65 protein-coding genes, 1 rRNA gene, 1 other RNA gene, 2 pseudogenes and 1 other annotated feature (1 of these 70 cut by a window edge) are annotated in these 53,947 nt (G+C 53.0%); of the genes and pseudogenes, 50 read left to right on the top strand and 19 right to left on the bottom strand.

Features of this window, described 5'->3' with window-relative positions:
• From SPH27_RS17600 to SPH27_RS17570, 7 genes are all read left to right on the top strand, one after another.
• On the top strand, positions 1-562 hold the end of the coding sequence (locus tag SPH27_RS17600) for a replication endonuclease (RefSeq protein WP_322435747.1). Its footprint begins 1,829 nt before the window's first position; only the last 562 of its 2,391 coding nucleotides appear in the window; its start codon lies off the left edge, out of view; its stop codon occupies positions 560-562.
• A 156-nt stretch (positions 563-718) separates the two neighbouring features.
• Positions 719-907, top strand: a complete 189-nt coding sequence (locus tag SPH27_RS17595; protein ID WP_023568301.1) for a hypothetical protein — start codon at positions 719-721, stop codon at positions 905-907.
• A 10-nt stretch (positions 908-917) separates the two neighbouring features.
• The gene (locus SPH27_RS17590; RefSeq protein ID WP_322435746.1) at positions 918-1,151 is read left to right on the top strand and encodes a DinI-like family protein; all 234 of its coding nucleotides are present in this window, start codon (positions 918-920) and stop codon (positions 1,149-1,151) included.
• 286 nt (positions 1,152-1,437) lie between these two features.
• Entirely contained in the window at positions 1,438-1,656 is a 219-nt protein-coding gene (locus SPH27_RS17585; protein WP_322435745.1) for a multidrug ABC transporter ATPase, read from the top strand.
• Positions 1,656-2,498, top strand: a complete 843-nt coding sequence (locus SPH27_RS17580; RefSeq protein WP_322435744.1) for a hypothetical protein — start codon at positions 1,656-1,658, stop codon at positions 2,496-2,498. The genes SPH27_RS17585 and SPH27_RS17580 overlap by 1 nt, the downstream gene beginning before the upstream one ends.
• Positions 2,499-2,724: 226 nt before the next feature.
• Positions 2,725-3,963 carry an AAA family ATPase gene (locus tag SPH27_RS17575; RefSeq protein WP_322435743.1) on the top strand — a complete coding sequence of 413 codons (1,239 nt, stop codon included), beginning with the start codon at positions 2,725-2,727 and terminating at the stop codon, positions 3,961-3,963.
• Positions 3,956-4,627 carry an HNH endonuclease gene (locus tag SPH27_RS17570; protein WP_322435742.1) on the top strand — a complete coding sequence of 224 codons (672 nt, stop codon included), beginning with the start codon at positions 3,956-3,958 and terminating at the stop codon, positions 4,625-4,627. The genes SPH27_RS17575 and SPH27_RS17570 overlap by 8 nt, the downstream gene beginning before the upstream one ends.
• Positions 4,628-4,663: 36 nt before the next feature.
• On the opposite strand, the gene SPH27_RS17565 is transcribed toward SPH27_RS17570, so the two are convergent.
• Positions 4,664-5,686: a phage portal protein gene (locus SPH27_RS17565; RefSeq protein WP_322435741.1), complete on the bottom strand. Its 1,023-nt coding sequence runs from the start codon at positions 5,684-5,686 to the stop codon at positions 4,664-4,666.
• A complete protein-coding gene (locus tag SPH27_RS17560) occupies positions 5,686-7,452 on the bottom strand; it encodes a terminase ATPase subunit family protein (protein ID WP_322435740.1) in 1,767 nt (588 codons plus the stop codon). Before SPH27_RS17560 ends, SPH27_RS17565 begins: the two co-directional genes overlap by 1 nt.
• A gap of 142 nt (positions 7,453-7,594) precedes the next feature.
• Here SPH27_RS17560 and SPH27_RS17555 point away from each other — a divergent pair, with 142 nt between their 5' ends.
• The 11 genes from SPH27_RS17555 (at position 7,595) to SPH27_RS17505 (ending at position 13,027) form a co-directional block, all read left to right on the top strand.
• Positions 7,595-8,428 carry a GPO family capsid scaffolding protein gene (locus SPH27_RS17555; protein WP_322435739.1) on the top strand — a complete coding sequence of 278 codons (834 nt, stop codon included), beginning with the start codon at positions 7,595-7,597 and terminating at the stop codon, positions 8,426-8,428.
• Between the two features lie 16 nt (positions 8,429-8,444).
• Entirely contained in the window at positions 8,445-9,506 is a 1,062-nt protein-coding gene (locus SPH27_RS17550) for a phage major capsid protein, P2 family (protein ID WP_322435738.1), read from the top strand.
• 3 nt (positions 9,507-9,509) lie between these two features.
• Entirely contained in the window at positions 9,510-10,160 is a 651-nt protein-coding gene (gene gpM, locus SPH27_RS17545; protein WP_029740065.1) for a phage terminase small subunit, read from the top strand.
• A gap of 93 nt (positions 10,161-10,253) precedes the next feature.
• Positions 10,254-10,718 (top strand): head completion/stabilization protein, encoded by a 465-nt coding sequence (locus tag SPH27_RS17540; RefSeq protein WP_322435737.1) that lies wholly within the window; start codon positions 10,254-10,256, stop codon positions 10,716-10,718.
• Positions 10,718-10,921 carry a tail protein X gene (locus SPH27_RS17535; RefSeq protein WP_000868184.1) on the top strand — a complete coding sequence of 68 codons (204 nt, stop codon included), beginning with the start codon at positions 10,718-10,720 and terminating at the stop codon, positions 10,919-10,921. Before SPH27_RS17540 ends, SPH27_RS17535 begins: the two co-directional genes overlap by 1 nt.
• A gap of 3 nt (positions 10,922-10,924) precedes the next feature.
• A complete protein-coding gene (locus SPH27_RS17530; protein ID WP_014884902.1) occupies positions 10,925-11,140 on the top strand; it encodes a hypothetical protein in 216 nt (71 codons plus the stop codon).
• A complete protein-coding gene (locus tag SPH27_RS17525; protein ID WP_004206870.1) occupies positions 11,121-11,636 on the top strand; it encodes a lysozyme in 516 nt (171 codons plus the stop codon). Before SPH27_RS17530 ends, SPH27_RS17525 begins: the two co-directional genes overlap by 20 nt.
• Positions 11,633-12,061: an Rz-like lysis system protein LysB gene (gene lysB, locus SPH27_RS17520; protein ID WP_322435736.1), complete on the top strand. Its 429-nt coding sequence runs from the start codon at positions 11,633-11,635 to the stop codon at positions 12,059-12,061. Before SPH27_RS17525 ends, lysB begins: the two co-directional genes overlap by 4 nt.
• A complete protein-coding gene (gene lysC, locus SPH27_RS17515) occupies positions 11,946-12,194 on the top strand; it encodes an Rz1-like lysis system protein LysC (protein WP_223195361.1) in 249 nt (82 codons plus the stop codon). Before lysB ends, lysC begins: the two co-directional genes overlap by 116 nt.
• Positions 12,157-12,588, top strand: a complete 432-nt coding sequence (locus SPH27_RS17510) for a phage tail protein (protein ID WP_322435735.1) — start codon at positions 12,157-12,159, stop codon at positions 12,586-12,588. Before lysC ends, SPH27_RS17510 begins: the two co-directional genes overlap by 38 nt.
• Complete coding sequence (locus SPH27_RS17505; RefSeq protein WP_322435734.1) at positions 12,581-13,027, top strand: phage virion morphogenesis protein; 447 nt, start codon at positions 12,581-12,583, stop codon at positions 13,025-13,027. The genes SPH27_RS17510 and SPH27_RS17505 overlap by 8 nt, the downstream gene beginning before the upstream one ends.
• 2 nt (positions 13,028-13,029) lie before the next feature.
• On the opposite strand, the gene SPH27_RS17500 is transcribed toward SPH27_RS17505, so the two are convergent.
• The gene (locus SPH27_RS17500; RefSeq protein WP_322435733.1) at positions 13,030-13,548 is read right to left on the bottom strand and encodes a hypothetical protein; all 519 of its coding nucleotides are present in this window, start codon (positions 13,546-13,548) and stop codon (positions 13,030-13,032) included.
• Positions 13,549-13,634: 86 nt separating this feature from the next.
• On the opposite strand from SPH27_RS17500, the gene SPH27_RS17495 reads away from it, so the two are divergent.
• The 6 genes and pseudogenes from SPH27_RS17495 to SPH27_RS17470 all read left to right on the top strand — a co-directional run bounded on the left by SPH27_RS17495 (position 13,635) and on the right by SPH27_RS17470 (position 17,636).
• Entirely contained in the window at positions 13,635-14,213 is a 579-nt protein-coding gene (locus tag SPH27_RS17495) for a phage baseplate assembly protein V (RefSeq protein WP_014884896.1), read from the top strand.
• Positions 14,210-14,569 carry a GPW/gp25 family protein gene (locus tag SPH27_RS17490; protein WP_322435732.1) on the top strand — a complete coding sequence of 120 codons (360 nt, stop codon included), beginning with the start codon at positions 14,210-14,212 and terminating at the stop codon, positions 14,567-14,569. Before SPH27_RS17495 ends, SPH27_RS17490 begins: the two co-directional genes overlap by 4 nt.
• Positions 14,556-15,464, top strand: a complete 909-nt coding sequence (locus SPH27_RS17485; protein WP_322435731.1) for a baseplate assembly protein — start codon at positions 14,556-14,558, stop codon at positions 15,462-15,464. The genes SPH27_RS17490 and SPH27_RS17485 overlap by 14 nt, the downstream gene beginning before the upstream one ends.
• Positions 15,457-16,062 (top strand): phage tail protein I, encoded by a 606-nt coding sequence (locus SPH27_RS17480; protein ID WP_322435730.1) that lies wholly within the window; start codon positions 15,457-15,459, stop codon positions 16,060-16,062. Before SPH27_RS17485 ends, SPH27_RS17480 begins: the two co-directional genes overlap by 8 nt.
• Positions 16,059-16,892: pseudogene (locus SPH27_RS17475) on the top strand (phage tail protein); the annotation flags it as partial. The gene SPH27_RS17480 and the pseudogene SPH27_RS17475, both read left to right, overlap by 4 nt.
• 318 nt (positions 16,893-17,210) lie before the next feature.
• Positions 17,211-17,636, top strand: coding sequence for a tail fiber assembly protein (locus tag SPH27_RS17470; RefSeq protein ID WP_213787960.1), 426 nt, complete (start codon positions 17,211-17,213; stop codon positions 17,634-17,636).
• A 54-nt stretch (positions 17,637-17,690) separates the two neighbouring features.
• Here the strand turns inward: SPH27_RS17470 and SPH27_RS17465 are convergent, their stop codons facing one another.
• On the bottom strand, positions 17,691-18,809 hold the full coding sequence (locus SPH27_RS17465; protein ID WP_322435729.1) for an acyltransferase: 1,119 nt from the start codon (positions 18,807-18,809) through the stop codon (positions 17,691-17,693).
• A gap of 181 nt (positions 18,810-18,990) precedes the next feature.
• Between SPH27_RS17465 and SPH27_RS17460 the strand changes: the two are divergent.
• From SPH27_RS17460 to SPH27_RS17420, 9 genes and pseudogenes are all read left to right on the top strand, one after another.
• Positions 18,991-19,325, top strand: a pseudogene (locus tag SPH27_RS17460) (IS3 family transposase); the annotation flags it as partial.
• Between the two features lie 100 nt (positions 19,326-19,425).
• Positions 19,426-20,598, top strand: a complete 1,173-nt coding sequence (locus SPH27_RS17455) for a phage tail sheath protein (protein ID WP_322435728.1) — start codon at positions 19,426-19,428, stop codon at positions 20,596-20,598.
• A 9-nt stretch (positions 20,599-20,607) separates the two neighbouring features.
• Positions 20,608-21,123 (top strand): phage major tail tube protein, encoded by a 516-nt coding sequence (locus SPH27_RS17450; RefSeq protein WP_252040645.1) that lies wholly within the window; start codon positions 20,608-20,610, stop codon positions 21,121-21,123.
• 54 nt (positions 21,124-21,177) lie between these two features.
• Positions 21,178-21,480, top strand: a complete 303-nt coding sequence (locus SPH27_RS17445; RefSeq protein ID WP_073001392.1) for a phage tail assembly protein — start codon at positions 21,178-21,180, stop codon at positions 21,478-21,480.
• A 14-nt stretch (positions 21,481-21,494) separates the two neighbouring features.
• Positions 21,495-21,614: a GpE family phage tail protein gene (locus SPH27_RS17440; RefSeq protein ID WP_007848878.1), complete on the top strand. Its 120-nt coding sequence runs from the start codon at positions 21,495-21,497 to the stop codon at positions 21,612-21,614.
• Positions 21,607-24,411 (top strand): phage tail tape measure protein, encoded by a 2,805-nt coding sequence (locus SPH27_RS17435; protein ID WP_322435727.1) that lies wholly within the window; start codon positions 21,607-21,609, stop codon positions 24,409-24,411. Before SPH27_RS17440 ends, SPH27_RS17435 begins: the two co-directional genes overlap by 8 nt.
• Complete coding sequence (locus SPH27_RS17430) at positions 24,408-24,893, top strand: phage tail protein (protein ID WP_047059311.1); 486 nt, start codon at positions 24,408-24,410, stop codon at positions 24,891-24,893. Before SPH27_RS17435 ends, SPH27_RS17430 begins: the two co-directional genes overlap by 4 nt.
• Entirely contained in the window at positions 24,890-25,990 is a 1,101-nt protein-coding gene (locus tag SPH27_RS17425; RefSeq protein WP_322435726.1) for a phage late control D family protein, read from the top strand. Before SPH27_RS17430 ends, SPH27_RS17425 begins: the two co-directional genes overlap by 4 nt.
• Before the next feature lie 68 nt (positions 25,991-26,058).
• Positions 26,059-26,277: an ogr/Delta-like zinc finger family protein gene (locus SPH27_RS17420; protein ID WP_045334934.1), complete on the top strand. Its 219-nt coding sequence runs from the start codon at positions 26,059-26,061 to the stop codon at positions 26,275-26,277.
• 114 nt (positions 26,278-26,391) lie between these two features.
• Here SPH27_RS17420 and ssrA read toward each other — a convergent pair.
• Both ssrA and smpB read right to left on the bottom strand, forming a co-directional pair.
• Positions 26,392-26,755: a transfer-messenger RNA gene (ssrA, locus tag SPH27_RS17415) on the bottom strand.
• An 89-nt stretch (positions 26,756-26,844) separates the two neighbouring features.
• A complete protein-coding gene (smpB, locus tag SPH27_RS17410; protein WP_008502505.1) occupies positions 26,845-27,327 on the bottom strand; it encodes an SsrA-binding protein SmpB in 483 nt (160 codons plus the stop codon).
• A gap of 156 nt (positions 27,328-27,483) precedes the next feature.
• Between smpB and SPH27_RS17405 the strand changes: the two genes are divergently transcribed.
• Both SPH27_RS17405 and SPH27_RS17400 read left to right on the top strand, forming a co-directional pair.
• Entirely contained in the window at positions 27,484-27,921 is a 438-nt protein-coding gene (locus SPH27_RS17405; RefSeq protein WP_024908332.1) for a type II toxin-antitoxin system RatA family toxin, read from the top strand.
• Positions 27,911-28,198, top strand: coding sequence for an RnfH family protein (locus SPH27_RS17400; RefSeq protein WP_182072861.1), 288 nt, complete (start codon positions 27,911-27,913; stop codon positions 28,196-28,198). Before SPH27_RS17405 ends, SPH27_RS17400 begins: the two co-directional genes overlap by 11 nt.
• Before the next feature lie 109 nt (positions 28,199-28,307).
• On the opposite strand, the gene bamE is transcribed toward SPH27_RS17400, so the two are convergent.
• From bamE to nadK, 3 genes are all read right to left on the bottom strand, one after another.
• A complete protein-coding gene (gene bamE / locus SPH27_RS17395; protein ID WP_008502502.1) occupies positions 28,308-28,646 on the bottom strand; it encodes an outer membrane protein assembly factor BamE in 339 nt (112 codons plus the stop codon).
• A 138-nt stretch (positions 28,647-28,784) separates the two neighbouring features.
• Positions 28,785-30,446 (bottom strand): DNA repair protein RecN, encoded by a 1,662-nt coding sequence (recN, locus tag SPH27_RS17390; RefSeq protein WP_039263457.1) that lies wholly within the window; start codon positions 30,444-30,446, stop codon positions 28,785-28,787.
• Between the two features lie 85 nt (positions 30,447-30,531).
• Complete coding sequence (gene nadK / locus SPH27_RS17385) at positions 30,532-31,410, bottom strand: NAD(+) kinase (protein ID WP_008502500.1); 879 nt, start codon at positions 31,408-31,410, stop codon at positions 30,532-30,534.
• A gap of 122 nt (positions 31,411-31,532) precedes the next feature.
• Here nadK and grpE point away from each other — a divergent pair, with 122 nt between their 5' ends.
• Positions 31,533-32,126: a nucleotide exchange factor GrpE gene (grpE, locus tag SPH27_RS17380; RefSeq protein WP_023333122.1), complete on the top strand. Its 594-nt coding sequence runs from the start codon at positions 31,533-31,535 to the stop codon at positions 32,124-32,126.
• 51 nt (positions 32,127-32,177) lie between these two features.
• On the opposite strand, the gene SPH27_RS17375 is transcribed toward grpE, so the two are convergent.
• The gene (locus SPH27_RS17375; RefSeq protein WP_025759264.1) at positions 32,178-33,464 is read right to left on the bottom strand and encodes an HlyC/CorC family transporter; all 1,287 of its coding nucleotides are present in this window, start codon (positions 33,462-33,464) and stop codon (positions 32,178-32,180) included.
• A 19-nt stretch (positions 33,465-33,483) separates the two neighbouring features.
• Positions 33,484-34,275 (bottom strand): cytochrome C assembly family protein, encoded by a 792-nt coding sequence (locus SPH27_RS17370; RefSeq protein ID WP_014884879.1) that lies wholly within the window; start codon positions 34,273-34,275, stop codon positions 33,484-33,486.
• Positions 34,276-34,441: 166 nt separating this feature from the next.
• Here SPH27_RS17370 and ffh point away from each other — a divergent pair, with 166 nt between their 5' ends.
• From ffh to SPH27_RS17335, 7 genes are all read left to right on the top strand, one after another.
• Positions 34,442-35,803 carry a signal recognition particle protein gene (ffh, locus tag SPH27_RS17365; protein ID WP_058690865.1) on the top strand — a complete coding sequence of 454 codons (1,362 nt, stop codon included), beginning with the start codon at positions 34,442-34,444 and terminating at the stop codon, positions 35,801-35,803.
• 116 nt (positions 35,804-35,919) lie between these two features.
• Complete coding sequence (gene rpsP, locus SPH27_RS17360) at positions 35,920-36,168, top strand: 30S ribosomal protein S16 (RefSeq protein ID WP_003863133.1); 249 nt, start codon at positions 35,920-35,922, stop codon at positions 36,166-36,168.
• Positions 36,169-36,183: 15 nt separating this feature from the next.
• The gene (gene rimM, locus SPH27_RS17355; RefSeq protein WP_029741020.1) at positions 36,184-36,723 is read left to right on the top strand and encodes a ribosome maturation factor RimM; all 540 of its coding nucleotides are present in this window, start codon (positions 36,184-36,186) and stop codon (positions 36,721-36,723) included.
• Between the two features lie 31 nt (positions 36,724-36,754).
• Positions 36,755-37,522 (top strand): tRNA (guanosine(37)-N1)-methyltransferase TrmD, encoded by a 768-nt coding sequence (gene trmD, locus SPH27_RS17350; RefSeq protein ID WP_014832949.1) that lies wholly within the window; start codon positions 36,755-36,757, stop codon positions 37,520-37,522.
• A gap of 43 nt (positions 37,523-37,565) precedes the next feature.
• Complete coding sequence (rplS, locus tag SPH27_RS17345) at positions 37,566-37,913, top strand: 50S ribosomal protein L19 (protein ID WP_002914145.1); 348 nt, start codon at positions 37,566-37,568, stop codon at positions 37,911-37,913.
• A gap of 132 nt (positions 37,914-38,045) precedes the next feature.
• On the top strand, positions 38,046-38,450 hold the full coding sequence (locus SPH27_RS17340; RefSeq protein ID WP_094935668.1) for a DUF2946 domain-containing protein: 405 nt from the start codon (positions 38,046-38,048) through the stop codon (positions 38,448-38,450).
• Between the two features lie 38 nt (positions 38,451-38,488).
• A complete protein-coding gene (locus SPH27_RS17335) occupies positions 38,489-39,859 on the top strand; it encodes a PepSY-associated TM helix domain-containing protein (protein WP_182072862.1) in 1,371 nt (456 codons plus the stop codon).
• A gap of 2 nt (positions 39,860-39,861) precedes the next feature.
• Here the strand turns inward: SPH27_RS17335 and SPH27_RS17330 are convergent, their stop codons facing one another.
• The 4 genes from SPH27_RS17330 to SPH27_RS17315 form a co-directional block, all read right to left on the bottom strand.
• Positions 39,862-40,347 carry an OmpA family protein gene (locus tag SPH27_RS17330; RefSeq protein ID WP_182072863.1) on the bottom strand — a complete coding sequence of 162 codons (486 nt, stop codon included), beginning with the start codon at positions 40,345-40,347 and terminating at the stop codon, positions 39,862-39,864.
• Between the two features lie 12 nt (positions 40,348-40,359).
• Complete coding sequence (dgcN, locus tag SPH27_RS17325; protein ID WP_029741024.1) at positions 40,360-41,580, bottom strand: diguanylate cyclase DgcN; 1,221 nt, start codon at positions 41,578-41,580, stop codon at positions 40,360-40,362.
• Positions 41,573-42,109: a YfiR family protein gene (locus SPH27_RS17320; RefSeq protein ID WP_033146572.1), complete on the bottom strand. Its 537-nt coding sequence runs from the start codon at positions 42,107-42,109 to the stop codon at positions 41,573-41,575. The genes dgcN and SPH27_RS17320 overlap by 8 nt, the downstream gene beginning before the upstream one ends.
• Before the next feature lie 152 nt (positions 42,110-42,261).
• On the bottom strand, positions 42,262-42,636 hold the full coding sequence (locus SPH27_RS17315) for a DUF2799 domain-containing protein (protein ID WP_047059300.1): 375 nt from the start codon (positions 42,634-42,636) through the stop codon (positions 42,262-42,264).
• Positions 42,637-42,850: 214 nt separating this feature from the next.
• Here SPH27_RS17315 and aroF point away from each other — a divergent pair, with 214 nt between their 5' ends.
• Genes aroF through SPH27_RS17300 form a run of 3 tightly spaced genes read left to right on the top strand, consistent with a single transcriptional unit; the run spans position 42,851 to position 45,986 of the window.
• A complete protein-coding gene (aroF, locus tag SPH27_RS17310) occupies positions 42,851-43,921 on the top strand; it encodes a 3-deoxy-7-phosphoheptulonate synthase AroF (protein ID WP_033146251.1) in 1,071 nt (356 codons plus the stop codon).
• Positions 43,922-43,931: 10 nt separating this feature from the next.
• Entirely contained in the window at positions 43,932-45,053 is a 1,122-nt protein-coding gene (gene tyrA, locus SPH27_RS17305) for a bifunctional chorismate mutase/prephenate dehydrogenase (RefSeq protein WP_033146250.1), read from the top strand.
• Positions 45,054-45,113: 60 nt separating this feature from the next.
• Positions 45,114-45,986 (top strand): SMP-30/gluconolactonase/LRE family protein, encoded by an 873-nt coding sequence (locus SPH27_RS17300; RefSeq protein ID WP_182072864.1) that lies wholly within the window; start codon positions 45,114-45,116, stop codon positions 45,984-45,986.
• Here SPH27_RS17300 and pheA read toward each other — a convergent pair.
• The 4 genes from pheA to bamD all read right to left on the bottom strand — a co-directional run bounded on the left by pheA (position 45,983) and on the right by bamD (position 48,757).
• Complete coding sequence (gene pheA / locus SPH27_RS17295) at positions 45,983-47,143, bottom strand: bifunctional chorismate mutase/prephenate dehydratase (protein ID WP_048979764.1); 1,161 nt, start codon at positions 47,141-47,143, stop codon at positions 45,983-45,985. The genes SPH27_RS17300 and pheA overlap by 4 nt on opposite strands.
• A gap of 30 nt (positions 47,144-47,173) precedes the next feature.
• Positions 47,174-47,299 (bottom strand) — a sequence feature (Phe leader region).
• Positions 47,251-47,298, bottom strand: a complete 48-nt coding sequence (gene pheL, locus SPH27_RS17290) for a pheA operon leader peptide PheL (RefSeq protein WP_100249759.1) — start codon at positions 47,296-47,298, stop codon at positions 47,251-47,253. Its footprint overlaps the feature before it by 48 nt.
• A 110-nt stretch (positions 47,300-47,409) precedes the next feature.
• The gene (raiA, locus tag SPH27_RS17285; protein WP_003863162.1) at positions 47,410-47,751 is read right to left on the bottom strand and encodes a ribosome-associated translation inhibitor RaiA; all 342 of its coding nucleotides are present in this window, start codon (positions 47,749-47,751) and stop codon (positions 47,410-47,412) included.
• Positions 47,752-48,019: 268 nt separating this feature from the next.
• On the bottom strand, positions 48,020-48,757 hold the full coding sequence (gene bamD, locus SPH27_RS17280; RefSeq protein WP_023308867.1) for an outer membrane protein assembly factor BamD: 738 nt from the start codon (positions 48,755-48,757) through the stop codon (positions 48,020-48,022).
• 131 nt (positions 48,758-48,888) lie between these two features.
• Between bamD and rluD the strand changes: the two genes are divergently transcribed.
• The 4 genes from rluD to SPH27_RS17260 all read left to right on the top strand — a co-directional run.
• Positions 48,889-49,869, top strand: coding sequence for a 23S rRNA pseudouridine(1911/1915/1917) synthase RluD (rluD, locus tag SPH27_RS17275; protein WP_023308866.1), 981 nt, complete (start codon positions 48,889-48,891; stop codon positions 49,867-49,869).
• Complete coding sequence (gene yfiH / locus SPH27_RS17270) at positions 49,866-50,597, top strand: purine nucleoside phosphorylase YfiH (RefSeq protein WP_069303189.1); 732 nt, start codon at positions 49,866-49,868, stop codon at positions 50,595-50,597. The genes rluD and yfiH overlap by 4 nt, the downstream gene beginning before the upstream one ends.
• Positions 50,598-50,726: 129 nt before the next feature.
• Positions 50,727-53,300: an ATP-dependent chaperone ClpB gene (gene clpB, locus SPH27_RS17265; protein WP_023308864.1), complete on the top strand. Its 2,574-nt coding sequence runs from the start codon at positions 50,727-50,729 to the stop codon at positions 53,298-53,300.
• Between the two features lie 428 nt (positions 53,301-53,728).
• A 16S ribosomal RNA gene (locus tag SPH27_RS17260) occupies positions 53,729-53,947 on the top strand; the annotation flags it as partial.

Here is a 53,947-nt window from a genome sequence, read left to right as displayed (position 1 = left end):
TCACCTTGTCAGAACTGCCTATGAGCTTAACGACGAACCGAGCACCTACGGCGATCACGGTGTTCGTATTTATGGCGTCTGGTCCCCGATCATTGATGGCCGGATTTGCACTCATGCAGTGAAGTGGAAAATGGTTCGTAAAGCCGTTGACCTTCAGGAGGCGACAGCCGACCAGGGCGCTTGCGCCCCTTGGACTCGTGGCAATAACTGTCCCCCTGTTGAAAATTTGAACCAGACAGGGGGTGAAGTACCGGATATTACGTCCATGGATGAAAAGGCGCTGCAGGACTACCTTCACGGCATGGGCAAAAAGGAACGGCGGGAACTTGTCTCCCGGCTCAGGCTGGTAAAACCAAAACGGAAAAAGGCTTACAGGCAGAATATTTCTGAGCAGCAGCGCCTGCAGCTGGAATATGAGCTGCGGTCCAGAGGGTTCGATGGCAGTGAGTACGAAGTGAATTTACTTTTACGCGGCGGCAGCCTTCCGTCAGGGGGAGGGCTGCGCATCTTTTACCAGAACGGGCGGCTGCGCGAGGATGACAAATGGCGGCAGTATTACTGACACACCGGAAATATTTCCTGTTTTTGACTCATGTCAGGGCTTTCTTATTGAAGTCCAAAAAAGCGTTTTACATTTAGAAATTGGTACTATACTGTATATATAAACAGTGTATATACATACAGTTGTCTTGTGTAAGTGGTCGTAATAGGAGGGAAAATGCAGGATTATCTTTTGGAGTCATTGAAACTTCAGCGCATCGATTTTTTCATAAAACTGGTAGCGGCAAGCGAGTGTAGCGACGAAGAAAAGCGCCTGGCTATCCAGTGGGTTTCTGAGCTGACTGACGAGCTGATGGCAAAAATTCGCAACCATGAATACAGCCGGACAATGGACGTTACCTGTTAGGGGAAAATCTATGCGCGTTGAAATAATGATCGATAAAGAGCAGAAAATTAGCCAGGCGCTGTTAGAAGCACTTGAATCCTTGCTTTACCGAAATTTGCGCCCCCTGTATCCCAAAACAGCAATTCGTATCCGTAAGGGCAGCGCCAACGGCGTTGAGCTGAGCGGGTTAAAACTGGATGAAGACAAAAAGCGAGTGATGGAGATTATGCAGCAGGTCTGGGAGGATGACAGCTGGTTACACTAGTGAGCGTTGCGGACGATAAAACTGGTTTTTACCGGGCGCAAGGTTGAACAACGAGCCACGCGAGGCGTTGGAAATCGTCTTGGTTAGTGCCTACTTCTCATTAGAGGCACTATATATGCTAAATGCAGCGGGTTAAGGCAGAAACATCTTGCGCGATTAGGGGCAATGAACTTAAGTTAAGTAACGCAACCAACAGTTAAAACGGTTGTCTTACTTATAAGGAATTTGCTGTTGTGGTTGCTGGTGACGAAGTGTACACTTCCGCGCCATATAAGAAGGAGGGGTTATGTCAAGTATCGCCGCATTGAGGCTGGGTAATCCAGTTGAACGTTTGGCACGGGTTCTGAAAGAGAACCAGGACAAGCTCAATCTGAGTAAAGATGGTTTTGTGTCCGTAGATTTGTCCAACGAAGAAGCTATGAAAGCCATCAGAGATCAGATGGATAAGCTTGAAGGCATCAAAACGAGCAGCGTCAAAGCAAAACATTATTACAGAACCCGATAATGGCAACATTACTTTTAGCAGTGATTTTGGTTAGTGGTTTTATATATGTAAACCTATCAATTTCAACACGTTACAGATATAAGCGTTCCAATGGCTGGGACGCTTATTTTTTTGTCGCCGCCTGGGGAATTGTGTTCTTTCTGCTCGGTGGCTTTTTAACCTTCGTCCTGAATATTACAGGCGGGTTCCGCTGGCTATCTAATGAGCTTAATCTTACGCCGGATAGCTTCAACGGCATGTTGTCTACTTCATCCGACAAAGCCCAGCGTATCAATGAAATCAAGCAGATTGCATGGGTTGTTATTTCAATTGTGCTTTCTGCAATTTCTGGCCTGGGTAATAAGTTGCGTACAAAGAGCGGTGATCGCCGCTGGGATGCGCTGGCTAAGGCTGTGGGGAATAACTCTTTTGAGTCATTGCTGATGGAAGCATCAGCACGACAATTTCCGATCATCGCGACACTCTCATCGCGAAAAATCTATGTTGGCCTGGTGACGTGTCCGGCGCTGGAGAATGGGCTGTCGGAACACCTGGAAATACTCCCTATGTTAAGCGGCTATCGTGATAAAGACGATCTCACGATAAGCATCACGACAAACTATCATCAGCACTATCTTGAAAGCGGCGTTATCGGTGGGATGTCGCGCCTGAATATCCAGGATTTCCGTGTGCTGATCCCTAAAGATGAAGTTGAAACCATCTCGTTTTTTGACACTGAAACGTATAACAAATTTAAAGAAGACGAAGCGCGCGACCGTAAAGACTGTCGCAAGTTGGGTGGTAAAAAGCCATCAACACGCAGGAGAAGGACTGCTGGCGATGCAGAGCAGGGTAGTGCATGACTATGGTGCATGAATCCGCATGATCGTTTGAGGATCATTTTTGTTGAGGCCCGCCAGGAATGGCGGGCTTTTGCTTATGTCATGCAGATGCATGAAAACCACTACACAAAGCGGGCAGGCGTGGCGGGGATACGAGCGCGCGATAGTAGATATGTTAGCAAACCGGATGAAATCTAAAATGTAATGTCATATTATCTGATAACTGATAAGTATGACGGGATGAGCAATGCGACATTTTATCGAAACTATCTTTTTTAAAAAAAATGATGAGCCTTATACATTAAGTCTTAATGGTAAGAATCTTATAATATCTGGTGACAATGGGTCTGGTAAAACTAGGCTAATTGAGAATATCTATGAATTTATCGAAAAATCAATTAATTCCCATGATCCTTTTACTAGGGAACAACTACAAAGACAATTGAGTGCCCGTCAAGATAACTTACGATATTCAAATAGAGGCGAAGGTAATTATCATTTTTTTAACGCTGAAATTGAAAGGTTAACAGAAAGCTTAAAAGAGTTTGAAAACTTTGATATCACTTTTAATGATGTGATGGACTTTAGAATTGCTGCAAGAGAGAGAAAATCAATTATAAGATTATTTCCTGCCATACGAGAGGCTAATATCAAAAATGATGGTAAAATAAGTAGTCTTGATTTGTTGCTGAGTGAGTATGGGACAGCGCAGGCGAATAATTCTAAAGTTGATGCAGGGATGTATTTTGAAAGATATATAGTTACATTGTGGAATTATGCTTTAGTTAGTAAGGGTGTGGGTAATGTTAATGACCATAAAAGAGCCTTTGATATTATCGAAAGTATTAATGGCGATCTAAAAGAGCTTTTTGAAGATGAAAGTATCAAGATGGACTTTGATCTTGATAAGCTAAAAATATATCTTTTACAAGATAATAAGGAGCCATTTGGGCTGGATAAATTGTCATCTGGATTTTCGTCAATACTTTCTATTTATACTGATTTATTGATAAAAGCAGAACTTGATAAAATCAGTAAGCAGGATATGACCGGTATAGTACTTATTGATGAGATTGATGCTCATCTTCATGTGACATTACAGAAGAAAGTATTTAGCTTTTTCTCATCATCTTTCCCTCGGATACAATTTATTGTTTCTACTCATTCACCTTTTGTTATCCAGTCAGTATCCAATGCCATTATATTTAACCTTTCAACGTTGGATCAGATGGGTGATTTGTCATTGTATTCTTATACAGCGATCATAAAGGGATTGCTAGGCGAGGATGTTTCTTCAGATAAACTAAATGCATTAGTTAAAGAATTAATGAGTTTAGTTGAAAATGATGCCTTCGATGATAGATTTCGTTCTATAATGAAAATTCTGCAGAAAAATATTGATTTTCTTGATAAAAGTTCTAAAGCAGCTTTTATGGTCGCTAATAGTAAATATTTAGATTATAGCGAAAGGGAAGAAGATGTTTAATGTTACCAGAAATATTCCTGCGCCTCAATGTTTGTCGAGGAAAGTATATAACCATAAAACAGTTGTCAATGCTTTAGATGGTATATTTCATGGGAAATGCTATCTTTGCGAGCAGGGTAACCTTATGGATCCAGAGATAGAACATTTTATTCCACATCGTAATCGTGATGAACTTAAATATGATTGGAAGAATTTATTTTTAGCCTGCAGTCGCTGCAATAGTATCAAAAGTGATGCTTTTGAAAATCTACTTGATTGCACAAAAAATGAGGTCGATGTTTTCAATGAGATTGTTCATCTCGCAGGGAACGCTGTAACGAGTGGTGTCCAAGTATACCCGAGAAGAAAAAGACCAAGTATAAAGGTTTTGAATACCGTTAAATTATTAGATGAATGTTTTAACTCATCAAACACTGGGTTAAGGGGTATTACCAGAGTAAACCTTTCAGAGAAGTTACAAGATGAATTGTTTTACTTTACTGGTTGGAGAATGAAACTTGTTAGTGCTCGAAGTACAGTACAGGAAATCCAAGAGGCTAAAAATAAGCTAAAGCCAATGTGTGATGTATCATATCCATTTTCTGTTTTCTGGCGTTGGCATTTGTTAACTGATATTCGGGTAATGAAAAAATTCCCAAAAATCAGAGAAGAGCTTGAGTTTTAATCCATAGGGCCGATTTTGGCCCTATGTTTTAATTATTCAAGATATGCTATAATGTTCAAATCGAATTATATCTTCACTTATCCAGTGATTTAGTTCTTGTAAGCGTTTTTGTAAAGGTATCAGTTCATTTATAACAAAAACTTTACTAGCTTTCTCTACGTCCCCAAATCCCCCAACATTACTCGGCATAATCCCCATCATCTGCGGCGGAACGCGGTGAGCCGCCATCATGTCATCCCGGCTCACATTCTTGATATTTAGAAACTCATCTTTAGCCGCCACCTCTGACAGCGGGATGATCTGAATCCCGTCCTTTTTGCCGTTCGGCGAGTACATAAACAGGTTGCGGAAGTTGCCCGGTCCTTTGGCACTTTTCATGGCCTGGCGAATATTGTTCACGTCCTCCTGATTCTGTGCGGCGTCGGTCATGTACATGATAAAACCCGCATGGCTACCGTTGATGTAATACTTGCGGCGGAACAGCGTCGCGGACTCATTCAGCAGGGCGGAAGGGATGGCGGACAGATATTCAGGCAGGCCGTAAATTTCCTGGTTTAAATCCGGCTCCATCAAGTGAAAAATACTGCCTCTAGTGAACTCATACGGCTGCGTGGTCATACCGTATTGCACAAACCAGTAGGTATCGAGATCGATCCCGCGGCGGGTGTATTTCGCCAGTGATGGTTCCAGTGACAGAATGCCGCCGAGCCGGTTGGTGCGCTTCTCCAGATAGGCATTACCAAATACCAGATAGTCCTGCACAAACCGGCTGAATGCCTGCTGGCTGAGCAGTGGGTGCGGGATAAAAGTGCTGGTCAAAATGTTGCGCTTCACCGCAATCGGCGAACTGTGATGCACGGCGGCGCGATAGGTGCGCGCCAGCCCGTCAAAACTCACCGGCGGTTCATACCAGCGATCCATCTGTACGCACTCTACATAATCCAGCAGTTCCCGGCGGTCCAGTACCGGGACCGGGTCACCAAAGCTAAAAGCCTCTGCCGAGGTGGTTTTAGTTTCTCTTGTGGTTAGGGTATCGACAGGGGCGTTAAGATCACTCATTAAAAAATCTCCACAATGTTGCTGGTAGTGGCGGCTTCGCCCTGCAGCGGTTCGTTAAACAGTGCGTGCATCGTTGCCCAGGCCAGATCTGCGTGGCTGGCTTCTTCGCTGCGGCTGGCTTCGTAGGTGGGGCGGTTCCCGCTGGCGGTGGTGGCGCGGCGGATTGCCATAAAGGACTGCGCAATGTCGGTGTGCCCGGCGTCAAACTCCAGGCGCCGGTGGCTGATAATGTCGTATGCCTTAAGCACCAGGGCGTTTTTTACGTTGGGGTTGTAGACAAACTCCCGGACCGCCGGGAAGAACGCCTTAACGTTCTCATAGACGCCGTGGCCGACGCCGGTCGAGTCGATGCCGATATAGGTCACGTTGTACTGCTGGGTCAGCTTTTTAATGGCGTCAGCCTGGGCGCGGAAGTCCATCCCGCGCCACTGGTGCCGCTCCAGAATGCGGAACTTGCCGCCCGGCACCGTGGGCGGTGCCACCACCACGCATCCGGCGCTGTCGCCGTTCTGCGTACCTTTCGCCGGGTCATAGCCGATCCAGACTTCACGCCAGCCAAACGGGCGCAGCGCCAGCGCCTGAAAATCGGACCAGACTTCCCAGCTGTCCACCATGCACGCCTGCAGCTCGCTCAGCGGGAACACTGATGCCAGGTCGTCAATGAATTCGCACATCAGCAGGTTCTGGTATTCGTCCGGGCTGTACTCCATGCGCAGCTGGTCCAGGTCGAACAGGTTGCAGCCGCCGCGCACCGCATCCTCCACGGTGACGATCTGGCGGTACTGACCGTCCGGGCAAAGCAGGCCCGGGGCCAGATTGCCGTGGGTCAGGTCAATGTCCACCTTGTCCGCTTTGGCACGGCCCCGGTTGAACAGCGCGCCGGACCAGAACGGATAGGCGCTGTGGGTCAGGCTGGACGGGGTTGAAAAGTAGGTCTGACGCCATTTTTTATGGATGGCCATACCGGAGGCCACCTTGCGCAGCTCCTGGAATTTCGGTATCCAGAAATATTCATCCAGGTACAGATTGCCGTGGTAGCTCTGCGCCGTGCGGGCGTTGGTGCCGAGGAAGTACAGGCACGCGCCGTTGCTGAGCGTCATCGGGTCGCCCTTTAGCTCCACATCCACCTCTTTTGCAAAGTCGATGATGTACTGCTTGAAGACGTGCGCCTGTGCCTTGCTGGCTGAGAGAAAAATCTGGTTGCGGCCGGTGGTGATGGCGTCAATCAGCGCCTCCCGAGCAAAAAAGAAGGTCGCCCCGATCTGGCGCGATTTGAGCAGGTTGCGGATACGGTGGCGGTTGCCTGCCTCGTACCAGTGGCGCTGGTAGGCGAACATCGAGCCGTGGAAAACCTCCTGCAGCTTCTCGATCTGTTCGTCGGTGAAAACGTTCTTTTCGGGCTGGCGGCGCGGGCCTTTGTTGCGGTTGGCAACCTTCGGATTTAAATCTGCCTCGTTGCCGCCATCGTTAAATTTACCGATCCGGGCGTGGCGCTCTGACTGGCGCGCCAGCAGGTCAATTTCCTTGAAGTCTTTCCCTTCTTTCTGCTCCTTCATAATGAGCTGGCAGTAGCGTGCGGCGGTGGTGAGCTGCATCTGATCCAGCGGCCCATACTCGCCCCACTTGTCGCGCTTCTTCCAGCTGTGAACGGTTGCAACTTTCTCGCCCAGCATTTCTGCAATGCGGGCTACGCGGTATCCCTGAAAGTACAGCAGCATGGCCTGCCGACGGGGATCGAGGTCTGCGGGGGTCATTGTCGTGTTCATGGCCCAAACATACGGCCTTGCCCGGCGGCTTTCCCCGGCTGCGGTTTGTGTGGCTGACCGTACAAGCGCCGCGCGTTGTTTCACTCCCCCCATCACCGCAAACATAAGGCTCCAGTAAGTTTTTTCTAACGGAGCACGGCTCATGACAGTGAAAGCAAAGCGTTTCCGCATCGGGGTGGAAGGTGCCACCACCGACGGACGCGAAATCCAGCGCGAATGGCTGGAGCAGATGGCGGCCAGCTACAACCCGGAGGTCTACACCGCGCTGATTAACCTTGAGCACATCAAGTCTTATCTGCCGGAAAGCACCTTCAACCGCTACGGCAGGGTGACGGCGCTGGTTGCTGAAGAAATTCAGGACGGACCGCTGAAGGGCAAAATGGCGCTGTATGCCGACGTGGAACCGACCAGCGCACTGGTTGAACTGGTCAAGAAAGGCCAGAAGCTTTTCACCTCCATGGAAGTCAGCCCGAAGTTTGCCGACACCGGCAAAGCCTACCTTGTTGGGCTGGCCGCCACTGACGATCCGGCGAGCCTGGGCACTGAGATGCTGACCTTCAGCGCCAGCGCCGCGCACAATCCGCTGGCAAACCGCAAGCAGAATCCGGAAAACCTGTTTACCGCCGCCGAAGAAACGCTGATCGAACTGGAAGAAACCCAGGACGAAAAGCCGTCCCTCTTTGCCCGCGTCACCGCCCTGTTCACCAAAAAAGAGCAGACCGATGATGCGCGTTTCTCAGACGTGCACAAAGCCGTCGAGCTGGTCGCCACCGAACAGCAGAACCTGAGCGAGCGCACTGATAAATCCCTGTCCGACCAGGACGCGCGCATTTCTGAGCTTGAATCCTCGCTGCAGGAGCAGCAGGCCGCCTTTGCCGAGCTTCAGCAGCAGCTGAGCCGTGAAGACAGCCGTAGAGATTACCGCCAGCGCGCGCCGGGCGGTGACGCACCGGCTGGCACCCTGACCAATTGCTGATGGAGCATAAAACCCGATGAAAAAGAATACCCGTTTTGCCTTTAACGCCTACCTGCAGCAGCTGGCGCGTCTGAACAACGTGGAAGTGGAAGAACTTTCCAGCAAGTTCACCGTAGACCCGTCCGTGCAGCAGACGCTGGAAGACCAGATCCAGCAGTCCGCTGCTTTCCTTACGCTGATTAACATCACGCCGGTTGCGGAACAGTCCGGCCAGCTGCTTGGGCTGGGCGTTGGCTCAACCATTGCCGGAACCACCGATACCACCACCAAAGAGCGCGAACCTACCGATCCGATGCTGATGGAGGACGTGGAATATAAATGCGAGCAGACCAACTTTGACACGGTGCTGACCTACGCAAAGCTGGACCTGTGGGCGAAATTCCAGGATTTCCAGGTGCGTATCCGTAACGCCATCATCAAGCGCCAGGCGCTGGACCGCATCATGATCGGCTTCAACGGCGTGAAGCGCGCCAAAACCTCCAACCGCGCTGAAAACCCGCTGCTGCAGGACGTGAATAAGGGCTGGCTGCAGAAAATCCGCGAAGACGCGCCGGACCACGTTATGGGCAGCGCCACCCAGGACGGCACCACCACCGCAGGCGTGGTGAAGGTGGGCAAAGGCGGCGACTATGCCAACCTGGACGCCGTGGTGATGGATGCGGTTAACGAGCTGATCGACGTGGTTTACCAGGATGATGACGAGCTGGTTGTCATCTGCGGTCGCGAGCTGCTGTCTGACAAGTATTTCCCGCTTGTTAACAAAGAGCAGGAAAACAGCGAGAAAATCGCCGCCGATCTGATTATCAGCCAGAAACGCATGGGTGGGCTGCAGGCGGTTCGTGCGCCGTTCTTCCCTGCGAATGCCCTGCTGATCACCCGTTTGGATAACCTCTCCATTTACTGGCAGGAGGACACCCGCCGCCGTTCTGTTATCGACAACCCAAAACGTGACCGAATTGAGAACTTCGAATCCGTCAACGAAGCGTACGTGATTGAAGACTACCGCTGCGCGGCCCTGGTCGAAAACATCACTATCGGTGACTTCACCGCGCCAGCTGCGCCGGAAGGTGGGGAGTAACGCATGAGCCTGAGTCCGGCACGGCAGCACCGCCTGCGCATTCAGGCCGAACAGGCCGCCCGGGAGGGCGGCAGCGTTCGCCATGCGTCCGGCTATGACCTGATGCTGCTGCAGCTGGCAGAAGACCGCCGCCGCCTTAAGGGTATCCAGTCCACCGTGAAAAAGGCGGCAATCAAGGTGGAGCTTCTGCCGAAGTATGCCGCCTGGGCGGAGGGCGTGCTGGCTGCCGGAGGTGCGCAGCAGGATGACGTGCTGATGTACGTGATGCTGTGGCGTATCGATGCCGGTGATTATGCCGGTGCGCTGGAAATCGGGCGTCATGCGCTGCGCCATGGCTGGGTGATGCCGCTGGGCAACCGCAACGTGCAGACCGTTCTGGCGGAAGAAATGGCTGACGCCGCACAAAGCGCCCTGCTGGCCGCCGCCGGTTTTGATGCCGATCTGCTCCTGCAGACGCTGGAACTGACTACCGATCTGGATATGCCGGACCAGTCCCGGGCACGCCTGCACAAAGCCATCGGCGCGGTACTGACCGAAAGCAACCCGGCTTCTGCGCTTAATCACCTTACCCATGCGCTGCAGCTCGATCCCCGCTGCGGCGTGAAAAAAGAAAAGCAGCAGCTGGAGCGCAGATTGCGCAGTGACAGCCGCTAACGAACGTGCCCCGCGCACGGGCGGCACGGGGTGGCGAAAGGCACTGCCACATCAAAACCCCGTCCACCGCCCACTATTTCAGGAGAAAGCCGCATGCAGTTTGTTGCGCCAGAACAGGCACCGGAACAGGCGGACGTTATTAAAAATACGCCGTTCTGGCCTGATGTGGACCTGTCGGAATTTCGCAGTGTGATGCGCACTGACGGCACGGTGACGCAGCCCCGTCTGAGGCAGGTTGCGCTGACAGCCATTTCCGAGGTTAACGCTGAGCTGTACGACTTCCGCAACCGCCAGCACATGCTGGGCTACCGGGATCTGGCTGACGTGCCGGCGGAAATGCTGGACGGCAAAAGCGAGCGCATTCAGCACTACCTCAACGCCGTGTATTGCTGGGCGCGCGCCGTGCTCAATGAGCGTTACCAGGATTATGACGCCACGGCGTCCGGGGTAAAGAGAGGGGAGGAACTGGCGGAGGTCAGCGGCGATCTGTGGCGTGATGCCCGCTGGGCTATCAGCCGGGTGCAGGATGCACCGCACTGCACGGTGGAGCTTATCTGATGAAAGTGCGTGCGCATCAGTATGACACGGTGGACGCACTCTGCTGGCGCCATTACGGGCGCACGCAGGGAGTCACTGAGCAGGTGCTGCAGGCGAATCCGGGGCTGGCTGAATATGGCCCCTTTTTACCGCACGGGCTGCAGGTGGAGCTGCCGGACATTACGGCGTCAACCACTGCGCAGACTGTCCAGTTATGGGACTGAACTATGACGCTTGAACGAATCAGCGCCTTTATCACTTACTGCGTTGCCCTGCTTCTGGCATGGCTCGGCGATTTGTCTCTTAAAGATGTATCGACCATTACCGGTCTTGCGCTGGGGATTATTACTGCAGCGGTGACCTGTTATTTACGCTGGAAAGCCTACCAGCTGCTGCGGGACGGCAGAATATCCAGGGGGGAATATGAGTCCTTCAATCGTTAAGCGTTGCCTGGTCGGCGCGGTGCTGGCGATTGCCGCCACGCTGCCGGGCTTTCAGTCGCTTCATACCTCCGTCGAGGGGCTGAAACTGATTGCTGATTTCGAAGGGTGCCGCCTGCAGCCATACCAGTGCAGCGCCGGGGTCTGGACTGACGGGATCGGCAATACGTCCGGGGTAGTGCCGGGCAAAACCATAACGGAGCGACAGGCCGCGCAGGGGCTGATTAATAACGTGTTGCTGACGGAAAAAAGGATTGAAGCCTGCCTGCAGGTTAAGCCACCTCAGCATGTTTACGATGCCCTGATCAGTATCGGCTTTAATGTCGGAACGGGGGCAATCTGCCGGTCAACAATGGTTTCTTACATCAATCGCCAGCAATGGTGGCAGGCGTGCAACCAACTCCCCCGCTGGATTTATGTAAATGGTCAAAGGAGTAAAGGGCTGGAAAACAGGCGCGCCCGTGAGCTTGCCTGGTGTCTTAAAGGGGCAGGGGCATGACGCGCGTGCTGGCGGTGATCCTGGCTCTGGTGCTGGCATTGCTGGGCTGGCAGTCATGGCGGCTTAATAATGCCGGTCACACCATCGGGACGCAGGCTGAGGCGCTTAAAAATAACAAGCAGGAGCTGGCGAAGAAAAACAGCCAGCTCATCAGCCTTTCAATTCTTACTGAAACCAACAGCCGGGCGCAGATGCAACTTTATGCTGCAGCGGAGGAGACTTCCGCGCTGTTGCGGAGTCGCCAGCGCCGGATCGAGGAGCTAAAACGTGAAAACGAGGATTTACGCCGCTGGGCTGACACTCCTTTGCCTGCTGACATTATCCGGTTGCGGGAGCGCCCGGCCCTCGCCGGAGGTGCAGCTTACCGTGAGTGGTTGTCCAAAAGTGACGCAATGCCGCCTGGACAGGTCAGCGCCGCGCAGTAATGGGGATTTGAACCAGGTGCTGGATGAGACTGAGGCCGCCTGGGCAGTATGTGCCGACAAAGTGGACACGATCATAGCGTGTCAGGAGCGAGACAGTGAACAAGCCGCAGTCCTTACGCAACGCCCTGAATAAATCGGTGGCGTATGTCCGTGACAACCCGGACAAGCTGCACCTTTTTGTTGATAACGGTTCGCTGGTCGCAACCGGCGCCCGTTCAATGTTATGGGAATATCGCTACACCCTGAACGTGGTGATTGAAGATTTTAGCGGCAACCAGAATTTAGTGATGGCGCCCGTGCTGCTCTGGTTAATGACCAATCAACCGGACGCCATCAACAACCCGGAGCTGCGTGAAAAACTTTTTACCTTTGACGTCGATATCCTGAGCAACGATCTGTGTGATATCAGCCTCAATCTGCAGCTCACGGAGCGCGTGATCGTCAGCACAGACAGCACCGTATCGAGCGTAGAAGCGGTGCCGGAACCCGACGTACCCGAAGAAATGTGGACGATGAAACGTGGATGACCTGCAGAGGGTGGATGACTGGCTGGCGGCGCTGCTGGCGAATCTGGAACCGGCAGCCCGCAACCGTATGATGCGACAACTGGCGCAGGAGCTGCGCCGGTCGCAACAGCAAAACATCAGGCTGCAGCGCAATCCAGACGGCACCGCCTTTGAGGTGCGCCGGGTGACGGCCAGAAGTAAAAAGGGGCGTATAAAGCGCCAGATGTTCGCCAAATTGCGCACCACTAAATACCTGAAAACCGCAGTCACTGCGGACTCTGCCAGCGTGCAGTTTGATGGGAAAGTCCAGCGCATCGCCCGTGTTCACCATTATGGCCTGCGTGATCGAGTCAGACGCAACGGCCCGGAGGCCCGGTACCCGGCACGCCGTCTTTTGGGCGTGAATGATGAGGTGGAAACCGTTACCCTTAACACCTTGATGCGCTGGCTCATGGAATAGCTTTACTTCTTTCTTCTTTTGCCCGAGTGCCTTTTAATTTTTTTAGATTCTATTATTGTTTTTTTTAAGGTTGACGATTCAATGGGTAATGTTTTTATTATTGGTGCTTTGAATATTTCTGCTACTGAGTATCCTGCTCTTGCCACACAAATAACACTAAAGAAAATAATAGATAAGGTAAAGATTTCACGATTGTCTGCTGACCATTGTGCAAAGGGTAGTTTAATTTGTGATGGCGCGTTTGAATACTCCAAAACTACGTACATACCATAGAGGAAAGTTGCCGCTGTTTCTATATTCCATAGTGCGTTTAGAATGTTTTTATAAATCTCGAACTTACTCATTCTTATAAGTAAGGCTCCCTGAACAATTGAGAGTGTAAGTATCAAGCATATGTATTTAATTAAATCCTTTGTATCTGTAGAGTCTACGTTGTCCCAAATATAAGTTGCAATCGTAAGAAGAACAAGGATGGAAAGGTAAATTCCCCAAGGTAAATTCAAGCCAAATTTAAATTTCATCGGTCTCTCTTTTTTTTCACATTGTGTGATTTACGAAACAATGTTCAAAACATGCCTGAGTTTGCTTTGGCTGGCAAATTAAAAATATGAACGCACAACTAACCGAAATCATGCGCCTTATCACCAACCTGATCCGCACCGGCACCGTAACCGAAGTGGACCGGGAAAACTGGCTGTGCCGGGTGAAAGTGGGCGAGCTTGAAACCAACTGGATTAACTGGCTGACGCTGCGCGCAGGTGGTGCCCGTACATGGTGGTGCCCGTCGCCGGATGAGCAGGTGGTGGTGCTGAGTATGGGCGGCAATCTGGAAACCGCTTTTGCCTTACCTGCGATCTATTCCAACCAGTTCGCGCCGCCGTCAGACTCTGTGGACGGCTGTGTAACGGAATACCCGGACGGTGGCTGGTTTGAATATGAACCCGCGACCGGCCGCTGGCATGTGCGGGGTATCAAATCCATGGTGATCGAGGCGGCAGATAACATAACCCTGAAAACGGGGGAGTTTGTGGTGGAAGCAAGTAACACGCGCATAAACAGCGAGGTGGTGATCAATGGTGGCGTCACCCAGGGCGGCGGCGCCATGAGTTCTAACGGGATCGTAGTCGATAAACATGGTCATACCGGCGTTAAGTCCGGCGGCGATACATCAGGAGGCCCGGTATGACGCTGTATATCGGTATGAATCAGGACAATGGCAAAGCCATTTCTGATGCGGACCATTTGCGGCAGTCGGTCAGGGATATTCTGCTGACTCCCCAGGGAAGCCGTATAGCCCGCCGGGAATATGGTTCCCTGCTGTCAGCATTGATTGACCAGCCCCAGAACCCGGCGCTGCGCCTGCAGATTATGGCGGCTGTTTACGTATCGCTGAGTCGCTGGGAGCCTCGGCTTACGCTGGATTCCATCACCGTCAACAGCAGCTTTGACGGCTCCATGGTGGTTGAGCTAACCGGGAAGCGCAATAACGGCGCGCCTGTTTCTCTTTCGGTATCAACAGGAGCATACAATGGCAGTCATTGACCTTTCCCAGCTCCCCGCGCCGCAAATTGTTGACGTGCCGGACTTTGAATCCCTGCTGACTGAGCGTAAGGCCGCCTTTGTGGCCCTGTATCCGGCAGAAGAACAGGACGCGGTGCGGCGCACGCTTGAGCTGGAATCTGAACCCATCACCAAACAACTGCAGGAAAACACGTACCGGGAAATCCTGCTGCGGCAGCGTATCAACGAGGCGGCGCAGGCGGTCATGGTGGCTTATGCCATGGGCGGCGATCTCGATCAGATGGCGGCCAACTACAACGTGAAGCGGCTGACGGTTACACCTGCCGATAACGACGCGGTGCCGCCGGTCGCAGCGATAATGGAAAGTGACGAGGCGCTGCGCCTGCGTGTTCCTGCTGCATTTGAGGGACTGTCCGTTGCGGGACCAACGGCGGCTTATGAGTTTCACGCTAAAAGCACGGACGGGCGAGTCGCTGACGCCAGCGCAACCAGCCCGGCACCGGCGGAGGTGGTGCTTACCGTACTGAGCCGTGAGGGCGACGGAACGGCAGCGGCGGACCTGCTGGCGGTGGTTGAACAGGCGCTTAACAGTGAGAACGTGCGGCCGGTTGCTGACCGTCTGACGGTGCGTAGCGCTGAAATTATTCCGTACAGCGTGGATGCAACGATCTTTCTTTACCCGGGGCCAGAAGCAGAGCCGGTGATGGAGGCGGCAAAGGCCAGCCTGCAGAAATATATCGTCAGCCAGACGAGGCTGGGGCGCGATATTCGCCGCAGTGCTATTTATGCCGCGCTGCATGTTGAAGGTGTGCAGCGTGTTGAGCTGGCCTCGCCGCTCGCTGATGTGGTGCTGGATAAGACACAAGCCGCTTCATGTACGGAATGGAGCGTAACCAACGGGGGAGCGGATGAATAGTCTGCTTCCTCCTGGTTCATCGCCGCTTGAGCGCCGCCTCGCTCAGACCTGCAGCGATATTTCCGATCTGCAGGTGCCGCTGCGGGATTTATGGAACCCGGCAACATGCCCGGTCAAGTTTCTGCCGTATCTGGCGTGGGCCTTTTCGGTTGATCGCTGGGACGAAGGATGGGCGGAAAGCGTAAAGCGCCGCGTGGTGCAGGATGCGTTCTATATCCATCAGCACAAGGGCACAACCAGCGCTGTGCGGCGTGTGGTGGAGCCGTTCGGCTTCCTGATCCGCATCATTGAATGGTGGCAGACAGGCGAGGCGCCGGGCACGTTTCGCCTTGATATTGGGGTGCAGGACCAGGGCATAACAGAGGAAACCTATCTGGAGCTGGAGCGCCTCATCGGTGACGCCAAACCCTGCAGCAGGCATCTGATCGGCATGTCCATCAATCTGCAGACGCGCGGGCCCTATTTTGTGGGGGCTGCCACCTATAGCGGCGAAGAAATCACGATTTACCCGTATATCAACGAAACCATCATTTCCGGCGGTTCTGCCTACGAGGGCGGCGCCGTCCATGTTATTGACACAATGAGAGTGAACCCATGAGCGCAAAATTTTATACCCTGCTGACGGATATCGGCGCGGCGAAACTGGCAAATGCCGCCGCGCTCGGTGTTCCGCTGAAAATTACACAGATGGCGGTGGGTGATGGCGGCGGCGTGCTGCCAACGCCAAACGCACAACAGACAAAGCTGGTCGGTGAAAAACGCCGTGCAGCTCTGAATATGCTGTATATCGATCCGCAGAACAGCAGCCAGGTGATCGCTGAGCAGGTGATTCCCGAAACTGAGGGCGGTTGGTGGATTCGTGAGGTTGGTCTGTTTGATGAAACCGGCGCGCTGATTGCTGTCGGTAACTGCCCGGAGAGCTACAAGCCGCAGCTGGCAGAGGGCAGCGGCCGCACGCAGACCGTGCGCATGGTGCTGATTACCAGCAGCACCGATAACATCACTCTGAAAATTGACCCTGCAGTGGTGCTGGCAACCCGCAAATACGTGGATGATAAGGTGCTGGAGTTAAAGGTGTATGTGGATGAGCTGATGGCGGCACATCTTGCGGCCGCTGATCCGCATTCACAATATGCACCAAAAGTCAGCCCGACGTTTACCGGCACCCCAAAAGCCCCGACGGCGGCAGCTGGTAACAATTCAACTCAGCTTGCCAATACTGCTTTTGTGCAGGCCGCTATTGCAGGGCTTGTTGGTTCCTCACCTGCAGCGCTTGATACATTGAACGAACTGGCGGCGGCGTTAGGTAACGATCCTAACTTTGCGGCCACTATGACTAATGCCCTGGCGAACAAGCAGCCTCTGGATAATACGCTTACAGCCTTGTCGGGAAAATCTATTGCGGCCATTCTCGAATACCTCGGTTTGCAATACTCTCTCAGTGAACCAGATACAGAAACTGTTGTTTACACGCTGCCTGGTGGATATAAGCTCATGGCTTTTAACCGATTAGTAAACAACTCAACTACTGTCGGTACGGGTGTAACAACCCCCATTACTTTCCCTCAGGCCTTCCCTTTACGATTGATTGGTGTGTTCGCTACCAAGAAAAACTATGTTCAGGCTGCTGTGAGCTGCGAGAACCAGTCCCTGACTGGCTTTGATGCGGTGGTAACGCTCATTACAACTATTGCGGGTGGTATTACAAGTACTCGCGCAATGTTTCTGGCAATCGGGAAATAAAAAATGAATTATGCCTATAGCCCTTCTAAAAATGCTTTTTATTATTTCGGCTGGAAGGATGAATATTATGCCGCTGGTACATGGCCATCTGATGCCATTGAGGTGGCCGACGATATTCATGAGAAATTTTCGGCCGATCCACCTAAAGGAAAATTCTTAATTGCCGGTATTGATGGTTTACCTGCATGGGGAGATGTTCCTCCGCCGACTCGCGAGGAGAGTTTGGCGCAGGCTCGAGTCGAAAAACAAAACCGGATTGATGCTGCCAACAATTACATGAATGGCAAGCAATGGCCTGGTAAGGCGGCGATTGGGAGACTCAAAGAGGAAGAATTGATACAATACAATATGTGGCTGGATTATCTTGATGCACTGGAGTCTGTAGACATCTCCTGCGCACCCAATATTAATTGGCCAACAAACAACTAATGCCGAAGTAACGCGTTGTGGGGTAGAATGAACTACCCCAATCAACGAATGCAATTATTTTTTGTATATGTTAATTAACTTTTTCTCAAGATAATTATAAGAAAGGATTGACACTAGAATTGATACTATTACTGAAATGAACATGAAATAAAAGTTCTGGTAATCTAATGTTGGTAGTAATCGTTCTTTTAATTTGAACAAGACAATGAAAACTATAGGGTGTAAGAGATATAAAGAATAAGACGCATCTCCTATGGAAAGTATTGTTTTGGGTATTTTTATACTGTCCTTTATAAATTGATGGCATGATGTAAGAAGGAAAAACATTATGCAATAATACATTCCGAAATATTCTACCCCATGCATTGTGTTCCTTTTTGTAACATAGCCATATGCAGGGATTGCGAATGCAATGAGTATTAACGGTATTGCTTTTTTGGGATCTTTTATCCTAAGCATATTTTTTTTGAATAAAATAGCAACGCATGCACCAAAAACAAACTCCCATACAACGCTTTGTATTGTGAGATTGAAATACCCACCATTCTCTATAGTAGGTCTTATAGTCGTGGCTAACCCCATAAACGATGGGATTATAAATAGCGTTGTTAAAAACCAAAGAGCATAAAACCAGTATTTATTCCTGGAAAATAGCAACCCTGTTGCACAGACTATATAGAAATAAACTTCGTAATTTAAGGTCCATCCGACGAATAATGTGGCAGCGCCAAAATACACAGGATCATAAAAATTAAGAGGGATAAATAAAAGGCTTTTAATAATATTTAGTGATTGTACTGCATTAATTTTATCGGAATAAACAAAGCCATGCATTGTTGACAGGTCTGTGTTTTTGAATAGTAAGGCATAAATCATTGTTGCAATGAAATACAAAGGCCAAATTCTGATGAATCTCTTTTTTATAAAGGTTGGTAAGTCTTTTCTTGTATAGTCGTAGGATGTGTAAACTATAATAAATCCGCTGATTATGAAAAAAAGATCTACACCGAAGGCTCCTGGCCAAAAGAGATCAAACGAAAGTTTTTCATAAACAGTTCCAACCAGAAAGGCTTTAGCATGATGGAGGACTACCATCAGTGCAGCCAGTGCCCTTAACGCCTGAATATAATCCAGGTTAGGCTTATTTTCTGTAAGAGAAGAATTTTGCAGCATTATTATCCTAGTTAGGGAGTGAATGAATTTAATCGCATTGTAATGATATTGCACGGTAATTTGAAGTGGTTTGCTGAGTTAGGCCTCCTGAACAGAGGTTCAGCATTCTTCTAAGAACAACACATGTGCTTCAATGAAAATAAGAAATTTCATTCCTTAATTCAAACTCGAAACCGCAAAGTTGGTTGCCGACCAGAATTACACCGCCTCTGACGCCAGCTCAGTCTACTGATGTTGGCCTTTCCGCAATGGCTAAATGTGTCAAACAAATGCGTGATGTGCGTCAGGGCAAGACGCCAAAAGCCTCCCCGATAACTTCGAAACAAATAGAAATAAGCGAGCTCAATAAAAGCTACAACGTATTGAAATGAAGAGTAAATATTAATAAAGGCTACCGTGCTCTGGATGTCAGACGCCCTGAACAGTTCCCGATAATCGGGAAACCTCAGGTCTCATTATCCTGTGGCTATTCTCTGCCATGTGTTCGGGGATCATCGCAGCAGCTCAAATTATTACTTGCAAACTGTGCCATTCCCTACACAAAGCCCAAAGCGTGCGCAGCGCGTGTATCAACCAGAACATAGGCACACCCCCTGTAAACCGGAGAGACTGCCTTATGGCTCAGGATTACCACCACGGGGTGCGCGTTGTTGAAATCAACGAGGGCACCCGCTCCATTACCACGGTGAGCACCGCCATCGTGGGCATGGTCTGTACCGGCGATGATGCTGATGCGTCCATGTTTCCCCTCAATAAGCCGGTCCTGCTTACCGACGTGCTGACCGCCAGCGGTAAAGCAGGCGAGTCCGGCACGCTGGCCCGTTCGCTGGATGCGATTGCCGACCAGGCCAAACCCGTTACCGTAGTTGTGCGCGTTGCACAGGGTGAAACCGAAGCGGAGACAACCTCCAACATTATCGGTAGCGTGACAACCGACGGCAAAAAAACAGGCATGAAGGCACTGTTATCTGCGCAGTCCCAGCTCGGCGTTAAGCCGCGCATTCTTGGCGTTCCGGGGCACGATACGCAGGTGGTAGCTACTGAGCTGCTGAGCGTGGCGCAGAGTCTGCGCGGGTTTGCTTATCTGTCCGCCTACGGTTGCAAAACTGTGGAGGAGGCTATTGCCTATCGAGATAATTTCAGCCAGCGCGAGGGGATGCTGATCTGGCCTGATTTCATCAGTTTTGACACCGTGCTGAATGCTGACGCAACGGCTTACGCCTCTGCCCGTGCGCTGGGCCTGCGTGCCAAAATTGACGAGCAGACCGGCTGGCACAAATCCCTGTCTAATGTGGGCGTGAACGGCGTCACCGGCATTTCTGCCGATGTGTTCTGGGATTTGCAGGACCCGGCAACCGATGCGGGGCTGCTTAACCAGAACGATGTCACCACGCTGATCCGCAAAGACGGTTTCCGCTTCTGGGGTTCCCGCTGCCTCAGTGACGATCCGCTGTTTGCCTTTGAAAACTACACCCGCACCGCCCAGGTAGTGGCTGACACCATCGCAGAAGCGCACATGTGGGCCGTGGACAAACCGCTTAACCCGTCGCTGGCGCGCGACATTATCGAAGGTATCCGGGCCAAAATGCGCAGCCTGGTGAGGCAGGGGTATCTCATCGGCGCAGACTGCTGGCTGGATGAGTCCGTCAACGATAAAGACTCCCTGAAAGCCGGGAAGCTCACCATCGATTATGACTATACGCCTGTGCCGCCTCTGGAAAACCTGATGTTGCGCCAGCGCATCACCGATAAGTATCTGCTGGATTTCTCCAGCCAGGTCAGCGCGTAAGGGGACAATATGGCTTTACCACGCAAGTTAAAACACCTGAACCTGTTTAACGACGGGAACAACTATCAGGGGATCGTTGAATCTCTGACCCTGCCTAAATTCGGCCGCAAGTTTGAAAAGTATCGCGGCGGCGGAATGCCCGGTTCGGCGGATGTTGATCTGGGGCTGGATGATGGCGCGCTGGACACGGAGTTTTCAATCGGTGGCACCGAGCTGCTGTTATTCAAGCAGATGGGTAAAGCTACCGTTGACGGCATCCAGCTGCGTTTCACCGGCTCCATTCAGCGTGACGATACCGGCGAAGTGCAGGCCATTGAGCTGGTTGTACGCGGGCGACATAAAGAAGTCGACTCCGGTGAATGGAAAACCGGCGAGAGCAATACCACAAAAGTCAGTAGCACCAACAGTTACGCGAAGCTGACCATCAACGGCGAGGTGCTCTATGAGGTTGATGTGATCAACATGATTGAAATCGTTGATGGCGTCGACCTGATGGAAGAGCACCGCAACGCCCTGGGCCTCTGATCTACTTTAAAGGCGCGGGCCGCCGCGCCAGTACCTTAATAACAGGATATGACGATGAGCGAACAACTGACTGAAAAAACCGTACAGCTGGATACACCAATCAAGCGCGGTAAAACCGAAATTACCGAAATTGTACTGCGTAAGCCGCAGTCCGGCGCGCTGCGTGGCACCCGTCTGCAGGCGATCATGGATATGGACGTCGGCGCGATGATGACGATTATTCCCCGCATTTCCACCCCGGCGCTGACCGCCCAGGAAATGGCAGAGCTGGACCCTGCCGATCTCACCGCGCTGTCGGTTGAGGTGGTCACTTTTTTGTTGAAGAAATCGGTGCTTGCCGGTTTGCCGACAGCCTGACGGTAGAAGACCTGGTGGCTGATATCGCCACCATTTTTCACTGGCCGCCGTCCGTCACTGACGTTATGCCGCTGACCGAAGTGCTGGAGTGGCGGCATAAAGCGATTCAGAGAAGCGGGGCCAGCGATGAGTGACACTAACCTGCGTTTGCAGGTAATTCTAAATGCGGTTGATAAACTCACCCGCCCATTCCGATCCGCGCAGGCCAGTTCTAAAGAGCTGGCTACCGCCATTCAGCAAAGCCGCGCAAGATTAAAAGAACTGGACGCCCAGGCGGGCCGCATTGACGGTTTCCGCAAGGCAAGCGCGCAGCTGGCCGTCACCGGCAACAGTCTTAAAGCCGCACGCGAAGAGGCGGCGAAGCTTGCCACGCAGTTCTCGGCCACTAACCGCCCGACGGCGGCGCAGGCACGTCTGCTTGAGCAGGCAAAAAACCGCGTTAACGAGCTGCAGAGCAAATACAACGGTCTGCGTCAGTCTGTGCAGCGTCAGCGTCTTGCGCTCAATGAGGCCGGGCTGGACACCAAAAAGCTGAGTAGTGCGCAGCGGGAGCTGCGGCAGAACGCCGACGAAACCCGGCAGGCTCTGGACCGTCAGCAAAAATCTCTTAAACGTCTTGGCGCGCAACAGGCGCGAATGCATGCTGTCCGCGATCAGTATTCCCGCCGCCTTGAGGTGAGGGATCGTATTGCGGGCGCGGGAGCAACTACCTCTGCCGCCGGGCTGGCGATGGGGGCGCCGGTCATGGCCGCCGTGAAAAGCTATGCCAGCATGGAAGATGCCATGAAAGGGGTGGCAAAGCAGGTGAACGGTCTGCGGGACGACAACGGCAACCGGACAAAACAGTATTACGATATGCAGGATGCCATCAAGGCCGCCAGTGAGCAGCTGCCGATGGAGAATGGTGCTATTGACTATGCCGCGCTGGTTGAAGGTGGCGCGCGTATGGGTGTGACAAATCAGAATGATCCTTACGAAGACCAGAAGCGTGACCTGCTGGCCTTTGCATCCACGGCAGCAAAAGCCGCAACCGCCTTTGAACTGCCCGCTGATGAGCTGGCGGAAGGTCTGGGTAAAATCGCACAGCTGTATAAAGTGCCGACCCGAAATATTGAACAGCTTGGCGATGCCCTGAACTACCTGGACGATAACGCCATGTCAAAAGGTGGCGATATTATCAACGTGCTGCAGCGTATGGGGGGCGTGGCTGACAGGCTTGATTTCCGCAAGGCGGCCGCGCTGGGTTCAACTTTCCTGTCTCTTGGTGCTGCGCCAGAAATTGCTGCCAGTGCATCGAATGCCATGGTGCGCGAACTGTCGATTGCGACCATGCAGAGCAAGCGGTTTATGGAAGGTATGGATCTGCTGAAACTCAATCCAGAAGAGATTGAAAAGCAGATGACAAAGGACGCAATGGGGACCATTCAGCGCGTGCTGGAGAAGGTCAACAAGCTGCCGCAGGATAAACGCCTGTCCGCCATGACTATGATATTCGGCAAGGAGTTTGGCGATGATGCGGCGAAGCTTGCGAACAACATGCCGGAGCTGCAGCGACAGCTGAAACTCACCTCAGGCACTGCGGCAAACGGCTCCATGCAGAAAGAATCCGATATTAATAAGGACTCACTTTCCGCGCAGTGGTTGCTGGTAAAGACGGGCGCGCAGAACGCGTTCAGTAGCCTGGGTGAAACCCTGCGCCAGCCGCTGATGGATATCATGAGTTACGTGAAAAATGTAACGGGGGCGCTGCGTCGCTGGGTGGAGGAAAACCCGAAGCTGGCTGGCTCATTGCTGAAAGTCATGGCAGCACTGGCGTCGATTACAGGAGTTCTGGGTACGGTCATGCTGGCAGTATCAGCTGTGCTTGGCCCACTGGCGCTGATGCGCCTGCAGTTTTCTATTCTGGGTATCAAAGGTGGTGGTGCATTTGGGCTTATCACTAAAGCCCTCACGGGGGTAGGTAGCGGGATATTGTGGCTGGGGCGCCTGATGTTTGCTAACCCCATTCTGGCCGTTATTGGTCTGATAGCTGCGGGTGCGCTTTATATCTGGCAAAACTGGGACACGCTTGGGCCAAAGTTCAAAGCCGTTTGGGATGCGGTTTGCGCGGCCACCACGGCGGCATGGGAATGGATTAAACAGGCCGTCAGTAATGCCTGGGAAGCTATTAAATCTCTGTTTTTCAATTACACCTTACCGGGCCTTATAGCCAAAAATTGGGAAGCTATTAAGGCCGGTGTGTCTGAGGCGTGGGCCCGTGTCAGGCAGACGATCAGTGACAAGTGGAACGCCATTCTTTCAGATGTCAGTGCGCTACCAGCTAAATTCCAGGATATGGGCAGCGCCATCATTGACAACATTCTCAATGGTATCAATGCGAAGTGGGAAACGCTCAAGAGCAAGCTGTCATCCGTTACCGATTATCTGCCTGACTGGATGACAGGGAAAAATAAAGAGCCGGGTAATACTCAGGTTCAGGTGGTTGGTGGTGCCGCAGCTGCTTCTGTTCCGTTTGCAGGGCTGTATGACAGCGGTGGTGTTATTCAGCGCGGTCAGTTTGGCATAGTCGGGGAGAATGGCCCGGAGATTGTGAACGGTCCGGCTAATGTAACCAGCAGGCGCCGGACTGCTGCGCTGGCTTCCGTTGTTGCGAGCGTCATGGGTGTGGCAGCGGCTCCTGCTGAAGCCTCGCCGATGCATCCATATAGCCTGCCAGCTAAAGAGTACAAACAAAGCCAGTCAGCAAAATCCGCCAGTGCGCCGCAGGCAATTCGTTATGAAATTAACGCGCCTATTCATATCACCGCTCAGCCGGGGCAGAGCGCACAGGATATTGCCCGCGAAGTGGCGAGGCAGCTTGATGAGCGTGAGCGCAGGGCTAGGGCAAAAGCGCGAAGTAATTTCAGTGATCGAGGGGGGTATGAATCATGATGATGGTGCTGGGGTTGTACGTATTCATGCTGCGCACCGTGCCGTATCAGGAGCTGCAGTATCAGCGCAGCTGGCGACATGCCACTAACAGCCGGGTAAACCGGCGCCCGTCTACACAGTTTCTTGGGCCGGATAACGATTCGTTGACGCTGTCCGGCGTCCTGCTACCGGAAATCACCGGCGGCAGGCTGTCATTGCTGGCCCTTGAGCAGATGGCGGAGCTGGGTAAATCGTGGCCTTTGATTGAGGGGAGCGGGACGATTTACGGCATGTTTGTGATCGAGAGCCTGAGTCAGACCAAAACTGAATTTTTTGAAAGCGGGATGCCGCGGCGTATTGAATTCACGCTGACGCTGAAACGGGTGGATGAGTCGCTGTCTGATATGTTCGGCAGCCTCAGCGATCAGCTCAGCAATTTGCAGGACACCGCCACCTCTGCGATAGGGAATATTAAAAATACGGTGGGAGGGTTACTGCAGTGAATTTCACCTCTGATCTCACGAACCTGAACAGTAAAACGCCGGGTTTCAGCATCATTATTGAAGGCAAGGATGTCACAACCGTACTGGATTCGCGCCTGATGAGTCTGACGCTGACGGATAACCGGGGGTTTGAAGCGGACCAGCTTGATCTGGAGCTGGACGATTCGGACGGGAAAATCGTTCTGCCGCGTCGGGGGGCTGTTATTCAGTTTGCGCTGGGGTGGAAAGGCCAGCCGCTTTTTCCGAAAGGGGGATTTACTGTCGATGAGATTGAGCACAGCGGCGCACCTGACCGCCTCACAATTCGCGCACGTAGCGCAGATTTCCGTGAAACCCTGAATACGCGGCGTGAAAAGTCCTGGCACCAGACAACGGTGGGCGAAATTGTGAAGGAAATCGCGGGCAGGCATAAATTAAAGATGGCGCTGGGAAAGGACCTGTTGGACAAGCCTGTCGATCATCTTGACCAGACTAATGAAAGCGACGCCAGCTTTTTGATGAAGCTGGCGCGGCAGTATGGGGCGATAGCCTCAGTTAAGGACGGCAATCTGTTGTTTATACGCCAGGGGCAGGGCAGAACGGCAAGCGGTAAGCCTCTGCCGGTTATCACCATAACCCGCCAGGCCGGTGACGGTCATCGTTTTACCCTGGCCGATCGCGATGCCTATACGGGGGTAATTGCCAGCTGGCTCCATACACGTGAGCCAAAGAAAAACGAGGCAGTAAAGGTTAAGCGCCGTCGAAAGAATACCGCCACGGCAAAGGAGCCGGAAGCAAAACAGGGAGATTACCTGGTTGGAACGGATGAAAACGTGCTGGTACTCAACAGAACTTATGCAAACCGCAGCAATGCAGAGCGAGCGGCAAAGATGCAGTGGGAGCGCCTGCAGCGCGGGGTAGCAACATTTTCACTGCAGCTCGCAGAGGGAAGGGCTGATCTGTATACCGAAATGACGGTGAAGGTTAGCGGGTTTAAACAGCCCATTGATGATGGCGAATGGACCATTACCACGCTGACGCATAGTGTCAGTGCAGATAATGGTTTTACTACGACTCTGGAGCTTGAAGTTAAGATTGATGATCTCGAAATGGATTAATTGGTTCTCAAAATTGAATAATGATGTATCATTATTGTGATTTTGGCAAAAGTGGTGGGATAACCGGAATGATGAATTGTCCAGAGTGCGGCCAGGCAGCCCATACAAGAAGCAGTTTTCAGGTATCAGCAACAACCAAAGAACGTTACAACCAGTGCCAAAATATCAACTGCGGTTGTACTTTTGTCACGCATGAAACATTTGTTAGGCATATCATTAAGCCTAATGTGATTTCTTCTGCACCCCCACATCCGGGAAAAGATGGGCAAGGGCATATGAATTTTTAAAAAGAACCCGCTTTCAAAGCGGTTTTTTTGTCGCCAGTCCAAAAGCCTGTCGCCATTTTGCCGCCATCGGAAAAGACAAAGGGGTTACGTTTTCACGTAACCCCTTGTTTTATTTGGTGGAGCTGGCGGGAGTTGAACCCGCGTCCGAAATTTCTACATCCTCGGTACTACATGCTTAGTTTGTCTTTACATTCGCACGCCAGCTGCGGACAGACACGCCACTAACGAACTAGCCTGATTAGTTTTAACGCTTCAACCCCAGGCAGGGCTTCCACGCGATCTCTTTTGGGTTTGACCTCTCTTTGATCCCCGTCTTAAGAGCGGAAGCTAGGGAGAGAGGGCTCAGAGCAGGTTATTAAGCTGCTAAAGCGTAGTTTTCGTCGTTTGCGACTATTTTTTTGCGGCTTTTAACGAGGCAAACCGCCCCTCGGCATGCACCTTGGGTTTCGCAAATCCCGTCGAATCCAGAATCAGCCCCAATAGTGTTGAACTAAGTATACCAGATTTCACTTCCTGGATACCAGCCCGGAACGCTAACTTATTGAATAGTACAATAAGTGTGCAGAATCAACGTCCTGCGTTTTTCATGATGCGCGCTTTATCAAGCTGCCACTCGCGCTCTTTCAGGTCAGTACGTTTGTCGTGCTGTTTTTTACCTTTTGCGACGCCAACTTTCACTTTACACCATGCGTTTTTCCAGTACAGCGACAGGGCGACCACGGTGAAACCTTCACGGTTGATGCGTCCGTAGAGGGATTCCAGCTCACGCTTGTTCAGCAGCAGCTTGCGGGTGCGCGTTGGGTCACACACGTAGTGTGAGGAGGCGACGGTCAGCGGCGTAAAGTTCGCGCCGAACAGGAAGGCTTCGCCATCTTTCAGGATCACGTAGCTATCGCCGATGTTGGCTTTCCCGGCGCGCAGCGATTTTACTTCCCAGCCCTGCAACGCAAGGCCAGCTTCGAATTCTTCTTCAATGAAATACTCGTGGCGAGCACGCTTGTTGAGCGCAATGGTCGCCGAGCCTGGTTTATGTGCTTTTTTCTTCGTCATAAGTGTCGTAAAGCCGTCGGTAATCTGATTTCAAAAAGTCACCTCATTGCGTCCTGTGAGGTCTAACGCGCTATCTTAGCACGAGATGAGGCTTAGCGTTTTTTTAACAGGTGATAAATGTTATTATTTGTCCGTTGTGTGACCATGGGAAATGCTATGCCTCAGATTAGCCGTACTGCGCTTGTGCCTTACAGCGCGGAACAAATGTATCAGTTAGTGAACGATGTTCAGTCTTATCCTGAATTTATTCCGGGATGCACCGGGAGCCGCGTTCTGGAGTCCGGCCCGACGCAGATGACTGCGGCGGTGGATGTCTCCAAAGCGGGGATCAGCAAGACGTTCACCACCCGCAATACGCTGACCAGCAATCAGAGTATTTTGATGCATCTGGTGGATGGTCCGTTTAAAACCCTGATGGGGGGCTGGAAGTTTACGCCGCTGAGCGCTGACGCCTGTCGCATCGAGTTCCAGCTCGACTTTGAATTTACCAATAAGCTGATTGAGCTGGCGTTTGGCCGCATCTTTAAAGAGCTGGCCTCGAATATGGTTCAGGCGTTCACCACCCGCGCCAAAGAGGTTTACAGTGTCGCATAAGATTGCTGTAGAAGTAGTGTATGCGCTGCCGGAGAAGCAGTATCTGCAGCGCGTGACGCTGGAAGAGGGGGCAACCGTTGAGGCGGCTATCCGCGCGTCCGGCATCCTCGAACTTCGCAGCGATATCGACCTGGCGAAAAATAAGGTCGGGATTTATAGCCGTCCGGTGAAGCTGGGTGATGTGGTGAAAGAGGGCGACCGGGTGGAGATTTATCGTCCGCTGATTGCTGACCCGAAAGAGCTGCGACGTCAGCGTGCAGAGAAATCGGCTAAGTAGCGCTTTATTCCCCCGGTGGCGCTGCGCTTACCGGGGCTACAATTCTGCGCAAGAGTTCAGACACAAAAAAGGTGCTCAATGAGCACCTTTTTGCATTTCTGACTTCCGATTATTTGGTCAAAGCAGGCTTGTTGTCGATGTTGGTCAACACACCGGCACTGCTGAAGGTCAGCGTCAGGGTCTGCTGGGTCGCATCTTCGTGGCCCGGCTTCTGACGGAATACATAGAACCAGGTGTTAGTGCCGAACGGATCGGACATCATCGGGGTTCCCAGTGCATAAGCGACCTGCTGTTGTGTCATCCCCACACGGATTTTGGACACATCGTTAGGGGTAAGGTAGTTCCCCTGGTTGATGTCAGGACGGTAAACCACTTTCTCCAGAGTGGAACAGCCTGCGGTCAACATCAGAAGAACCGCTGCGGCAGCGGTCAGCATTTTACAACGCATAGTGATTTGATTCCTTTTCGGGCCCGAGCAGAACGCGGCTCATATGTAATATGCCGATGATAATAGACCTTGTCCCACTTTGAAACCGGTCTGGCGGCGTTTTTGTTGTTCTGTATGACCCTGAGATCCCGAAAAAGTTTATGCCGCCAGCAGTTCTTTCGCGTTCGCGAGCGTATTGCGGGTGACTTCGCTGCCACCGAGCAGGCGTGCCAGCTCCTGCAGACGCGCACGTTTATCCAGCGGCTTCATATGCGTTTCGGTCATTTCACCGTCAGTTTCTTTGCTGACGATAAAGTGATGATGACCACAGCCTGCGACCTGCGGCAGGTGGGTGACACACATCACCTGCGTTGATTCGCCTAGCTGGCGCAGCAGTTTGCCCACCACCGCCGCCGTTGGGCCGCTGATGCCGACATCCACTTCATCGAAAATCAGCGCCGGGGTTTCCATTTTACGCGCGGTAATCACCTGAATCGCCAGCGCAATACGCGACAGTTCACCGCCGGATGCCACTTTGGAGATAGCCTGCAGCGGCTGCCCCGGGTTGGTAGTGACGCGGAACTCAATGCGGTCCGCACCTTCTGCCGTCAGGTGGTTCTCTTCAAAGCGGACATCAATGGTGAAGACACCGTGCGGCATCGCCAGCGTGTGCATGCTGTCGGTGATGTGCTGGCTTAGCTCCTGGGCGTAATGCTGACGGATTTCATGCAGCTTTTGCGCTGTCGCCAGCGCCTGTTCATGGTGCAGGTTCACCGCGAGAGAGAGGGTTTCCTGCGAGTCAGCCTGATCGTCAAGCTGCTGCTGTTCTTCCAGCAGAGACTGATAGAATCCTGGCAGCTCTTCCGGCGTGACGTGGTGCTTGCGCGCCAGTGAAATCTGACGGGAGATACGCTGCTCCAGCTCAAACAGACGGTTCGGGTCGAGATCCAGACGTTCACAGTAGTGGCGCAGTTCGTCACTGGCTTCGGAGATCTGAATGGCCGCTTCTTCCAGCATATCCAGGACGCCAGAAAGCTTGCTGTCCATGCCGACCAGTTCAGTAATGAGCTGGCGGACGTTATACAGCTGGCTTTGCAGGTTCACGTCTTCGCCGTCCGCCAGCAGGTTGAGCGCATTCTGGCTGGTTGAGAGCAGGTGGCCGCTGTTCGCCAGACGTTTGTACTCTTCGTCGATTTGCTCAAACTCACCCGGCTGCGGGTTGAATTCGTTGAGCTCTTTAAGCTGGTACGCCAGCAGTTCCGCACGTGCTGCGCGCTCCTGGCTTTGCTGCTGGTGCTGGGCAAGTTCACGGCAGCTCTGATGCCACTGGCGATAGTGCTCCGCCATAAGCTGAGTAAGCGCGTACTCACCCGCATAGCCATCGAGCAGCGCTTTCTGCTGTTCAGGTTTGACGAGTTGCTGGTGCGCGTGCTGACCGTGGATCTGGATAAGCAGCTGGCCGAGTTCGCGAAGCTGGGAGAGCGGGACCGCCGTGCCGTTGATAAAGCCACGTGAACGACCGTCGCTGCTGATCACGCGGCGAAGTAAACACTCACGTCCATCTTCAAGCTGGTTCTGTTCCAGCCAGCGCTGGGCGGCAGGGGTGTCTTTCAGGGAGAAACGGGCGCACAGGTCGGCACGGTTTGCGCCCATGCGCACCATGTCGCCCTCTGCGCGGCCACCAAGGCACAAGCCGAGGGCATCAATGGCAATGGATTTACCTGCACCGGTTTCCCCGGTGATCGCCGTCATGCCGCTGTGGAAATCGATCTCAAGCTCACGAACAATGGCAAAGTTGCTGATGGTCAGTTGTGCCAGCATAATTGTTTTCCTGTATGAAAAACCATAACTGTGTTTTCATACAGTATAAACTGGTTTTTTATACAGTAAAGTACTGGATGCAAAATCAGAACAATTTTTTTGACCAGCCAAGCTTCGAGCTTAATGTGTTGAAATAGCTGTAATCTTTCGGGTGAATCAGATTCAGATGATAATCACACCGACGAATAAGGACATCTTCACCTTCCTGGATCGGCAGCGCTATCTGGCTGTCGCAGCTGATCTCCAGGTCGTTACGGCGGTGCGAGAAGCGCAGACGTATCGTGCTGTCACCGTTGATAACCAGCGGGCGGGCGGAGAGCGTGTGCGGGAACATCGGCACCAGGGTAATGGCATCCAGCGAGGGCGTCAGGATCGGGCCGCCGGCAGAAAGCGAGTAGGCGGTTGAGCCGGTCGGAGTGGAGATAATCAGCCCGTCGGAACGCTGGGAAAAAGCAAAGATTTCGTCGATATAAACTTCGAATTCAATCATGTGCGCCACTTTCCCGGGGTGAAGAACCACCTCGTTAATTGCGGTGCTGATGCGCTTCTGGCAGTCCTGCTGGCACACTTGCGCTTCCAGTAAAAAGCGTTTCTCACTGATATAGTGGCCTTCCAGCACGTCGGCCAGCTGCTGCTGCGCATTGTCCGGGTCGAGATCGGTTAAAAAGCCGAGATTGCCACGGTTGATGCCGATGACCTTAATGTCATAACGCGCCAGCGTGCGGGCTGCGCCGAGCATGTTGCCGTCGCCGCCCACCACCACGGCGAGATCGGCCTGTTGACCAATTTCCGCCAGCGTGCCGGTTTTGACGCTCTTCAGCTGAAGCTCCTGCGCAATCTGCTGCTCGACCATCACTTCATAGCCTTTGCTACACAACCAGCGATACAACATTTCATGTGTCGTTAGTGCGGTAGGGTGACGCGGATGCCCGACGATCCCAATACACCTGAAATGATTATTCATTTTCTGGAGGTCCTTGTGCCTGATGAATGATGACAATCTGTCTTGTTCCCTTGAATCCCGGAAACTGATCCCCATAATAAGCGAAGTTAGCGAGATGAATGCAGAAAAACGCGGAGAAATTCATGAGTAGTAAAGAACAGAAAACGCCTGAGGGGCAAGCCCCTGAAGAAATTATCACGGAACAGCACGATGAAGTTGAGGCTGTAGAGCCAGACGCATCTGCTGAGCAGGTGGACCCGCGCGATGAAAAAATTGCGAATCTGGAAGCCCAGCTGGTAGAAGCACAGAATCGCGAACGCGATGGTGTTCTGCGCATCAAGGCGGAAATGGAAAACCTGCGTCGTCGTACCGAGCAGGACGTTGAGAAGGCGCATAAATTTGCGCTGGAGAAATTCGTCAACGAACTGCTGCCGGTAATCGATAGCCTCGATCGCGCGCTGGAAGTGGCTGACAAAGCGAATCCGGACAACGCGGCGATGATCGAAGGTATTGAACTGACGCTGAAATCCATGCTCGACGTGGTGCGTAAGTTTGGCGTGGAAGTGATTGCCGATACCAACGTACCGCTGGATCCAAACGTCCACCAGGCGATTGCAATGGTGGAGTCAGAAGAGGTGGAAGCCGGTAAAGTGCTGGGCGTGATGCAGAAAGGTTACACCCTGAACGGCCGTACCATTCGCGCTGCGATGGTGACCGTGGCGAAAGCGAAAGCGTAATTTGCCATTCGTAGTGCCGGGTGGCGGTTTCGCCTTACCCGGCCTACAGCCTTACTCAGCGATACTTTCGCGCAGGGGTTTTACGGGCAGGACTTTCACCTGCTTAATCATATTGTCCTGCACGTCCAGGATATCAATATCGTACTGCTCAATGCGCACCCGCGTGCCCGCCGCCGGGATCTCTTCCAGCGCTTCCAGAATCATCCCGTTAATCGTACGAGCCTCATCTTCCGGTAAATGCCAGTTAAAGGCTTTGTTGAGTTCGCGAATGTTCGCGCTACCGTCAATCAGCACCGAGCCGTCGTTTTGTGGGGTGACCTCTTCCGCGAGGGAAGGCGACATTGACGTAGTAAAGTCCCCGACAATCTCTTCCAGAATATCTTCGACCGTCACCAGCCCCTGAATGTCGCCGTACTCATTGACCACCAGGCCGACTTTTTTCTTGTTGCGCTGGAATTTCACCAGCTGCGTGCTGAGCGGCGTTCCTTCCGGCACGTAGTAAATCTCGTCGGCGGCGCGCAGCATCACCTCTTTGGTGAACTCTTTTTTCTCGGTCATCAGACGGTAGGCTTCGCGCACGCGCAGCATGCTGATGGCGTCATCCAGCGAATCGCGATACAGCACAATGCGCCCGTGCGGGGAGTGCGTCAGCTGGCGGACGATGGCTTTCCAGTCGTCATTAATGTCGATACCGACGATTTCGTTACGCGGCACCATAATGTCGTTGACGCTCACCTTTTCCAGATCCAGCACTGACAGCAGCATGTCCTGATTGCGCCGGGAGATCTGCGAGCGGGATTCATTCACGATGGTGCGCAGCTCCTCTTTGCTGAGCGCGCTGCTGATGGTGACATCGGCTTTGATTCCTACCATCCGCATCAGTACGCGCGTCACCATGTTCAGCAGCCAGACCAGGGGCATCATCAGGATCTGCAGCGGTGCCAGCAGGAAGCTGCTCGGGTAGGCGACTTTCTCCGGGTAAAGCGCGGCGATGGTTTTCGGCAGCACTTCGGCAAACACCAGCACCACGAACGTCAGCACGCCGGTGGCAATCGCCACCCCGGCGTTGCCGTACAGGCGCATCCCAACGATGGTGCCGAGGGCGGAGGCCAGAATGTTGACAAGGTTGTTGCCGATGAGCACCAGGCTTATCAGGCGATCCGGCTTGCGAAGCAGTTTTTCAACGCGACGAGCGGCACGGTTACCCTGTTTAGCACGATGACGTAACCGGTAGCGGTTTAAGGTCATCATGCCGGTTTCCGAGCCGGAGAAATAGGCGGAGATGACCACCATGACGATCAGGATAACGATCAGCGTGGTGGTAGAAATGTGTTCCAGGGGGAACTCCTTTTGTTACTTAGCCAGCAAATTGCTGTATGAAGCGGCTGCCAAAATAGGCAAGGGTGAGAATGCCCGCACCCGCGACGTTGAACCAGACCACGCGACGACCGCGCCAGCCTTCATGATAATGGCCCCATAACAGGACAATATAGACAAACCACGCGATGATGGAGAGCACCGCTTTATCGATATTCTCCACGCTGAACAGGTTCTTCATGTAAAACAGGCCCGTGCAGAGCGTCAGCGTCAGCAGCACAACGCCCACCTGGGTGATGTGGAACATCTTACGCTCAATGACCATCAGCGGCGGCATCTCATGGTTAAACGCCAGCTTTTTGTTTTTCAGCTGATAGTCAATCCAGGCGAGCTGCATGGCGTAAAGCGCGGCGATGATCAGCGTCGCGTAGGCAAAGAGCGACAGGCCGATATGCACCAGCATCCCCGGCGTCGCCTCCAGATGCGTAATGAATTCATTAGGCATAAAGGTGGCGAGGGCCAGATTGATCAGCGCGAAGGTATAGACAATCGGCAGCAGCAGCCAGCCGCGATTTTTAGACGCGACGATGGTCATTACCGTGCAGATCATCAGGCTGACCAGCGAGCCGACGTTAAGGACGCTCAGGTTTTGCACGCTGCCGTCGCCGGGAATGATGCGTGATTCCAGCGCAAACGCGTGGCTGATCAGTGCGATCACCGCGGAAAGAATAGCCATGCGCCGCCAGCCGCTGTTTTTTTGCAGCAGGCCGGGAACGATCAGCGCGAGGCTGACAGAGTAGGCAACAAGGGCGATCAGTGCGAAAACAGGCATATAGGCATCGACAGTTGTCTTAATAAGAAAGAGAAGCAGTATAACGTTACGTGACGCCTGCTCCAACCGTTGCATAACAACAAAGGCGCCTTCATGTTATACTCCGGCAAAATTCTGTGTATGTGTCGCCCATGGCGGCCCAACGTTTCTACTCAGGCGAGAGACAATGTTTGATAATTTAACCGATCGTTTGTCGCGCACGCTGCGCAACATCAGCGGCCGCGGACGCCTTACTGAAGAGAACATCAAGGAAACGCTGCGCGAAGTGCGCATGGCGCTGCTGGAAGCAGACGTCGCGTTGCCGGTTGTTCGTGATTTTATCAACCGCGTAAAAGAGAAGGCGGTTGGTCATGAAGTTAACAAGAGCCTGACCCCGGGCCAGGAATTCGTCAAAATCGTTCGTAATGAACTGGTTTTGGCGATGGGCGAAGAGAACCAGGTGCTTAACCTGGCGGCTCAGCCGCCGGCCGTGGTGCTGATGGCGGGCCTGCAGGGTGCAGGTAAAACGACCAGCGTCGGTAAGCTGGGTAAATTCCTGCGTGAAAAGCACAAGAAGAAAGTGCTGGTGGTCTCTGCGGACGTCTATCGCCCGGCGGCGATCAAACAGCTGGAAACTCTGGCCGAACAGGTCGGCGTAGATTTCTTCCCGTCCGACGTGGCGCAGAAGCCTGTCGACATCGTTAACGCGGCGCTGAAAGAAGCGAAGCTGAAATTCTACGACGTGCTGCTGGTGGATACCGCCGGTCGTCTACACGTTGACGAAGCGATGATGGACGAGATCAAGCAGGTACATGCCTCTATCAACCCGGTAGAGACCCTGTTCGTTGTCGATGCCATGACCGGTCAGGATGCGGCGAATACCGCGAAAGCGTTTAACGAAGCGCTGCCGCTAACCGGCGTGGTGCTGACCAAAGTGGACGGTGACGCCCGCGGCGGTGCGGCGCTCTCCATTCGTCACATCACCGGTAAGCCGATTAAATTCCTCGGCGTGGGCGAGAAAACTGAAGCGCTCGAGCCGTTCCACCCGGATCGTATTGCCTCCCGTATCCTCGGCATGGGCGACGTGCTGTCGCTGATCGAAGATATCGAGAGCAAGGTTGACCGCGCGCAGGCCGAGAAGCTTGCCAGCAAGCTGAAAAAAGGCGACGGTTTCGATCTCACCGATTTCCTTGAGCAGCTGCGTCAGATGAAAAACATGGGCGGCATGGCCAGCCTGATGGGCAAACTGCCGGGCATGGGCCAGATCCCTGACAACGTGAAAGCTCAGATGGATGACAAGGTGCTGGTGCGTATGGAGGCGATCATCAACTCGATGACCCTCAAAGAGCGCGCTAACCCGGATATCATCAAAGGTTCCCGTAAACGCCGTATCGCAGCCGGTTGCGGCATGCAGGTGCAGGACGTTAACCGCCTTCTTAAACAGTTCGACGACATGCAGCGAATGATGAAGAAAATGAAGAAAGGTGGCATGGCGAAGATGATGCGCGGCATGAAAGGCATGATGCCACCCGGTTTTCCAGGGCGTTAATCGCTTTTGAGATTGCTTTTTGCCCGAAAATGAGTAAAATTTTCGGGCTTTTAATATGACACCCGGGCTCCGTTCCTCGATGGGGCCCGGTTGTTTTATTCACACAAGAGGATGTTATGGTAACTATTCGTTTAGCTCGTCACGGCGCTAAAAAGCGTCCGTTCTACCAGGTTGTTGTGACTGACAGCCGTAATGCACGCAACGGTCGCTTCATCGAGCGCGTTGGTTTCTTCAACCCACTGGCCGCTGGCGCAGAAGAAGAAACTCGTCTGGATCTGGATCGTATCGCTCACTGGGTTGGCCAGGGCGCTACTGTTTCCGATCGCGTTGCTACGCTGATCAAAGCAGCAAACAAAGCAGCTTAATCTGTCACGGTGGTCATGATGAGCAATAAAGCACCTGTTGAACCGATCGTATTGGGAAAAATGGGTTCTTGCTACGGTATCCGTGGTTGGCTCAGAGTGTTTTCCTCCACTGAAGACGCTGATAGCATTTTTGATTACCAGCCCTGGTTTATCCAGAAAGGCGGTAAGTGGGAAGAGGTCGAGCTGGAAAGCTGGCGTCACCACAATCAGGACATCATCATCAAGCTGAAAGGCGTTGACGATCGTGATGCTGCGAATGCGCTGACTAATTGTGAAATTGTCGTGGATTCGTCGCAGTTGCCACAGCTGGAAGAGGGCGACTACTACTGGAAAGACCTTATGGGTTGCCAGGTAGTCACTACCGAAGGCTACAGCCTGGGGAAAGTCATCGATATGATGGAAACCGGGTCAAATGACGTTCTCGTCATTAAGGCAAACCTGAAAGATGCATTTGGCATCAAGGAGCGGTTGGTTCCGTTCCTCGATGGACAGGTTATCAAGAAAGTCGATCTCACTACTCAAACCATTGAAGTAGATTGGGATCCTGGTTTTTAAATTCTCCGGATAAACGGTAAAAGACGGCGCTATGTGGATTGGCATAATTAGCCTGTTTCCTGAAATGTTCCGCGCGATTACCGATTACGGGGTAACTGGCCGGGCAGTAAAGAATGGCCTGCTGAGCATCCAGAGCTGGAGTCCTCGTGACTTTACTCATGACCGGCACCGTACCGTGGACGATCGTCCTTACGGCGGCGGACCGGGGATGCTAATGATGGTGCAACCCTTACGGGACGCCATTCACACAGCAAAAGCCGCGGCAGGTGAAGGCGCAAAGGTGATTTATCTGTCACCTCAGGGACGCAAGCTTGATCAAGCGGGCGTGAGCGAACTGGCGACGAATCAAAAGCTGATTCTGGTCTGTGGGCGCTACGAAGGAATAGATGAGCGCGTAATTCAAACCGAGATTGACGAAGAATGGTCTATCGGCGATTACGTTCTCAGCGGTGGTGAGTTACCCGCAATGACGCTGATTGACTCCGTCGCCCGGTTCATTCCGGGGGTTCTGGGCCATGAAGCTTCGGCAACGGAAGATTCCTTTGCCGATGGGTTGCTGGACTGTCCACACTATACTCGTCCTGAAGTGTTAGAAGGGATGGAAGTACCGGCAGTGTTACTGTCTGGAAACCATGCCGAGATACGTCGCTGGCGTTTGAAGCAGTCGCTGGGCCGAACCTGGCTTAGAAGACCTGAACTTCTGGAAAACCTGGCTCTGACTGAAGAGCAAGCAAAGTTGCTGGCCGAGTTCAAAACTGAACACGCGCACCAGCAGCATGAACATGATGGGAATGCGTAATACGCTCCCGAATATCAGTTTACCCAGGATAAGAGATTAAATTATGAGCAACATTATTAAGCAACTTGAACAAGAGCAGATGAAGCAGGACGTACCTTCCTTCCGTCCAGGTGACACCGTGGAAGTGAAAGTATGGGTTGTTGAAGGTTCCAAAAAACGTCTGCAGGCATTCGAGGGCGTGGTTATCGCTATTCGTAACCGCGGTCTGCACTCTGCATTCACTGTTCGTAAAATTTCCAACGGCGAAGGCGTTGAGCGTGTCTTCCAGACTCACTCTCCGGTAGTTGACAGCATTGCTGTTAAACGTCGTGGTGCTGTACGTAAAGCTAAACTGTACTACCTGCGTGAGCGTACTGGTAAGTCTGCTCGTATTAAAGAGCGTCTGAACTAAGATTCGCTTAAGCGACATCCTGTTAGAAAGGGCTGGCCGAAAGGCTGGCCCTTTTTTTATCCCTGCGCACCTCTCGCGTTAACCCTTTTGTCATAAATCATTTACAATGCTTGCCTCTTGAAAGGAGGAGAAGTGGATAACGTACTGCATCAGCCTAACCGGAAACGTGCAGCGGCATTGACCGCGCTGTTTGCGATCCTGCTGATCGTGGTGGCGCCGCTTATCTCCGTCTCCTTGCAGAAAGATCCCATGAGCGCGATGCCGGGCATGCATCATGACATGAGCATGATGTCGATGGACGAGCATCAGGGCGATATGCCGCATACGATGCCTGTCGACCATGCGGAAGCGTGCGGCTACTGCGTGCTGTTAGCGCATGTCCCTGGCGTGATGCTGGCGCTGATCGTCCTGCTCAGCGCGGTATTACAGAGGCTTCGCATTAAGCCGCCGCGCCAGGCGGTCAGCCACTGGCACTTTTTCCCCTGGCTTTACCCTGATACCCGCGCGCCGCCGCGGCAGTCTGCTTTTTCCCTTTAAAACTAAATCGATAACTTTTTGCCTTAAAAAGGAAAAGTATGACTACCTGCACTCCGCGCGCGGCATGGGGAAACCTGCTGCGTCGCCTCCATTTCTACGTCGGGCTTTTTGTTGGTCCGTTTATCTTCTTTGCCGCGCTGACCGGTACGCTGTATGTGGCGACCCCGCAGCTGGAGAATGCGCTCTACCGGCACGCGCTCCACACGAATTCCGTAGGCGAGTTGCAGCCGCTGGCGGAACAAATTGCCGTGGCGGAAAAAAACGTTGGATCAGATGTGCATTTGCACGCCGTGCGTCCCGGGCTGGCTGAAGGCGAAACCACCCGCGTGATGTTTGCTGACCCGACGCTTGGGCCATCGGAGAACCGGGCTATTTTTATTGATCCGGTAAGCCTGGCGGTGCTGGGAGATATGACGGTATACGGCACCAGCGGGATTTTACCGCTGCGTCAGACCATTGATTATCTGCATACCTCTTTGATGCTGGGCGACGTGGGGCGGCTCTACAGCGAGCTTGCCGCCTCCTGGATGTGGGTTGCCGCGCTGGGCGGTGCTGCCCTGTGGTTTTATACCCGGCCCAAACGGCGAATCAATAATCGCTTCCAGAATCGTCGTCGGATGCACGTGACGCTGGGCTGGAGTCTGCTGGGCGGAATGCTGTTGTTCTCAGCAACCGGCCTGACCTGGTCCCAGTGGGCTGGCGGGAACGTTGATAAGCTGCGGGCAGAGATGAACTGGCTTACCCCGCAGGTGAACACGATGCTTTCCGGTCAACAGAAGATCGTGGATGAGCACGCCGAACACCGAGGCCATCACGGCGGAATGATGATGCCGGAAATGGCGATGGATCTGACGCAGTTTGACGGAGTATTAAGCGCGGCCCGTAACGCGGGAATTGATGCCAACAGGCTGGAGATCCGCCCGGCAAAAACGGCGGATCGCGCCTGGACCGTGACGGAAATCGATCGTAGCTGGCCGACCCAGGTGGACGCCGTTGCAGTTGATCCTTCTACGATGCAGGTCCTGGACAGAACCCGATTCGAGGATTTCCCGTTAATGGCAAAACTGACCCGCTGGGGCGTGGATTTCCATATGGGGATCTTATTCGGGCTGGTGAATCAGCTGCTGCTGGTGGCGTTCGGCCTCGCCCTGTGCGTGCTCATCGTCTGGGGTTACCGGATGTGGTGGATGCGTCGTCCTGCACGGTCGGCCGTGGATCCGGTGCAGACGCTTTGCCAGAGCTGGCTGGCGCTGTCAGGATGGGGAAGAGGCGTTACGGTGGTAATCAGCATACTGCTGGGACTCGCCTTGCCGGTCATGGGCGTGAGTCTGACGCTGTTTGTTGTGGTGGACTGGCTGCGCTGGCGAGCGGCAACCAGGGTGACGCTCGCAGAATCATCCGCTAAATAACTCTATGGCGTGCTGATCACCACTGCGACGCGGCGGTTTTCAGCGCGCCCTTGCGGAGTGCTGTTGCTCGCAACCGGGTATTTTTGACCTACCCCCCGCGTGGTGAGATTGCTGCGCGGGATATTTGCCCCCTTCGCCCAGGCATCGGCCACGGCATTGGCGCGTTTTAACGACAGCGCTTCGTTGTAGCTTTCTTCACCGTAGTTATCCGTGTGACCGTCCATTCGCGCGTGGTTCAGGCCGGTTTCCGCCAGGCGAGAGGCCATGGACTGGATCTGCGTTTCACTTTCCGGGCGCAGTCTGGCGTCATTTTTATCAAACAGGATGGTGTCCGACATGCCAAGCGACCAGTCACCGTTCAGTTCGTTAAAACCGTAAGACTTCATCGCCGAAATTTGCTCAGGAGTGAATTTGCCTTCCGGGGGCGACTGACAGCCTGCCAGAACCAGTGAGGCCAGAACTATCGGCGCGAAGTAACGTTTTAACATAGTGTATCCTTTCTAACTTGTTGTTTTCGTACGCTGGTTTTTCACCTGATACATGTTGCGGTCAGCCCTCTCCAGTAATGCTTCCACGGAAGCATTTTCCCACGCCAGAGCAAAGCCAATGCTGAGTGACATCGATGCTTTTTGTCCGTTATGAAGATCAAACGGACGGATAAACTGCTGCGATAGCGCAGCACAAATGTGTTGAACCTCGAGCTCAGAGTGTACGCCGTACAGCACCATGGCGAATTCGTCACCGCCAAGGCGGTATGCCTGGTGACGTTTGTCGCCAAACTCCATCATCCTGCTGGCGACTTCTATCAGCACGCAGTCACCTGCCGCGTGTCCCCAGGTGTCGTTAATAAACTTGAAATTATCACCGTCGAGGAAGAGCAGGGCCGAGTTTGTTTTGGCTGAAGGGTCGTTCATTAAGGCTGCAATGCTGTTACGAAACGCCGCGCGGTTGGCAAGACCGGTGAGCGGGTCGTGCATGGCGGTACGCAGCAGCTGGGCATTTTTCGCCTGAAGCTTCAGTTGCCACTCCTCCATCTCATCCAGAAGGCTGTTGAAGTCCTCACCAAACTGGTGAAACTCTTCAATACGGCCGTCTTTCACCCGGCGGGAGAAGTTGCGGTTAGTACGAACGTCATGCACCACGTCAGTGATGTTTTGCAGGGCCGTGACCATACCATGGTGTAAAGACTGGGTAATGGTGAGCGCGACGACGGTTGCAAAGAGAATACAGCCGGTCAGAACGGCAAACGACATCCAGATGAAATGGCCGATCAGGCTGTCACGCGCGGTCAGGCGAATTTCGCCGATCGTTGCGCCGTTATGCATGATGGGCTGCGCAACCGGTACGGGGAAAAGCCAGCGGCTGACCAGTGCGCCCAGCGTGTCGTTGTTGTCCTCCGGGTTCCAGGACCAGTAGGCAAACCGCTTTTTATGCGCGTTAATAACCTCGGCCACGGCAAACTGCCCCTGTTTGCCCAGCGCAGCCAGCGTTTCGTTGGCCGCCAGCGAGTCGTTGAACACCAGCGAGGCTTCCAGGCTGTGGCTCATTGTTGCGCCGGTTAATTCGAGATTCTTTTGCGCGTATTGTTTTAACGTCACGACGGAAGCAAAACAGAGCAGCAGCCATATTAGCGTCATCGTGATGATGACGCTTATCATGCTGTTTCGCCTCAACGTTCTTTTAAACGTCGGACGTGGCGTTGAAGTGAAATCTTTATCCATGCTGCTTATTCCGTGCAAGCATTAATACATCCGGATTGACTCTTACGCCACTGCGCGTCAATGCATCCAGATTGACGGCGAACCGTACCTGGCCGCGATCGATTATCAGGCAAAAGGCACTGCCAATTACACATTCCGGATTTTGCTCTGAGATTAATAGCAACGCTCTGCCCTGATATTGACTTATTAATTCAAGTTGTTTTGCCGGTGATTCAGACCCGAAATAGATCGCATCGCACGTCGCGGCCAGGGCTTCCTGATCGTTACGTACAATAACGGGAGTATAAGGTAACTCGCTATGCCCCTCATCGCCGCTGAGGGCGTGCGTATAGTGCGAAGTGGCGTAGACGCAGAGTTTGGGCTGACCGGAAAGTGACGGCCATCGCGTATAGCTCACGATGCCTGAGACAATCGAGCGTACCGATTTATCCGTTTCCGTAAGCGTGCCTGCCGCCGCAGGGCCCACCATAAGGAACAGCATTATCACCAGAGTGAGTCGGAAAAAAGAGATCAAGAATAAATTTCTCACCAGAATCCGCCACATCGCTCTGGAAATAGATGTCCTTAAGAGTTGCGGGCAGAATACCATTGTTTATCAGGGCCGTCATTATGTCAGAAATAGCATGAGGCCGACCTAAGCTAAATCCTACTGTTGTTTATTTTCCGGTGGATAAAAATAGATTAATTCAGTCTGCTGGAGCGCATACTTTCATCCATCCCTTGCTGCCATGACGCACGCAGTTTTGCCGCGTTTTCGGCTGTATCGCAACTGGCAGGGAAAGATTTGCCTGCTAATCCCCAGGCGTGAATAAACCCTTCTTCGCAGACTTTCTTCTGACCATCAGCATAGCCGCGAAGATATTCACTACGATCAACGTGTGTGTCGTTAAAGCTATCGGCCAGGGTCTGGTTATCTTTAACCGGCAGGCCATTCATGGCGTCTTCTTTACCTGCATCAAACCAGGATGGGCTGGTCCAGTCTGGCTGGAAGGTGTAAGGATTGATCTGACAGCCCGTTAAAAACAGCGACAACAGCGCGAGAGCAATTGAACGCATAGCCATTCTCCTTTTTTCTTCAGCATAGCCTGGCTAAAGAAAATCTGTCTGTAATTTAAAGTTTACATTTTTATCGGCTGATTTTTGCAATAAATTGGCTTGTGTAAACTAATGTGTACGTATTTTGGATTGAAATGTTTACTTTTTATGGTATCGTGGTTTCACCTCATTGAGGAATACAACTATCGCAAACGAGCTTTACAGGATCGCCATCATGCAAAAAGACGCGCTGAACAACGTACATATCACTGACGAACAGGTGTTAATCACTCCGGATCAACTGAAAGCGGAATTTCCGCTGAGCGTCGCGCAGGAGGCTCAGATCGAGCACTCTCGCCAGACCATTTCTGACATTATCGCCGGCCGCGATCCGCGCCTGCTGGTGGTATGCGGTCCTTGCTCCATTCACGATCCTGAAACCGCCATTGAATATGCTCGTCGATTTAAAGCGTTAGCGGAGGAGGTCAGCGATAGCCTCTATCTGGTGATGCGCGTCTATTTTGAGAAGCCACGTACGACCGTTGGCTGGAAAGGGTTGATTAACGATCCGCACATGGATGGCTCGTTTGATGTGGAAGCAGGCCTGAAGATTGCGCGTCGCCTGCTGGTGGAGCTGGTCAGCATGGGGCTGCCGCTGGCAACCGAAGCGCTGGACCCGAACAGCCCGCAGTACCTGGGCGATCTGTTCAGCTGGTCGGCGATTGGCGCGCGTACCACGGAATCGCAAACCCACCGCGAGATGGCGTCTGGCCTGTCAATGCCGGTTGGCTTTAAAAACGGTACCGATGGCAGCCTGGCGACGGCGATCAACGCCATGCGCGCTGCTGCGATGCCGCACCGTTTCGTTGGTATCAACCAGGCGGGCCAGGTCTGCCTCCTGCAAACGCAGGGTAACCCGGACGGCCATGTGATCCTGCGCGGCGGGAAAGCACCTAACTACAGCCCGGCGGACGTGGCGCAGTGTGAAAAAGAGATGGAGCAGGCGGGACTGCGCCCGGCACTGATGGTAGATTGCAGTCATGGTAATTCAAATAAAGATTACCGTCGCCAGCCTGCGGTTGCGGAATCCGTGGTCGCACAGATCAAAGATGGCAACCGTTCGATTATCGGTCTGATGATTGAGAGCAATATTCATGAAGGCAATCAGTCATCGGAACAACCGCGCAGTGCAATGAAGCACGGCGTCTCCGTGACGGATGCCTGCATCAGCTGGGAAACCACCGATGCGCTGCTGCGTGAGATCCACAAAGATTTGAAAGGCCAGCTGGCGACGCGTCTGGCTTAAGAGGTTAGTTATGGTTGCTGAATTGACCGCACTGCGCGATCAAATTGATGAAGTGGATAAGGCGCTGCTGGACCTGCTGGCGCGCCGCATGGCGCTGGTTGCCGAAGTCGGTGAGGTGAAAAGCAAATACGGCCTGCCAATTTACGTTCCGGAGCGCGAAGCCTCAATGCTGGCTTCTCGTCGCAAAGAGGCCCAGGCGCTGGGCGTTTCGCCGGATTTAATTGAAGATGTTCTGCGTCGCGTGATGCGGGAATCCTATTCCAGCGAAAACGACAAGGGCTTCAAAACCCTCTGTCCGTCCCTGAGGCCGGTGGTGATTGTCGGCGGGGCAGGACAGATGGGGCGTCTGTTTGAAAAAATGCTGACGCTTTCGGGCTATCAGGTGCGCATTCTGGAAAAAGAGGACTGGGCGCATGCTCCGGAACTCATGAAAGATGCCGGGATGGTTATCGTCAGCGTGCCGATCCACGTGACGGAGCAGATCATCGGGAAGCTTCCTGCTTTACCGAAAGATTGTATCCTGGTGGATTTGGCCTCCGTCAAAAATGGTCCGCTGCAGGCGATGCTGGCTGCGCATACGGGCCCGGTGCTGGGTCTGCACCCGATGTTTGGCCCGGACAGCGGCAGCCTGGCTAAGCAGGTGGTGGTTTACTGCGACGGTCGTCAGCCGGAAGCCTATCAGTGGTTCCTGGAACAGATTCAGGTATGGGGCGCGCGACTGCACCGCATCAGCGCGGTCGAGCACGATCAGAACATGGCGTTCATTCAGGCGCTGCGCCACTTTGCGACGTTTGCCTACGGTCTGCATCTGGCGGAAGAGAACGTGCAGCTTGAACAGCTGCTGGCGCTCTCTTCACCTATCTATCGTCTGGAGCTGGCGATGGTCGGGCGTCTGTTTGCTCAGGATCCGCAGCTTTACGCGGACATTATTATGTCCTCCGAGAACAATCTGGCGCTCATCAAGCGCTACTATCAGCGCTTTGGCGAAGCCATTACGCTGCTGGAGCACGGAGACAAGCAGGCGTTTATCGACAGTTTCCGCAAGGTTGAGCACTGGTTTGGCGATTACGCGCAGCGTTTCCAGAGTGAGAGCCGGACGCTGTTGCGCCAGGCAAATGACAGTCGCCAGTAATGCGATGATGTATATACTGAAAGCCAGCAATGCTGGCTTTTTTTATTTTGGGGAACTGTCATGGCCGAACCGCAGCTGCTGTTGAATTACACCGGGCATCTGCCTGAGTGCCCGACGTGGAGCGCAGTAGAGCATGCGCTCTACTGGGCCGATATTCTGGAAGGGGAGATCCACCGCTACCATCTGCCGACGGCAGAACACACCGTACTCTCTTTCCATGAGGAGGTGGGCTGTTTCGCGCTGCGCGAGCAGGGTGGTTTTATCGTTGCGATGCGAACGGGTATCTGGCTGACCGATAAACACGGCCTGCTGCGCCGCAAGGTGTGCGATAACCCCTCTAACCCACAGCTCGCACGCTTTAACGACGGCGGCACCGATTCTCTGGGGCGATTCTACGCGGGCACGTATTGGGGGCCGGGAGATTACAACGGTGCCCTGCTGATGCGCATCGACAACGACCTGACGCCGAAAGTGATCCAGTGTGATATTCACGGCCACAACGGCTTAGCGTTTAGCCCGGATAAGCAGTGGATGTTTACCTCAGACACGCCAAACGGCGTAATTTACCGTACGCCGCTTGATGAGAAGGGCGAACCCGGCAGACGTGAGGTGTTTCGTCAGTTTAAAGAGGGCGAAGGGATACCGGACGGCGCGGCCATGGATGTGGAAGGCTGCTACTGGAGCGCGCTGTTTGACGGCTGGCGTATTGCGCGTTTTTCTCCGCAAGGGGAGCAGCTGGAGGAATATCGCATGCCGGTGCGTTGCCCGACGATGGTCTGCTTTGGCGGCGATGACATGAAAACGCTGTTTATTACCACCACGCGGGAAAATATGGACGCAGACGAGGTGGCGAAGTATCCGTTCTCCGGCGCTATCTTCACCCTGCCGGTGAACGTGGCAGGGATGAAGAAAAGCCGCTTTATCGAACGTTAAGCCGGGTCAACCGGGACCACGTTTTCGCTCGGATAGCAGCCCAGCACTTTCATGGAACGCGTGATCTCGCCCAGTTCGCGCAGGGCCTTCTGCATGGAAGCAGACTCCAGGTTGGCCTGGATATCGAGGTAGAACATCTCTTCCCACGGGTTACCGTGGATTGGGCGTGATTCCAGCCTGGTCATGATCAGGTTGTGGTTACGCAGCACCAGCAGGGCTTCAACCAGCGCCCCGGCCTGTTGGCCGGTCGCCATCAGCAGCGTGGTTTTCGCTGGCACCTGGTCTGACACATTGATTGCCTTGCGGGCCAGCACCACGAAGCGGGTGATATTTTGCGTCTGGTTCGCCAGATTGCGTTCCAGCACCTGTAAACCATACAGCGCCCCGCCTGCTTCGCTGCCGAGCGCGGCGACGGTTGGGGTGTTAGCCTGCGCCACTTTTTCCATCGCCGCCGAGGTGCTTTCGGTGTACTCAATTTTCCAGCTCGGATAGCGGTTCAGGAACTGGCTGCACTGCTGGAACGGCTGTGGATGACTGTAAACCGTTTCGATCTTGCTCAGGTCGGTTGAGCCAGAGACCAGCACGCAGTGATCGATAGGGATCGTCAGCTCGCCAACCAGCGACAGGCTGGTGTGTTGCAGCAAATCGTAAACGTCGTTGATGGCGCCGGAGCTGGTGTTTTCAATAGGTACGACGGCGTAATCCGCCTGGCCGGTCTCAACCTGATTAAAAATGTCGGCAAACTTCGCGCAGCCGCTCTCAATAAATTCTTCGAAATGGCGTGCGGCATACTGACGTGCGGCCAGGTGAGAATAAGATCCCTTCGGACCGAGGAAGGCGATACGCGCAGAGTGTGGATTGGTTTTGTTCAGATGCTGCTGGAGCAGCGCTTGCTGAGTGAGAACGGAGTCTTCGATGATGAGCTGGAACAACCGGGTAATGTAGTGGGCATCGAGGTGATGCGCTTTGCCGAGCTGAATGAGACGTTCCAGCAGATCGCGCTCGCGGTCGATATCACGGACCGGGCGATGGGAGTCCAGCTTGGCTTTGCCCACTTCAACGGCAAGCGCGCGGCGTTCGGCCAGCAGCGCCAGCAGTTTCTCATCCAGCGCGCTGATTTTTACTCGCAGATCCAGTAACGGGTTTTCCGGTGTCATAGTGTTGCCTGTCTCATTTTATCGTTATCAATAAAAAAGGCCCCCCGGTGTGGGAGGCCTTGTTGTTCGTCTTCGCATTCTTTATCACACGACGAAACGCCTCCCGTTCAGGGGAAGGTAAAAAAGAATGCGAAGAAGAACGGCGTAAGTTTCATAAAGTCATCCTGTGATTGATACCGTTAAAGTACCCGTACTGTTTTCACCCTGTCAATAAAAAACAAAAAACGCGCCCGAAGGCGCGTTGGCGGTACACTCAATTTAAAGGATTACTCTTCTTCAACTTCTTCCGCGAAGCTGGCGTCTTTCACCGATGTTGCGGCGCGACGGGCTTCACCTTTGTGTTGCACTTTATTGAGCTGCCGTTCCAGCTTGTTGATCAAATCGTTAATTGCTGTGTACATATCCTCATGTTTTGCGCTGGCGACCAGATGGCCGTTTGGAGTATTGATAGTTGCGTCAGCGATGAAACCCTGCGGCTCCTTGGACAGGATGATATGTGGATTAATCAAATGAGTTTGCCATTTATCCAGTTTGGCGAGACGGTCTGCGACGTGCTGGCGGATTGCCGGAGTAATTTCCATTTGTTTACTGGTAATGTTCATTGTCATAAATTTTACCTCTTGTCTTTCCGTCTTGGTGATTCCAGCATACCCGACCTAATGTCAAAATGTGTGATTTAGATCACGTTATTTTGTCGGTTTTTGTCAGGGAATCTTTTTTGTGAGGCAGGGCAGGAAGAGGTGAGATTTACCTTGTCGAAGGCAAAAATTGGGGCCATAGTTGACTGGATGTGTTGAGGCTTAAGCGCTTCAGCGACGCGCTAAAATGAATAAAAAAACGGCAGCCTTCGGGCTGCCGTTTTGCATTGAGGCAATATCAGGTGTTGCTGCTGTTCGCGGCGATGATTTTCGCCACTTTTTCAGCCTGAGCGGTCATCTGCATCTGACGGTAAGCATTTTCCATCAGCTTCAGGCCGTCGCGCGTTGCCTGAGTATCCGGATAATCACGCAGCATACCTTCTACGCGGTTAACCACGGCAACCCATGCGCCACGACGGGTATAGTATTCCGCTACGGAGTATTCATATTTCGCCAGACGATCTTTCAGGAACACCAGACGTTTGGTCGCGTCGGTCACGTACTGACTGTTCGGATAGCCGCGCACCAGCTTGGAGAAGTCATTGAAGGCATCACGCGCATGCTGCGGGTCACGGTCAGAACGATCCACGCCGAAGAAGCCCTGCAGCGCACTGTCGTCCAGCGCCATGTTGGTGAGGCCGCGCATGTACATCACATAGTCGATGTTAGGATGAGTCGGGTTCAGACGCATGAAACGATCGATAGTTGCCTGAGCCAGCGGCAGGTCGGCATTTTTATAGTATGCGTAGATGAGATCTAACTGTACCTGCTGCGAATATGGACCAAATGGATAGCGATTATCCAACGCTTCCAGTTGCGTTATCGCCTGTTTCCAGTTACCGTCCTGCAACTTTTGTTGTGCAGTCGCATAGATTTCATTCGGCGGATTGTCAGGGACCTGTTCATTTGAACCGGAGCAGCCCACCAAAGCCAGGCTCAACGTGGCCGCTGCCACCAGATATTTCATGCGCGTCATGACGTTTTGACTTTCCTCAAATGTTTGTCCGGGAGAAACTCTGTTCCTGCTCCCGATTAAGACCAGCTACAATAGCACACTATATTAAACGGCAAAGCCGTAAAACCCAACGTTAAACGAAGAAGCAGTTTATGGCACAACGAGTAGAACTCACCGCAACAGTCTCCGAAAATCAGCTCGGTCAACGCTTAGATCAGGCTTTGGCCGAATTGTTCCCTGATTATTCGCGTTCACGCATAAAAGAATGGATCCTTGACCAGCGCGTGCTGGTAAACGGCAAGATCTGGGACAAACCAAAAGAGAAAGTGTTAGGTGGGGAAGCTGTCGCCATCAATGCTGAAATCGAAGAGGAAATCCGCTTCGAGCCGCAGGATATCCCACTGGACATCGTCTATGAAGATGATGACATTCTGGTGATCAACAAGCCGCGCGACCTGGTTGTTCATCCGGGCGCGGGGAACCCTGACGGTACGGTACTTAACGCACTTCTCCATTATTATCCGCCGATCGCGGATGTTCCGCGCGCGGGCATCGTGCACCGTCTGGATAAAGACACCACCGGTTTGATGGTGGTGGCGAAGACCGTTCCTGCTCAAACCCGTCTGGTGGAATCGCTGCAGCTGCGCGAAATCACCCGCGAGTATGAAGCGGTAGCCATTGGGCATATGACCTCTGGCGGAACGGTGGAAGAGCCAATCAGCCGTCACCCAACCAAACGTACCCATATGTCGGTGCATCCGATGGGTAAACCGGCGGTGACACACTATCGCATTATGGAGCACTTCCGTATTCATACGCGCCTGCGTCTGCGTCTGGAAACCGGACGTACTCACCAGATCCGCGTGCATATGGCCCACATTACCCATCCGCTGGTAGGGGATCAGGTATACGGTGGCCGCCCGCGTCCGCCTAAAGGCGCATCGGACGAGTTCATCAGCGTATTGCGTAAATTCGATCGTCAGGCGCTGCATGCAACTATGCTGCGTCTTTACCACCCTATCACCGGTATTCAGATGGAATGGCATGCGCCTATCCCGCAGGATATGGTGGACCTTATTGACGCCATGCGTGCTGATTTCGAAGAACATAAGGATCAAGTGGACTGGTTATGACCAAACTGATTGTCCCGGAGTGGCCATTGCCTGCAGGCGTGGCCGCCTGCAGTTCAACCCGTATTGGCGGTGTTAGCCAGGGCGCGTGGGAGTCTTTGAACCTCGGTGCGCACTGTGGCGACAACCTGGAACATGTTGAAGAGAACCGCCGACGTCTGTTTGCTGCGGGGAACTTGCCGTCGAAACCGGTCTGGCTGGAACAGGTTCATGGTAACGCAGTGCTGAAGTTGACGGGAGAACCCTATGCTTCTAAACGCGCTGATGCCTCTTACAGTAATACTCCGGGAACCGTTTGTGCCGTGATGACCGCCGATTGTCTGCCGGTTCTGTTCTGTAACCGTGCAGGTACCGAGGTGGCTGCAGCACACGCGGGCTGGCGTGGTCTGTGTGAAGGCGTGCTCGAAGAAACTATCGCCTGCTTTAGCGATGAGCCAGCCAATATTATGGCCTGGCTTGGCCCGGCCATTGGTCCTCGCGCTTTCGAAGTGGGGCCAGAGGTTCGCGAAGCCTTTATGGAAAAAGATCCGCAAGCGGTTGAAGCCTTCCTGCCTTCGGGGGATAAATATCTGGCTGATATTTACCAGCTCGCCCGCCAGCGTCTAAATAACGTTGGCGTGATGCAGATCTTCGGCGGCGATCGCTGCACATTCACCGAAAAGGGTGATTTTTTCTCCTATCGTCGCGACAAGACCACGGGGCGTATGGCAAGTTTCATTTGGCTGATATAACCTAAAGAATCAAGACGATCCGGTACGTGCCGTTTTCTTTTCACATAATTCAGGTCATTAACCTTGAATAATTGAGGGATGACCTCATTTAATCTCCAGTAGCAAATTTGACCTGTTATGGGAGGAGTTATGCGTCTGGATCGTCTTACTAATAAATTCCAGCTTGCTCTCGCCGATGCCCAGTCCCTCGCACTGGGGCACGACAACCAGTTTATCGAACCTCTTCATTTAATGAGCGCCTTGCTGAATCAGGAAGGGGGATCGGTACGCCCTTTATTAACGTCCGCTGGCATTAATGCTGGCCAGTTACGCACCGCTATCGATCAGGCGCTGAGCCGTTTACCGCAGGTAGAAGGTACCGGCGGCGACGTTCAGCCGTCTCAGGATTTGGTGCGCGTGCTTAACCTTTGCGACAAGCTGGCGCAAAAACGTGGGGACAACTTTATTTCGTCAGAGCTGTTTGTTCTGGCGGCGCTTGAATCACGCGGTACCTTGACCGACCTGCTGAAATCTGCCGGTGCGACCACCGCCAATGTGACTCAGGCGATTGAGAAAATGCGCGGAGGTGAAAGCGTGAACGATCAGGGAGCCGAAGACCAACGTCAGGCTTTGAAGAAATTTACGGTCGATCTGACCGAGCGTGCTGAACAGGGCAAACTTGATCCGGTTATCGGCCGTGACGAAGAAATCCGCCGTACGATTCAGGTACTGCAGCGTCGTACCAAGAACAACCCGGTGCTGATTGGTGAACCGGGTGTCGGTAAAACCGCCATCGTTGAAGGGCTGGCGCAGCGTATCGTCAACGGCGAAGTGCCGGAAGGCCTGAAAGGCCGCCGCGTACTGGCGCTGGATATGGGCGCGCTGGTGGCCGGTGCGAAATACCGCGGTGAGTTTGAGGAGCGTCTGAAAGGCGTGCTTAACGACCTGGCGAAGCAGGAAGGGAACGTTATCCTGTTTATCGACGAACTGCACACTATGGTCGGTGCGGGTAAAGCGGACGGCGCGATGGATGCCGGGAACATGCTGAAACCTGCGCTGGCGCGCGGTGAACTTCACTGCGTCGGTGCCACCACGCTCGACGAGTACCGTCAGTACATTGAGAAAGATGCTGCTCTGGAACGTCGTTTCCAGAAAGTGTTTGTTGCTGAGCCAAGCGTTGAAGATACCATCGCGATCCTGCGTGGTTTGAAGGAACGCTATGAACTGCACCACCACGTGCAGATCACTGACCCGGCTATCGTTGCGGCAGCGACGCTTTCGCATCGTTATATTGCTGACCGTCAGCTACCGGATAAAGCGATCGACCTTATTGATGAAGCGGCTTCGAGCATTCGTATGCAGATTGACTCGAAACCGGAAGAGCTGGACAGGCTCGACCGACGCATCATTCAGCTCAAGCTGGAACAGCAGGCGCTGAAGAAAGAGTCTGATGAAGCCAGTAAGAAACGCCTGGATATGCTCAATGAAGAACTGGACGATAAAGAGCGCCAGTATTCTGAGCTGGAAGAAGAGTGGAAAGCCGAGAAAGCATCCCTTTCCGGCACTCAGACCATTAAAGCTGAACTCGAACAGGCCAAAATTGCCATTGAGCAGGCTCGCCGTGTCGGCGATCTAGCGCGGATGTCTGAACTGCAGTACGGCAAAATTCCTGAGCTGGAAAAACAGCTTGAGATAGCGACGCAGTCAGAAGGGAAAACGATGCGTCTGTTACGTAATAAAGTGACGGATGCGGAAATCGCGGAAGTGCTTGCTCGCTGGACCGGTATTCCGGTGGCGCGCATGCTGGAAGGCGAGCGTGAAAAACTGCTGCGCATGGAGCAAGATCTACACAATCGGGTGATTGGCCAGAACGAAGCGGTTGAAGCGGTTTCGAACGCTATTCGTCGTAGTCGTGCAGGGCTGTCCGATCCAAACCGTCCGATTGGTTCGTTCCTGTTCCTGGGGCCGACGGGGGTCGGTAAAACCGAGCTGTGTAAAGCGCTGGCTAACTTTATGTTCGACAGCGACGATGCGATGGTGCGTATCGACATGTCCGAGTTTATGGAGAAACACTCCGTCTCACGTCTGGTCGGCGCGCCTCCTGGATACGTTGGTTATGAAGAAGGGGGATATCTGACGGAAGCCGTTCGCCGTCGCCCTTATTCCGTCATCCTGCTGGATGAGGTGGAAAAAGCGCACCCGGATGTGTTCAACATTCTGCTTCAGGTGCTGGATGATGGCCGTCTGACCGACGGGCAGGGGAGAACGGTCGACTTCCGTAATACGGTTGTCATCATGACCTCGAACCTGGGTTCCGATTTGATTCAGGAACGTTTCGGTGAACTGGACTATAGCCATATGAAGGATCTGGTGCTCGGTGTCGTGAGCCATAACTTCCGTCCGGAGTTCATCAACCGTATTGATGAAGTGGTGGTATTCCATCCTCTGGGTGAGAAACACATTGCGTCGATTGCGCAGATCCAGCTGCAGCGTCTGTACAAACGTCTGGAAGAGCGTGGATATGAAATTCACATCTCCGACGAGGCGCTGAAGCTGTTGAGCGAGAATGGTTACGATCCGGTGTACGGTGCGCGTCCATTGAAACGTGCTATCCAGCAGCAGATCGAAAACCCGCTGGCGCAGCAGATCCTCTCCGGAGAGTTGATTCCGGGCAAAGTTATTCGTCTGGAAGCCAACGACGATCGTATTGTGGCAGTGCAGTAAGTCACAAAACGCAAAAACGAGCCGCTTGCGGCTCGTTTTTGTTTAAAAACCAGGCGAAAATTGAGGTCTGGAGTAAGACTTGCCTGGAAAGTGAGCAGTCAGTAAATAAATGTCACTTTATCCTTGCAGCTTCGGAATTACTCCCTATAATGCGCCTCCACTGACACGGAACAACGGCGCACACGCCGCCGGGTCAGCAGAGAATAGCGAAATTAATCACTTGACTCTGAAGCGGGAAAGCGTAATATGCACACCCCGCGCCGCTGCGAAAAGCGAAGCGGCACTGCTCTTTAACAATTTATCAGACAATCTGTGTGGGCACTCAAAGTGACATGGATTCTTAACGTCCTCGGACGAAAAATGAATACCAAGTCTCTGAGTGAACATACGTAATTCATTACGAAGTTTAATTCACGAGCATCAAACTTAAATTGAAGAGTTTGATCATGGCTCAGATTGAACGCTGGCGGCAGGCCTAACACATGCAAGTCGAGCGGTAACACAGGGAGCTTGCTCCTGGGTGACGAGCGGCGGACGGGTGAGTAATGTCTGGGAAACTGCCTGATGGAGGGGGATAACTACTGGAAACGGTAGCTAATACCGCATAACGTCGCAAGACCAAAGAGGGGGACCTTCGGGCCTCTTGC

Origin of the sequence: Enterobacter sp. A103 (genome assembly GCF_034427535.1) — a bacterium.
Classification (GTDB): Bacteria; Pseudomonadota; Gammaproteobacteria; order Enterobacterales; family Enterobacteriaceae; genus Enterobacter; species Enterobacter asburiae_B.
The sequence above is the reverse complement of the archived record's forward strand: the minus strand, read 5'-3'. Positions and strand labels throughout refer to the sequence as shown.

Excerpts from the sequence above, each read along its gene's own strand:
- SPH27_RS17595 (WP_023568301.1), top strand. The coding sequence starts at position 719 with ATGCAGGATTATCTTTTGGAGTCATTGAAACTTCAGCGCATCGATTTT.
- SPH27_RS17590 (WP_322435746.1), top strand. The coding sequence starts at position 918 with ATGCGCGTTGAAATAATGATCGATAAAGAGCAGAAAATTAGCCAGGCG.
- SPH27_RS17585 (WP_322435745.1), top strand. The coding sequence starts at position 1,438 with ATGTCAAGTATCGCCGCATTGAGGCTGGGTAATCCAGTTGAACGTTTG.
- SPH27_RS17580 (WP_322435744.1), top strand. The coding sequence starts at position 1,656 with ATGGCAACATTACTTTTAGCAGTGATTTTGGTTAGTGGTTTTATATAT.
- SPH27_RS17575 (WP_322435743.1), top strand. The coding sequence starts at position 2,725 with ATGCGACATTTTATCGAAACTATCTTTTTTAAAAAAAATGATGAGCCT.
- SPH27_RS17570 (WP_322435742.1), top strand. The coding sequence starts at position 3,956 with ATGTTTAATGTTACCAGAAATATTCCTGCGCCTCAATGTTTGTCGAGG.
- SPH27_RS17565 (WP_322435741.1), bottom strand. The coding sequence starts at position 5,686 with ATGAGTGATCTTAACGCCCCTGTCGATACCCTAACCACAAGAGAAACT.
- SPH27_RS17560 (WP_322435740.1), bottom strand. The coding sequence starts at position 7,452 with ATGAACACGACAATGACCCCCGCAGACCTCGATCCCCGTCGGCAGGCC.
- SPH27_RS17555 (WP_322435739.1), top strand. The coding sequence starts at position 7,595 with ATGACAGTGAAAGCAAAGCGTTTCCGCATCGGGGTGGAAGGTGCCACC.
- SPH27_RS17550 (WP_322435738.1), top strand. The coding sequence starts at position 8,445 with ATGAAAAAGAATACCCGTTTTGCCTTTAACGCCTACCTGCAGCAGCTG.
- gpM (WP_029740065.1), top strand. The coding sequence starts at position 9,510 with ATGAGCCTGAGTCCGGCACGGCAGCACCGCCTGCGCATTCAGGCCGAA.
- SPH27_RS17540 (WP_322435737.1), top strand. The coding sequence starts at position 10,254 with ATGCAGTTTGTTGCGCCAGAACAGGCACCGGAACAGGCGGACGTTATT.
- SPH27_RS17535 (WP_000868184.1), top strand. The coding sequence starts at position 10,718 with ATGAAAGTGCGTGCGCATCAGTATGACACGGTGGACGCACTCTGCTGG.
- SPH27_RS17530 (WP_014884902.1), top strand. The coding sequence starts at position 10,925 with ATGACGCTTGAACGAATCAGCGCCTTTATCACTTACTGCGTTGCCCTG.
- SPH27_RS17525 (WP_004206870.1), top strand. The coding sequence starts at position 11,121 with ATGAGTCCTTCAATCGTTAAGCGTTGCCTGGTCGGCGCGGTGCTGGCG.
- lysB (WP_322435736.1), top strand. The coding sequence starts at position 11,633 with ATGACGCGCGTGCTGGCGGTGATCCTGGCTCTGGTGCTGGCATTGCTG.
- SPH27_RS17500 (WP_322435733.1), bottom strand. The coding sequence starts at position 13,548 with ATGAAATTTAAATTTGGCTTGAATTTACCTTGGGGAATTTACCTTTCC.
- SPH27_RS17495 (WP_014884896.1), top strand. The coding sequence starts at position 13,635 with ATGAACGCACAACTAACCGAAATCATGCGCCTTATCACCAACCTGATC.
- SPH27_RS17490 (WP_322435732.1), top strand. The coding sequence starts at position 14,210 with ATGACGCTGTATATCGGTATGAATCAGGACAATGGCAAAGCCATTTCT.
- SPH27_RS17485 (WP_322435731.1), top strand. The coding sequence starts at position 14,556 with ATGGCAGTCATTGACCTTTCCCAGCTCCCCGCGCCGCAAATTGTTGAC.
- SPH27_RS17480 (WP_322435730.1), top strand. The coding sequence starts at position 15,457 with ATGAATAGTCTGCTTCCTCCTGGTTCATCGCCGCTTGAGCGCCGCCTC.
- SPH27_RS17470 (WP_213787960.1), top strand. The coding sequence starts at position 17,211 with ATGAATTATGCCTATAGCCCTTCTAAAAATGCTTTTTATTATTTCGGC.
- SPH27_RS17465 (WP_322435729.1), bottom strand. The coding sequence starts at position 18,809 with ATGCTGCAAAATTCTTCTCTTACAGAAAATAAGCCTAACCTGGATTAT.
- SPH27_RS17455 (WP_322435728.1), top strand. The coding sequence starts at position 19,426 with ATGGCTCAGGATTACCACCACGGGGTGCGCGTTGTTGAAATCAACGAG.
- SPH27_RS17450 (WP_252040645.1), top strand. The coding sequence starts at position 20,608 with ATGGCTTTACCACGCAAGTTAAAACACCTGAACCTGTTTAACGACGGG.
- SPH27_RS17445 (WP_073001392.1), top strand. The coding sequence starts at position 21,178 with ATGAGCGAACAACTGACTGAAAAAACCGTACAGCTGGATACACCAATC.
- SPH27_RS17435 (WP_322435727.1), top strand. The coding sequence starts at position 21,607 with ATGAGTGACACTAACCTGCGTTTGCAGGTAATTCTAAATGCGGTTGAT.
- SPH27_RS17430 (WP_047059311.1), top strand. The coding sequence starts at position 24,408 with ATGATGATGGTGCTGGGGTTGTACGTATTCATGCTGCGCACCGTGCCG.
- SPH27_RS17420 (WP_045334934.1), top strand. The coding sequence starts at position 26,059 with ATGATGAATTGTCCAGAGTGCGGCCAGGCAGCCCATACAAGAAGCAGT.
- smpB (WP_008502505.1), bottom strand. The coding sequence starts at position 27,327 with ATGACGAAGAAAAAAGCACATAAACCAGGCTCGGCGACCATTGCGCTC.
- SPH27_RS17405 (WP_024908332.1), top strand. The coding sequence starts at position 27,484 with ATGCCTCAGATTAGCCGTACTGCGCTTGTGCCTTACAGCGCGGAACAA.
- bamE (WP_008502502.1), bottom strand. The coding sequence starts at position 28,646 with ATGCGTTGTAAAATGCTGACCGCTGCCGCAGCGGTTCTTCTGATGTTG.
- recN (WP_039263457.1), bottom strand. The coding sequence starts at position 30,446 with ATGCTGGCACAACTGACCATCAGCAACTTTGCCATTGTTCGTGAGCTT.
- nadK (WP_008502500.1), bottom strand. The coding sequence starts at position 31,410 with ATGAATAATCATTTCAGGTGTATTGGGATCGTCGGGCATCCGCGTCAC.
- grpE (WP_023333122.1), top strand. The coding sequence starts at position 31,533 with ATGAGTAGTAAAGAACAGAAAACGCCTGAGGGGCAAGCCCCTGAAGAA.
- SPH27_RS17370 (WP_014884879.1), bottom strand. The coding sequence starts at position 34,275 with ATGCCTGTTTTCGCACTGATCGCCCTTGTTGCCTACTCTGTCAGCCTC.
- ffh (WP_058690865.1), top strand. The coding sequence starts at position 34,442 with ATGTTTGATAATTTAACCGATCGTTTGTCGCGCACGCTGCGCAACATC.
- rpsP (WP_003863133.1), top strand. The coding sequence starts at position 35,920 with ATGGTAACTATTCGTTTAGCTCGTCACGGCGCTAAAAAGCGTCCGTTC.
- rimM (WP_029741020.1), top strand. The coding sequence starts at position 36,184 with ATGATGAGCAATAAAGCACCTGTTGAACCGATCGTATTGGGAAAAATG.
- trmD (WP_014832949.1), top strand. The coding sequence starts at position 36,755 with ATGTGGATTGGCATAATTAGCCTGTTTCCTGAAATGTTCCGCGCGATT.
- rplS (WP_002914145.1), top strand. The coding sequence starts at position 37,566 with ATGAGCAACATTATTAAGCAACTTGAACAAGAGCAGATGAAGCAGGAC.
- SPH27_RS17335 (WP_182072862.1), top strand. The coding sequence starts at position 38,489 with ATGACTACCTGCACTCCGCGCGCGGCATGGGGAAACCTGCTGCGTCGC.
- SPH27_RS17330 (WP_182072863.1), bottom strand. The coding sequence starts at position 40,347 with ATGTTAAAACGTTACTTCGCGCCGATAGTTCTGGCCTCACTGGTTCTG.
- dgcN (WP_029741024.1), bottom strand. The coding sequence starts at position 41,580 with ATGGATAAAGATTTCACTTCAACGCCACGTCCGACGTTTAAAAGAACG.
- SPH27_RS17315 (WP_047059300.1), bottom strand. The coding sequence starts at position 42,636 with ATGCGTTCAATTGCTCTCGCGCTGTTGTCGCTGTTTTTAACGGGCTGT.
- aroF (WP_033146251.1), top strand. The coding sequence starts at position 42,851 with ATGCAAAAAGACGCGCTGAACAACGTACATATCACTGACGAACAGGTG.
- tyrA (WP_033146250.1), top strand. The coding sequence starts at position 43,932 with ATGGTTGCTGAATTGACCGCACTGCGCGATCAAATTGATGAAGTGGAT.
- SPH27_RS17300 (WP_182072864.1), top strand. The coding sequence starts at position 45,114 with ATGGCCGAACCGCAGCTGCTGTTGAATTACACCGGGCATCTGCCTGAG.
- pheA (WP_048979764.1), bottom strand. The coding sequence starts at position 47,143 with ATGACACCGGAAAACCCGTTACTGGATCTGCGAGTAAAAATCAGCGCG.
- raiA (WP_003863162.1), bottom strand. The coding sequence starts at position 47,751 with ATGACAATGAACATTACCAGTAAACAAATGGAAATTACTCCGGCAATC.
- bamD (WP_023308867.1), bottom strand. The coding sequence starts at position 48,757 with ATGACGCGCATGAAATATCTGGTGGCAGCGGCCACGTTGAGCCTGGCT.
- rluD (WP_023308866.1), top strand. The coding sequence starts at position 48,889 with ATGGCACAACGAGTAGAACTCACCGCAACAGTCTCCGAAAATCAGCTC.
- yfiH (WP_069303189.1), top strand. The coding sequence starts at position 49,866 with ATGACCAAACTGATTGTCCCGGAGTGGCCATTGCCTGCAGGCGTGGCC.
- clpB (WP_023308864.1), top strand. The coding sequence starts at position 50,727 with ATGCGTCTGGATCGTCTTACTAATAAATTCCAGCTTGCTCTCGCCGAT.